The organism is Bifidobacterium sp. B4142, assembly GCF_026537325.1.
Taxonomy (GTDB): Bacteria; Actinomycetota; Actinomycetes; order Actinomycetales; family Bifidobacteriaceae; genus Bombiscardovia.
In genome coordinates, this window is the sequence record NZ_JAFNMJ010000002.1 from 346,028 (window position 1) to 390,684 (window position 44,657).

General features: G+C 61.1%; 40 protein-coding genes and 1 tRNA gene (1 of these 41 cut by a window edge). 32 read left to right on the plus strand and 9 right to left on the minus strand.

Annotated features, from left to right (window positions below; translation table 11 throughout):
* The 5 genes from J3U06_RS05900 to J3U06_RS05920 form a co-directional block, all read left to right on the plus strand.
* Positions 1–991, plus strand: the 3' portion of a protein-coding gene (locus J3U06_RS05900) for an LpqB family beta-propeller domain-containing protein (RefSeq protein ID WP_267444604.1). Its footprint begins 758 nt before the window's first position; the window shows 991 of its 1,749 coding nt (coding positions 759–1,749); its start codon lies off the left edge, out of view; it ends in the stop codon at positions 989–991.
* Between the two features lie 181 nt (positions 992–1,172).
* The gene (locus tag J3U06_RS05905) at positions 1,173–2,147 is read left to right on the plus strand and encodes an ABC transporter substrate-binding protein (RefSeq protein ID WP_045924190.1); all 975 of its coding nucleotides are present in this window, start codon (positions 1,173–1,175) and stop codon (positions 2,145–2,147) included.
* Positions 2,148–2,281: 134 nt separating this feature from the next.
* Positions 2,282–3,838: a sugar ABC transporter ATP-binding protein gene (locus J3U06_RS05910; RefSeq protein ID WP_254477087.1), complete on the plus strand. Its 1,557-nt coding sequence runs from the start codon at positions 2,282–2,284 to the stop codon at positions 3,836–3,838.
* A complete protein-coding gene (locus J3U06_RS05915; RefSeq protein WP_254477088.1) occupies positions 3,835–4,914 on the plus strand; it encodes an ABC transporter permease in 1,080 nt (359 codons plus the stop codon). Before J3U06_RS05910 ends, J3U06_RS05915 begins: the two co-directional genes overlap by 4 nt.
* Positions 4,911–5,918 (plus strand): ABC transporter permease, encoded by a 1,008-nt coding sequence (locus J3U06_RS05920; RefSeq protein ID WP_267431164.1) that lies wholly within the window; start codon positions 4,911–4,913, stop codon positions 5,916–5,918. The genes J3U06_RS05915 and J3U06_RS05920 overlap by 4 nt, the downstream gene beginning before the upstream one ends.
* A gap of 79 nt (positions 5,919–5,997) precedes the next feature.
* Here J3U06_RS05920 and J3U06_RS05925 read toward each other — a convergent pair whose 3' ends face one another.
* The 5 genes from J3U06_RS05925 to J3U06_RS05945 are packed head-to-tail and all read right to left on the minus strand — an operon-like array spanning position 5,998 to position 9,135.
* Positions 5,998–7,044, minus strand: coding sequence for a Gfo/Idh/MocA family protein (locus J3U06_RS05925; protein ID WP_254477090.1), 1,047 nt, complete (start codon positions 7,042–7,044; stop codon positions 5,998–6,000).
* Entirely contained in the window at positions 7,037–7,501 is a 465-nt protein-coding gene (locus J3U06_RS05930) for a very short patch repair endonuclease (protein ID WP_254477091.1), read from the minus strand. The genes J3U06_RS05925 and J3U06_RS05930 overlap by 8 nt, the downstream gene beginning before the upstream one ends.
* Positions 7,502–7,513: 12 nt before the next feature.
* On the minus strand, positions 7,514–8,053 hold the full coding sequence (locus tag J3U06_RS05935) for a peptidylprolyl isomerase (protein ID WP_254477092.1): 540 nt from the start codon (positions 8,051–8,053) through the stop codon (positions 7,514–7,516).
* A gap of 12 nt (positions 8,054–8,065) precedes the next feature.
* Complete coding sequence (locus J3U06_RS05940; protein ID WP_254477093.1) at positions 8,066–8,437, minus strand: YccF domain-containing protein; 372 nt, start codon at positions 8,435–8,437, stop codon at positions 8,066–8,068.
* Positions 8,428–9,135 carry a TetR/AcrR family transcriptional regulator gene (locus tag J3U06_RS05945; protein ID WP_254477094.1) on the minus strand — a complete coding sequence of 236 codons (708 nt, stop codon included), beginning with the start codon at positions 9,133–9,135 and terminating at the stop codon, positions 8,428–8,430. The genes J3U06_RS05940 and J3U06_RS05945 overlap by 10 nt, the downstream gene beginning before the upstream one ends.
* Before the next feature lie 206 nt (positions 9,136–9,341).
* Between J3U06_RS05945 and J3U06_RS05950 the strand changes: the two genes are divergently transcribed.
* The 15 genes from J3U06_RS05950 to J3U06_RS06020 all read left to right on the plus strand — a co-directional run bounded on the left by J3U06_RS05950 (position 9,342) and on the right by J3U06_RS06020 (position 27,905).
* Complete coding sequence (locus J3U06_RS05950; protein ID WP_254477095.1) at positions 9,342–11,036, plus strand: MFS transporter; 1,695 nt, start codon at positions 9,342–9,344, stop codon at positions 11,034–11,036.
* Positions 11,037–11,125: 89 nt separating this feature from the next.
* A complete protein-coding gene (locus tag J3U06_RS05955; RefSeq protein WP_267444627.1) occupies positions 11,126–12,799 on the plus strand; it encodes an NAD+ synthase in 1,674 nt (557 codons plus the stop codon).
* Positions 12,800–12,804: 5 nt separating this feature from the next.
* The gene (locus tag J3U06_RS05960) at positions 12,805–13,041 is read left to right on the plus strand and encodes a hypothetical protein (protein WP_254477097.1); all 237 of its coding nucleotides are present in this window, start codon (positions 12,805–12,807) and stop codon (positions 13,039–13,041) included.
* Between the two features lie 242 nt (positions 13,042–13,283).
* Positions 13,284–15,659: a formate C-acetyltransferase gene (gene pflB, locus J3U06_RS05965; protein ID WP_254477098.1), complete on the plus strand. Its 2,376-nt coding sequence runs from the start codon at positions 13,284–13,286 to the stop codon at positions 15,657–15,659.
* A 98-nt stretch (positions 15,660–15,757) separates the two neighbouring features.
* Positions 15,758–16,639, plus strand: a complete 882-nt coding sequence (pflA, locus tag J3U06_RS05970) for a pyruvate formate-lyase-activating protein (protein ID WP_121914576.1) — start codon at positions 15,758–15,760, stop codon at positions 16,637–16,639.
* Positions 16,640–16,967: 328 nt separating this feature from the next.
* Positions 16,968–18,254 carry an HRDC domain-containing protein gene (locus tag J3U06_RS05975; protein ID WP_254477099.1) on the plus strand — a complete coding sequence of 429 codons (1,287 nt, stop codon included), beginning with the start codon at positions 16,968–16,970 and terminating at the stop codon, positions 18,252–18,254.
* A gap of 49 nt (positions 18,255–18,303) precedes the next feature.
* Positions 18,304–19,680, plus strand: a complete 1,377-nt coding sequence (gene tig, locus J3U06_RS05980; protein WP_254477100.1) for a trigger factor — start codon at positions 18,304–18,306, stop codon at positions 19,678–19,680.
* Positions 19,681–19,859: 179 nt separating this feature from the next.
* A complete protein-coding gene (locus tag J3U06_RS05985; RefSeq protein WP_029676324.1) occupies positions 19,860–20,447 on the plus strand; it encodes an ATP-dependent Clp protease proteolytic subunit in 588 nt (195 codons plus the stop codon).
* Positions 20,448–20,456: 9 nt separating this feature from the next.
* Complete coding sequence (locus J3U06_RS05990; protein WP_121914578.1) at positions 20,457–21,125, plus strand: ATP-dependent Clp protease proteolytic subunit; 669 nt, start codon at positions 20,457–20,459, stop codon at positions 21,123–21,125.
* Between the two features lie 144 nt (positions 21,126–21,269).
* On the plus strand, positions 21,270–22,583 hold the full coding sequence (gene clpX / locus J3U06_RS05995; RefSeq protein WP_267400090.1) for an ATP-dependent Clp protease ATP-binding subunit ClpX: 1,314 nt from the start codon (positions 21,270–21,272) through the stop codon (positions 22,581–22,583).
* 69 nt (positions 22,584–22,652) lie between these two features.
* Entirely contained in the window at positions 22,653–23,591 is a 939-nt protein-coding gene (locus J3U06_RS06000; protein ID WP_254477102.1) for an NAD kinase, read from the plus strand.
* Positions 23,591–25,363, plus strand: coding sequence for a DNA repair protein RecN (locus J3U06_RS06005; protein ID WP_267444605.1), 1,773 nt, complete (start codon positions 23,591–23,593; stop codon positions 25,361–25,363). The genes J3U06_RS06000 and J3U06_RS06005 overlap by 1 nt, the downstream gene beginning before the upstream one ends.
* A 442-nt stretch (positions 25,364–25,805) precedes the next feature.
* Positions 25,806–26,213 (plus strand): GntR family transcriptional regulator, encoded by a 408-nt coding sequence (locus J3U06_RS06010; RefSeq protein WP_267400086.1) that lies wholly within the window; start codon positions 25,806–25,808, stop codon positions 26,211–26,213.
* Positions 26,214–26,235: 22 nt separating this feature from the next.
* Positions 26,236–27,192, plus strand: a complete 957-nt coding sequence (locus J3U06_RS06015; protein ID WP_416378941.1) for an ABC transporter ATP-binding protein — start codon at positions 26,236–26,238, stop codon at positions 27,190–27,192.
* Positions 27,189–27,905: an ABC-2 transporter permease gene (locus tag J3U06_RS06020; protein WP_267431173.1), complete on the plus strand. Its 717-nt coding sequence runs from the start codon at positions 27,189–27,191 to the stop codon at positions 27,903–27,905. Before J3U06_RS06015 ends, J3U06_RS06020 begins: the two co-directional genes overlap by 4 nt.
* A 17-nt stretch (positions 27,906–27,922) precedes the next feature.
* Here the strand turns inward: J3U06_RS06020 and thrC are convergent, their stop codons facing one another.
* Positions 27,923–29,404, minus strand: a complete 1,482-nt coding sequence (thrC, locus tag J3U06_RS06025) for a threonine synthase (protein ID WP_267444607.1) — start codon at positions 29,402–29,404, stop codon at positions 27,923–27,925.
* A 202-nt stretch (positions 29,405–29,606) separates the two neighbouring features.
* Here thrC and glyA point away from each other — a divergent pair, with 202 nt between their 5' ends.
* From glyA to J3U06_RS06085, 12 genes are all read left to right on the plus strand, one after another.
* Positions 29,607–30,914: a serine hydroxymethyltransferase gene (gene glyA, locus J3U06_RS06030; RefSeq protein ID WP_267431175.1), complete on the plus strand. Its 1,308-nt coding sequence runs from the start codon at positions 29,607–29,609 to the stop codon at positions 30,912–30,914.
* A 119-nt stretch (positions 30,915–31,033) separates the two neighbouring features.
* Complete coding sequence (locus J3U06_RS06035; protein ID WP_416378942.1) at positions 31,034–32,347, plus strand: glutamate-5-semialdehyde dehydrogenase; 1,314 nt, start codon at positions 31,034–31,036, stop codon at positions 32,345–32,347.
* Positions 32,344–32,901, plus strand: a complete 558-nt coding sequence (locus J3U06_RS06040) for a phosphoribosylglycinamide synthetase (protein WP_267444609.1) — start codon at positions 32,344–32,346, stop codon at positions 32,899–32,901. The genes J3U06_RS06035 and J3U06_RS06040 overlap by 4 nt, the downstream gene beginning before the upstream one ends.
* A gap of 5 nt (positions 32,902–32,906) precedes the next feature.
* Entirely contained in the window at positions 32,907–33,587 is a 681-nt protein-coding gene (gene nadD / locus J3U06_RS06045; protein WP_198201328.1) for a nicotinate-nucleotide adenylyltransferase, read from the plus strand.
* A gap of 103 nt (positions 33,588–33,690) precedes the next feature.
* Positions 33,691–34,707, plus strand: a complete 1,017-nt coding sequence (locus J3U06_RS06050) for a ribose-phosphate diphosphokinase (protein WP_029676331.1) — start codon at positions 33,691–33,693, stop codon at positions 34,705–34,707.
* 82 nt (positions 34,708–34,789) lie between these two features.
* A tRNA-Gln gene (locus J3U06_RS06055) sits at positions 34,790–34,860 on the plus strand.
* A gap of 67 nt (positions 34,861–34,927) precedes the next feature.
* On the plus strand, positions 34,928–35,725 hold the full coding sequence (locus J3U06_RS06060) for an HAD-IIA family hydrolase (RefSeq protein WP_024627950.1): 798 nt from the start codon (positions 34,928–34,930) through the stop codon (positions 35,723–35,725).
* A 14-nt stretch (positions 35,726–35,739) separates the two neighbouring features.
* The gene (gene glmU / locus J3U06_RS06065; RefSeq protein ID WP_267400263.1) at positions 35,740–37,116 is read left to right on the plus strand and encodes a bifunctional UDP-N-acetylglucosamine diphosphorylase/glucosamine-1-phosphate N-acetyltransferase GlmU; all 1,377 of its coding nucleotides are present in this window, start codon (positions 35,740–35,742) and stop codon (positions 37,114–37,116) included.
* Positions 37,117–37,157: 41 nt separating this feature from the next.
* Entirely contained in the window at positions 37,158–37,634 is a 477-nt protein-coding gene (gene rsfS / locus J3U06_RS06070) for a ribosome silencing factor (RefSeq protein ID WP_267431177.1), read from the plus strand.
* Positions 37,627–38,367, plus strand: a complete 741-nt coding sequence (locus tag J3U06_RS06075) for a histidine phosphatase family protein (protein ID WP_267444610.1) — start codon at positions 37,627–37,629, stop codon at positions 38,365–38,367. The genes rsfS and J3U06_RS06075 overlap by 8 nt, the downstream gene beginning before the upstream one ends.
* A gap of 74 nt (positions 38,368–38,441) precedes the next feature.
* A complete protein-coding gene (locus J3U06_RS06080) occupies positions 38,442–39,368 on the plus strand; it encodes a hypothetical protein (protein WP_267444611.1) in 927 nt (308 codons plus the stop codon).
* A gap of 128 nt (positions 39,369–39,496) precedes the next feature.
* Complete coding sequence (locus J3U06_RS06085; protein ID WP_267444612.1) at positions 39,497–40,582, plus strand: glycerol dehydrogenase; 1,086 nt, start codon at positions 39,497–39,499, stop codon at positions 40,580–40,582.
* 92 nt (positions 40,583–40,674) lie between these two features.
* Here the strand turns inward: J3U06_RS06085 and J3U06_RS06090 are convergent, their stop codons facing one another.
* From J3U06_RS06090 to J3U06_RS06100, 3 genes are all read right to left on the minus strand, one after another.
* Positions 40,675–41,640, minus strand: a complete 966-nt coding sequence (locus J3U06_RS06090) for a PfkB family carbohydrate kinase (RefSeq protein WP_267444613.1) — start codon at positions 41,638–41,640, stop codon at positions 40,675–40,677.
* The gene (locus J3U06_RS06095; RefSeq protein ID WP_267444614.1) at positions 41,633–43,099 is read right to left on the minus strand and encodes a purine-cytosine permease family protein; all 1,467 of its coding nucleotides are present in this window, start codon (positions 43,097–43,099) and stop codon (positions 41,633–41,635) included. The genes J3U06_RS06090 and J3U06_RS06095 overlap by 8 nt, the downstream gene beginning before the upstream one ends.
* Positions 43,100–43,252: 153 nt before the next feature.
* The gene (locus J3U06_RS06100; RefSeq protein WP_198203898.1) at positions 43,253–44,248 is read right to left on the minus strand and encodes an ADP-ribosylglycohydrolase family protein; all 996 of its coding nucleotides are present in this window, start codon (positions 44,246–44,248) and stop codon (positions 43,253–43,255) included.
* Between the last annotated feature and the right edge of the window lie 409 nt (positions 44,249–44,657).

Below are 44,657 nucleotides of genomic sequence, written 5' to 3' on the forward strand. Positions count from 1 at the left end.
CTTGGCAGTCGACGCGGTGCAGCAGGTCAAGGGAAGCATGGAAATCAAAGTCAGCAGCTCCTTCGCCACCCTGAGCAGCGAAAACAAGGCCATGCTGGTCCATCAGATGCGGATGCTCTTGGGCGACGGCAATGGCGAGTTTGATCTGCGCGTGATCGATGCGTCAGGGATTGATTACTCCCACGCGGATGATGATCTGACCCTGGCCTCAGGGCAGACTTCCAACCGCATCTACAGTCTGGGCAGCAGCGGGGTGGTAGGTTTCAACTCCTCGAACCTGATCAGGGTCGGACAACCCCCCGTCTTTAATGAGCCCAAGGGGCTGGTCTTTTCCTCCAATGGCGGAGCGCTGCTGTCCGATCATGGCCAGGTGACCTGTCTGAAGCCTGATGCTTCATCCTGCGGGAAACTGTTTGTCGACACGCCCATTGCCGCCATAACCGGCAGTCTGACCGATGAGATCTGGGCGGTCAGGCAGAGCGATTCCGCCATCCTGGTCGATACAGGCAAGCCGGGCGCCCTGGAATTCACCCTGCCCTGGCTGCATGGGCGGCGTGTGGTCGCCCTGGCTCTGGCGCCTGAGGGGCAGCGTCTGTGCCTGGTGCTCGACGACGGCTCGCAGGGTATGAACACCCTGGTCATGCTGGGTATTGTCCGAGGCGAGAATCAGCGGCCCAAGGGCTTGAGCGACCAGATCCAGGTCATCGCCCGGCATCGGGACATCAGGGCCTTAACCTTCTACAACGACAACACCCTGGTCTACAAGGATGGCGACATGGATGCGGGCGGCCATTCCCAGATCGCCCCCGGCCCGGAGACGGTCCAGCATCTACCGGCAGGAACCACAGGCTTGGCTGCAGGGCAGGTCAATCAGATGCAGAGCCTGATCGCCCTGGACCGTTCGGGCATTGTCCATTGTTTGTCCGGAGCCCTGGAGGGCATGTGGTACATCATTGATTCCCAGGTGGATACGGTTACCAGCGGCAGGTAACAAACACAAGGATGCGCGGGATCGACTGTGGCCCATTGGTCAATATGATTGAACTGTTATCGATTTGTTATCGCAGCGCCTTGAGCTCGGTGAGCGGAAAAACCATACTGAAAATCGTGGATGTCATCATCGATGATCATAATGCTGTGGCTTCGATGCTGACTACTCAAGGAGGAGAACAATGAATACAGTACTGAAGAAGGCGCTGACCATCGCCACGGCCTCGGCTGCGGTCTTGGCCATGGGAGCTTGCGGGTCTTCCGGATCCAGCTCCAGCAAGGGCGGCGACAAGCAGAAGACCATCGGGTTTGTGGCTGTAGGTCCCGAGGGCGGCTTCCGTACGGCCAATGAGAACGATCTGAAGAAGGCCTTCAAGAACGCCGGATTCAACATGATCTATTCGCCGACCCAGAACAACGATCAGCAGAAGCAGATCCAGGCTTTCAACAAGTTCGTCAATGACGAGGTGGATGCCATCGTCCTGTCCTCCACCGAGGACAGCGGCTGGGACGAGTCGCTGAAGAAGGCCAAGGAGGCCGAGATCCCGGTCTTCCTGGTCGACCGTAACGTGCAGACCAAGGATGAGAGCCTGGTTGCCTCCCACATCGGGCCTTCCAACGAGTGGGCAGGACAGCAGGCTGCGGAGTTCGTCAACAAGAACTTCCCCGATGGAGCCAATGGCCTGATCCTGGAGGGCCCTGCCGGCCTGTCGGTGGTCAAGGACCGCCAGAAGGGCTGGGATTCCAAGATCGGTGGCAACATCAAGGTTCTGGAGAGCCAGTCGGCCAACTGGTCCACTGACGAGGCCAAGACCGTGACCGCCGGACTGCTGGATAAGTACAAGAGCCAGAATGTCCAGTTCATCTTCTCGCAGAACGACGAGATGGGCCTGGGTGCTGCACAGGCTGTCGATGCCGCAGGTCTCAAGGGCAAGGTCAAGATCATCACCATCGATGGCACCAAGCCTGCTCTGAAGGCCCTGATCGACGGCGACCTGTCGCTGGTGATCGAGTACAACCCGCTCTTCGGCGAAACGACCGCCAAGACCGTCAAGGATTACCTGGACGGCAAGAAGGTCAAGAAGAACATCGTCATTGATTCGAAGGTCTTCACCGCCGACGAGGCCAAGAAGGTCATCGATTCCAGAGCGTACTGATCTATCGCTGATCGCATAGGAAACAGGACGGCGCACCCGGGAAGGTTGCGGTACGCCGTTTTTCATGGGCGGGAAAGGGTCTTGGGACCTCGGTACCGCCCCTCGATCAGCATTCAGTTTGATGAGGCAAGACAATGACAAAAGAAGAACCCTTGGTCTCCATGAAGGGAATCAGCATTGAATTCCCTGGTGTCAAGGCGCTCGACAATGTCGATTTGCGTCTGTTCCCCGGTGAGGTCCATGCCCTCATGGGGGAGAACGGCGCAGGCAAATCGACCATGATCAAGGCGCTCACCGGGGTATACAAAATCAACGCGGGAACCATCACCGTCAACGGCCAGAACAGGATTTTCAACGGCACAGCCGATGCGCAGAACGCCGGCATCGCCACGGTCTACCAGGAAGTCAACCTGTGCACCAACCTGAGCGTGGGCGAAAACGTTATGCTCGGGCACGAGGTGAGGGGGCACCTGGGCATTAACTGGCGCAAGACCCATGAGGCAGCCAAAACCTATCTGGCCCAGATGGGACTGACGGATCTGGATCCCCACACTCCGCTCAATGAGATATCCATAGCCATGCAGCAACTGGTGGCCATCGCCAGGGCCATGGTCATCGATGCCAAGGTCCTGATCCTGGATGAGCCGACATCTTCGCTGGATGCCAATGAGGTTCAGGATCTGTTCCAGATCATGCGCAAGGTCAGGGACAGGGGTATCGCCATACTTTTCGTTTCCCACTTCCTGGACCAGGTCTACGAGATCGCCGACAGAATGACCATTCTGCGCAACGGCAAATTCGTCGAGGAGACCATGGTCAAGGACATGCCGCGCGATGTCCTTATTACCAAGATGATCGGCAAGAACGCCGACGAGCTCTCGCTGATTGGTACAAAGTCGAGGAAGGAAACACCTCAGGCTGCAACGGACCGGCCCCTGGCAAGCGTCCGCGGCTTCGGCAGAAAGGGCAGCATCTACCCCTTCGACATGGATCTCTTCAAGGGCAAGATCATGGGACTGGCCGGCCTGCTGGGTTCCGGCAGAACCGAAATCGGCCGTCTGCTCTTCGGCGCAGACAAGCCCGACAAGGGCACCTACACCTTTGATGGGAAGAAGATCTCAATCGACAGCCCGGCCACTGCCCTGAAGAACCGAATCGCCTACTCCACGGAGAACAGAAGGGATGAGGGCATCATCGGCGATCTGACCGTCAGGGAGAACATCATCCTGGCCCTCCAGGCCACCCGGGGCATGTTCAGGCCTATTCCCAGGAAGGAAGCCGATCGGATAGTCGACAAATACATCAAGGAGCTCAACGTTCGCCCGGCCGATCCCGACAGGTTGATCAAGAACCTGTCAGGCGGAAACCAGCAGAAGGTCCTACTGGCCAGGTGGCTGGCTACGGATCCGGAGCTGCTGATCCTGGATGAACCGACCAGGGGAATCGACATTGGCGCCAAGGCTGAGATTCAGCAGACGGTGCTGGATCTGGCCGCCCAGGGCATGAGCGTGGTCTTCATCTCCTCCGAACTCGATGAGGTCGTCCGCCTGTCCGATCAGATAACCGTCCTCAAGGACCGTCACAAGATCGACCTGATGGACAACGACGATACGGTTTCCCAGCAGACCATCGTGGAAGACATAGCCAACACCTCGGTCTCTGGACAATCTCAAGGAAAGGAGGAAAGATGAGCAAGCCCGCCAAGCAGCAATCGGAGGATGAAGATCCATCCTTCCTGCGCCGTATATTCGGCAATCAGCTGATTTGGAGCGTGGTCGCCTTCCTCGCGCTGATTCTGGTCTGTACGCTGGTTGATCACTCCTTCCTCAGCCTGTCATACAATCCGCGTACAGGTGGCCTGGCAGGACCCCTGATCACCATGATCCAGGAGTCTGCACGATACCTGATGATCGCCACCGGCATGACCCTGGTCATCTCGACCTCGGGCATCGACCTCTCGGTCGGCTCGGTCATGGCCGTGGCCGGAGCTGCAGCCATGCAGATGCTGATCAACGGGGTGAACGTCTGGATGGCCATTCTGATCTCCCTGGCCGTGGGTCTGGTTCTGGGCTGCATCAACGGCGCCCTGGTCTCCATCCTGGGACTCCAGCCCTTCATCACCACGCTGATCATGATGCTGGCAGGCAGGGGACTGGCCAAGGTCATCACCAATGGACAGAATGCCGACGCTTCAGGCGTGGCCGGCAGCGGACCATTGCGCTGGATGGCCAACGGTTTCATTCTTGGAATCCCGGCCAATTTCGTCATAGCAGTGATCATCGTCTGCCTGGTCGGTCTCCTGATGAGGAAGACGGCGGCCGGCATGATGATCGAGTCGGTGGGCATCAACCAGGAGGCCAGCCGAATGACCGGCATCAAGCCTCGGCGGATCCTCTTCCTGGTCTACGCCATCTCCGGCCTGCTGGCCGCTGTGGCAGGGCTCTTCGCCACTGCATCAGTGATGAGGGTCGACGTGGTCAAGACCGGTCAGGACCTAGAGATGTACGCCATTCTGGCTGTGGTCATTGGAGGCACCTCCCTGCTGGGCGGCAAGTTCTCGCTGCTGGGAAGCGCTTTCGGCGCCGTGATTATTGCGATGATCCGCAAGACCATCATCACCCTGGGCATTGATTCAGCCGCCACGCCAGCATTCTTCGCTGTGGTGGTCATCATCATCTGCGTCATGCAGGCGCCCAAGGTGCACAATGCGGTCGCTGAGTTCAAACGCAGGCGTGCCATGAGGCAGTCTGCAGAGGTGGTGGCATGATGAAGAAGAGTGCAAGCAGACAAACAGGTTTCCGGCTGAGCCCTAGGGCCATTCCGACAGTTGCTGCCGTGGTCATCTTCCTGCTCATGCTGATCATGGGCCAGGTGCTCTTCGGCACCTATATCCGGCTAGGATTCATGTCCTCCCTGTTCATGGACCACGCCTACCTGGTGATCCTGGCAGTAGCCATGACCTTCCCCATCCTCACCGGTGGCATCGATCTGAGCGTGGGGGCCATAGTGGCCATCACCGGCGTGGTCGGTGTCAAGCTCATGATTGCCGGTGTGCCGGCGTCACTGGTCATTGTCATCATGATCGCCATCGGTGCGGTCTTTGGACTTTTGGCCGGTGTGCTCATTGAAGAGTTCAACATGCAGCCCTTCATCGCCACACTGTCCACCATGTTCCTGGCCAGGGGCATAGCCTCCATCATCTCGACCGATTCGCTCAATATGCCGCAGAACAACAACTTCAGCTGGATCGGCGGCGAGGGACTGAAGATCATCGACAACCCGAAGATTTCCAACGACCTTTCGCTGAACTTCGGTGTGATAGTCGCTCTGGTTGTCGTGGCGGTCAGCTACGTCATCCTCCACAAGACCAGGACGGGCCGCACCATCTACGCCATCGGTGGTTCCCGGTCCTCGGCTGAGCTGATGGGCCTTCCGGTCAAGCGGACACAGTATGTCATTTACCTGACCTCGGCCGTCCTGGCCTCCATCGCCTCCATCGTCTATGTGGCTGGCATCGGTTCAGCCAAGAACACCATGGGCGTCGGCTGGGAGCTGGACGCTGTGGCTGCAGTCGTCATCGGCGGTACCCTGATCACTGGCGGTTACGGCTACGTGCTGGGCTCCGTCATAGGTGCGCTGGTCCGCTCGATCATCGATCCTCTGACCTCGGACTTCGGTGTTCCTGCCGAGGCCGTCACCATCGTGGTTGGTCTGATGATCCTGGCCTTCGTCATCCTCCAGCGTCTGGTGACCTTCGTCAGAAAGGAATGAAGCAGAGTTTTCCTGGATGATCTGAATGGGGGCTGATGCCGTGGCGATTGCGGCATCAGCCCCCATTTGCGTTGCTGGTTCATGATTCGAAGGGGAAGACCAATCCCCACTGGCGGCGCAGAGAGTCCATGAGCTCCATGATGCGCAGGGTGTCCTTGTGGGGCATCTGGGCGCACTCGGTCTTGCCATCCAGGATGGCCTGTGCCGCGCTGGACACCTCATACTCATAACCGGTCAGCTGGTCGGGGATGGGGTAGTGCTTCTTCAATTGATGATCCGCGTCGTACAGGTCGATGGACTCCACATTGTTGATGTTGGAGCACTGCAGGTAACCCTGGTCTCCCCAGATGCTGCCGGTCCGGTCACTGGCCGAGACCATGGAGCTGGTCGCCGCGCCCATGGATCCATCCTGGTAGAAAATGGTCGTGGAGTTCTGGCTGTCGACCCCCTCAGGGCTGCGGACCCAATCCGTGCAGACCCGCTCAATAGGCTTGGGTCCCATGACCATGTCAATGAAGTTGAGAGGATAGACACCTACGTCGAGCAGGGCGCCGCCGGCCAGAGCCGGGTCGGTCATTCTGGCCTTGCCTACGGTCACATATCCCAGGTTGGCGGTGACGGTCCTGACGGTGCCGATTTCCCCTGAGGAGACGATGTCGTCGATGATGGAACGTGAGGGCATGTACCTGGTCCAGATGGCTTCGGTGCAGAGCAGGCCGGTGCTCTCGGATGTATCAATGACTTGCCTGGCCTGATCGGCGTTGGCGGCGAAGGACTTCTCGACCAGTACGTTCTTTCCCGCCTTCATGCAGGCGATGGCCTGTTCGGCGTGGAGGCTGTGAGGCGTGGCGATGTAGACCAGATCCACTTGGGGATCATCCAGGAGTTCCTGGTAGGACCCATAGGAATGTTCGAATCCATATTTTTTGGCGAAGGCGGCTGCGCGATCCCCGTCCCTGGAGGCCACGGCGTAGGGGGCGATCAGATGGCTATACTGCGAGTCCTGAGCCATCATGACCACCGTCTTGGCCAGGGCATTGGCTATCCGTCCGGCGCCGAGAATGGCGAAATTGACCCGCATACCCCTCTGCTCAGCCTCTTGTCGTTTGCCGTTCAATCTACTCATCCTTGACTCCTTCGTTTGGATGGTCATCTGCTGTGATGGCCTCATACAATTTCTGCAGGGTTTCCTGGGCATGGCGGGCATCCAGCTGGCACTCCCAAACGGTGAAGACCCGCCAGCCCATGGCTTTCAGTTTTTTGCCCTGCTCCTGATCCCGCAAACGGTTCCTTGTTAGCTTTGTGGTCCAATATTCCACATTGGATTTGGGAAGCGAGAATTTGGCACAGCCCTGATGCATGTGCCAGAAACAGCCATTGACGAATACCATGGCCCGCCACTTGGGCAGTACCACATCAGGATGGCCCGGATACCTCTTGTCGTTTTTGCGAAACCGCAGACCTCGTGAGAATAGGTAGGACCGGACCTGGCGCTCTATTGATGTTTCCGTGCCCCTGATGCGGGACATGGTGTAGCTGCGTGTGCCGGGCTGGAATCTGCTGGGTGTTTTTCTTGAAACCATCCCCGGCCCGGCTCAGAGGATTTCGACGCTGTTGATGAAGACCGGCTCAAGGGGACGGTCGCCCGAGTCGGTGGCCACGGCGTCCAGCTTGTCGACCACCTTCCGGGAATCATCATCGGCCACCTGGCCGAAGATGGTGTGGTGCCCGTTCAGCCAGGGGGTTGGCACGGTGGTGATGAAGAACTGTGATCCGTTGGTGCCGTGGGTCTTCCCGGTGGCAGGATCCCGGCGCAGCCCTGCATTGGCCATGGCCAGCTTGTAGGGTTCGTCAAAGGTCAGAGAGGGGTCGATCTCGTCATCGAACTCGTAGCCGGGGCCGCCTGTGCCGGTGCCCAGCGGGCAGCCGCCCTGGATCATGAATTCCTTGATGATCCGGTGGAAGGTCAGACCGTCGTAGAAAGGATCCTGACGCTTCTGGCCCGTCTCGGGGTCGGTCCAGTCCCTGCGGCCGGCGGCCAAATCGAGGAAGTTGGTTACGGTTTCAGGGGCCTGATCGTCAAAGAGGTCCAGGCGAATATCGCCCTCTGAGGTATGCATAATGACTGTGCTCATGTCCCAATGCTTTCATAAGACGGCGACGCGCACCGAGGATCCGAAGGGCATCAGGGCCAGGCGGGCCATCTTGAAGGCCTGCAGGCCGAAGGGTATGCCCACCACGGTCAGCATGGTGACCAGCCCGGCCGCCAGATAGGCCAAAGCCAGCCACCAGCCTCCCAGGATGATCCAGAGCAGGTTGGCCAGCCAGGATCCCAGTCCGCCGCCGTAGATGACCTGTCGGCCAAAGGGGGTCAGGGTCAGTCTGGCCATCTTGAAGGCCTGGATGCCCAGGGGAATGCCCACTACGGTCAGGCAGAGCACGATGCCCACCATGGTCCAGGCCAGTGCGATGGCCAGTCCTCCCAGCACTAGCCAGCAGATGTTGCCGATCAGGCGCATGTCGGTCCTTCCGTCAGGGTGGCGGTGACGGCCTTGGCACAGGCGGTCACTTTCTCGATGATGCAAGTCAGTCGTTTCTCCCGCTGCTCGGGCGCAAGCTCCTGGTCCAGGGCATCAATCAGTCGCATGCCGGATTGAACGATCCCTCGCGTCACCTCCACGCCCATGGCCGGGTCTGTTGGGCGCAGGGCTGTCCACGCCTGGATCAGCGGCTGGTTGACCTGCCGGTGGAAGTCCAGCAGGGCTTGGATCTGCCGGTCTGTGGACCGATCGCTCTTAGGATCAGGCTCTTGGGGATTCGAGGGGCTCCCGTAGATCAGGGCCTGGCGTAACTGCTCGTCGTGCTGCTCGGCGTAGAGGTTCATCAGCCAGCCGTGTCCGTGCAGCCCGGCCTGTTCAAGATTGGTGCGGGTCCAGACCTCGACCGTCCGGCGTGGGTCGTCCGTCTGACCCAGGGCCAGGTCCAGGGCCTGGCCCCAGTCAGGCAGGTGCCGTTCCATGACCATGTCGCAGAGCTGGTCGGCATCCCTTGCGTAGCGGTAGAGGGAGTTCCGTGCCAGATTGGCACGTCGGGCCACCTCGGCCATGGTCAGTTGGCTTCGTCCGCCGGTGCGCAGGATGGCTTCGGCGGCGGCGATGATCTGGTCCAGGGTTTTGGCGCGGTGTTCCTGGAGTGTGGATTCGCGAATCCTGGGCATGGTCCTCCTCGGTCCGGCCTGCTGGGCGCAGCGATCGTGAATCGGGCTGGGCCGGTCATGGGGCATATGATATGGCCTATTTGCAGTAGAGCCAAGTTGCCAGGACCGGTTCAGCGTGCGGCTTGTCCGCGCTGAGAGAACTTGCCAGACAGGTTTTCGCGACGTATAGTCGCAAAAAATCGCAGACCAGGGTGAGGGGAGATCTGATGACCGGATCGGCCAGTATGGACTTGAAGAAGGGTAGCCAGAAGAACCGTCAGGAGTCTCAGGAGGCGGCACCGCCCTGGCGCGCCCTATGGGTGTTGGCTCTGGGTCTGGCCATGATCGTGCTGGATTCGTCCATCGTCAACGTCTCCATACCTTCCATCATCGCTGCCATCCATATCAACCTGGCTCAAGCCCAGTGGGTGACCGCCCTCTACAGCATCGTCCTGGCGGCCCTGCTCCTGCCTTCCGGTCGGCTGGGAGACATGATCGGACGCAAGCGGATCCTGCAGGTGGGCACGGTCATCTTTGTACTGGGTTCCGTCTTTGCCGCATCGGCCTCCTCCGGCACACTGCTGCTTTTGGCCAGGTTTGTTCAAGGAATCGGCGGCTCCCTGGTTATGCCTTCCACCCTCTCTACCGTGTCCGCCACCTTCCGGGGTCGGCACCGGGCCACTGCATTCGGCATCTGGGGGGCCGTCATGTCATCCGCAGCGGCGGTCGGCCCCTTCCTGGGCGGGGTCTTCACCAGCACCATCGGATGGCGGTGGATCTTCCTGGTCAATCTGCCCCTGGGACTGATCGTCTTCCTGGCCAGCGCAGTCTTTGTGCCCGAGACCAAGTCAGCACCCAGGCAGGTCGGCGACCGGTGGGGGATGCTTGCCGACTGGAAGGGTATACTCCTTTCGGCCCTGGGGTCGGCCCTAGTGGTCTTTGCGCTGATCGAGGGGCAGACCTACGGCTGGTGGCGTCCCCGCGCCGCACTTGAGCTGGGCCCACTGCACTGGTCTGCATCGGCGCCCTTGTCGCCGGTTCCAGTCAGTCTGCTCCTGGGGCTGTCCCTGCTGGCCGCCTTTGCACTGACCGAGCTGGCCAGGGCGCGCAGGGGCAAGATGGTCATCCTGGATGTATCCATGTTCGCCATCGGCACCTTCGGCTGGGGCAACCTCTCGGCCGCCATCGTCAACGCCGGTCAGTTCGCGGTCATGTTCATCCTGCCCCTCTATCTGATCAACGCCAGAGGCCTGAGTCCATTGGGAGCCGGATCCATCCTGGGTGTCATGGCTCTGGGGTCGGTTGTTTCGGGCGGTCTGGCCCGGGTGGTCTCGGCCCGTCTGGGAGCCGGCGGCACGGTGCAGACGGGCCTGCTGATGGAGATCGTCGGCGTGGCCCTTTCCATTCTGCTCATGCGTGGGTCGGTACCTGTCTGGCCCATGACCCTGACCCTGATTATTTACGGTGCCGGCCTGGGCTTTGCCTCGGCACAGCTGACCAGCCTGGTGCTGTCCGGTGTTCCGGTGGCACAATCCGGCCAGGCTTCGGCCACACAGTCCACCATCCGTCAGTGGGGGACCGCCTTGGGTGCCGCAGTCTCTGGTTCCGCCCTCTCCCTGGCTCTGAGCCTGGTGCTGCCGAGGCATCTGACGGCCCTCAAGGGTATCTCGGCGCAAATGGCTGATGGTCTGGTCAGATCGGTTCAGTCTTCTGCCGGAAACGCCATTGTCGGCATGCGGGCTCAGGGTACCCGGGGCCGACTGGGAGCTTTGGGCCCCCAGGTGACCAATGCCTTGACCGAGGGATTCACCCAAGGCGCCCAGTGGGCCATGGGCTTCGCGGTCCTGCTGCTTCTTCTGGGACTGGTCGCCTCGGTGCTGGTGCGTCGTGCCGCCCGCAAGGCTGGCGCCGATAAGATCTGAGGCATTCGTGACCCCGCCTTCTTCGGGTTCGGCACCGCATGGGGTTGTCTGCCCGTCGGCCGGCCTTGGCACGGTTTAGAATCATGGATATGGGCATACAAGAGGAACAGCCGCGGCGGGATGGCGATCTGCTGGTGGCTCTGGCTCAGATCGACACCTGTGTGGGCGATCTTGACGGCAACGCTGACATTATTATGGACTACTCCCGAAAGGCGGCTGGGCAGGGGGCGACCCTGGTGGTCTTTCCCGAGATGAGCCTGACCGGTTACCCGATCGAGGACCTGGCATTCCGCGCCAGCTTCCGTCGGGCCGCCTGGTCTCGGGCCGATCGTCTGGCCAGGCAGCTGGAGGAGCAGGGTCTGGGCAATCTGTATGTGATTGTGGGGACCGTGGGCACCGATACGGATCAGGACCGGCCCCGCAACCGGCTGGTGGTCCTGCACCAGGGTCGGGTCGAGGCCGGCTACGACAAGCACTTCCTGCCCAACTACGGGGTCTTTGACGAGTACAGGATTTTCACCCCGGGGGATAGGACCGTGGTCCTGGAGGTGCAAGGGCACCGGATAGGGTTGGCCATCTGCGAGGACATCTGGCAGGAGGGCGATCCCATCAGCGACTTGGCTGGACGGGACATCGACCTCTTGGTGACCATCAATGGCTCACCCTTCGAGGAGGGCAAGGGGCATGTCCGCTACGAGCTGGCGACTCGCCGGGCCAAACAGGTCGGCGCGCCTTTGCTCTACCTGAACCAGGTAGGCGGGCAGGACGATCTGGTCTTTGACGGCGGCAGTTTCGTGGTGGATCAGGATGGCACCCTGCTGGAGCGCTCGCCCAGATTCGTTCAGGATCTGTCCATCTGGACCCTGCCTGCATCAGGGGAGCGCCCCCTGCCCAGCAAGTCCTGCATGGCCGAAGAGATGCCTGGGGACGAGGAGGTCTATCGGGCCTGTGTGCTGGGTCTAAAAGATTATATGGCCAAGAATCACTTCACGGGTGTCTGCCTGGGTCTGTCGGGCGGGATCGACTCGGCCCTGGTGGCCACCATAGCCGCCGATGCCTGTGGAGGGGAGCATGTGCGCGGCATCTCCATGCCTAGCCGTTACTCCTCGGAAGGCTCTCGGGATGATGCCGCCGACCTGGCCCAGCGTCTGGGTGTGCGTTACGTGGTTCAAGCTATAGGCCCGGAATTCGATGCCTTCCAAGGGCAGTTGCACCTGGAAGGTGTTGCTGAAGAGAACCTCCAGGCCCGGATACGCGGCGTCATCGTCATGGCTTACGCCAATGCCGAGGGGCTTCTGGCCCTAGCCACGGGCAACAAATCCGAGCTGGCCTGCGGTTACTCAACTATCTATGGCGATGCAGTCGGCGGCTATGCGCCCATCAAGGATCTGCTCAAGACCCGGGTCTGGCAGCTGGCCTGCTGGCGTAACGCCCAGGCTCAGGCAAGGGGCGAACGTGAGCCCATCCCGGTCAATTCCATCGTCAAGCCGCCTTCGGCCGAGCTGCGACAAGGGCAGAAGGACTCTGATTCCCTGCCTGACTACAGCCTGCTCGATAAGGTCCTTGAGGCATACATCGAGCATGCCCACGGTCGGGCTGATCTTCTGGCCGATGGTTTCGATCCTGACACGGTCGACACGGTCATGCGGCTGGTGGATCGAGCCGAGTGGAAGCGGCGCCAGTATCCGCTGGGACCCAAGGTCACCTCCCTGGCCTTCGGTCGTGATCGTCGGCTACCCGTCACCAACGCCTTCAGGGAGTGATCGCCATGGGTTCCGAACAGGAGAGGACGGCCTGGTACTTCAACACCGTCACCGGCATACCCGAGCAGGGCAAGCTGTCTCCCCAGGACAGGCGGATGGGCCCTTACAGCAGCAGGCAGGAGGCTCTCGATGCCTGGAAGATCGCCAAGCGCCGGAACAAGGAATGGGATGAGGAGGACCGTCGTTGGCGGCAGGCCTGGGAGGGAGAACCTGAGCAGGGACAGTCATCAGCTGACAGATGAAGCTCCTGCTGGATCGGCAGCCTGCCTTGGCGACCAGTTGGCTGTGCAATCTGAACGGATGGGGACTCAAGCCGTGTGCCGGGCGAGTTTGCTAGATGTGGGCGTGGCGGCCATTGCGAGTCCGCCCTCAGTGTGATATAGCTCACGTCGCGATTCGGTTTCCCCTGGTATTGCGCCCCCTATACTTGAAAGTGACAGTGGTGTGAGGAAGCGCCATTGACCATATCAACAAGGAGTTGACTATGACAGCAGTTGAGACCAACACCGTCTCTCCCGTAGAGCTGCAAGCCAAGGCTTGGAAGGGCTTCAAGGGCGAGGACTGGAAGAAAGACATCGACGTTCGCGACTTCATTCAAAAGAACTACACGCCGTACACCGGTGACGAATCCTTCCTGGCACCGGCCACGGAGAAGACCAAGTTCCTGTGGAATTACCTGGACGATAACTTCCTTGCCGTGGAGCGCAAGCAGCGCGTCTACGACGTGGACACCCACACTCCGGCGGGCATTGACGCCTTCCCGGCCGGATACATCGACGGCAAGCCTGCCGGCGAGACTCAAGACGACGTGATTGTCGGCATGCAGACCGACGTTCCCTGCAAGCGTGCGATGATGCCCTACGGCGGCTGGCGCATGGTTGAGCAGGCCCTCAAGGAGGCCGGCAAGGAGCCCGACCCCGAGGTCAAGAAGATCTTCACCCGGTATCGCAAGACCCACAACGATGGCGTCTTCGACGTCTACACCAAGAGGATCAAGCTGGCCCGCCACAACAAGATTCTGACCGGTCTGCCCGATGCTTACGGCCGCGGCCGTATCATTGGCGACTACCGTCGTGTGGCCCTCTACGGCATTGACGAGCTGATTGCCCGCAAGAAGGCCGACAAGGATTCGATTCCTTACCGCAACGACTTCACCGAGGAAGAGATCGAGCACTGGATCCGCTTCCGCGAGGAGCACGCAGAGCAGATCAAGGCTCTGAAGCAGCTGCTGACCCTGGGCAAGGAGTACGGCCTGGATCTGAGCCGTCCTGCCATGAACGCCAAGGAAGCTGTCCAGTGGACCTACATGGCCTACCTGGCCTCGGTCAAGAGCCAGGACGGCGCCGCCATGTCCATCGGCCGTCTGTCCGCCTTCTTCGACGTCTACTTTGAGCGTGATCTGGCTGCTGGTCTGATCGACGAGACCGATGCCCAGGAGATCATCGACAACATCGTGATGAAGCTGCGCATCGTGCGCTTCCTGCGGACCAAGGACTACGACAACATCTTCTCCGGCGACCCCTACTGGGCCACCTGGTCCGACGCTGGCTTCGGCGACGACGGCAGGCCCATGGTCACCAAGACCTCCTTCCGTCTGCTGGCCACCCTGACCCTGGAGCACCTTGGACCCGGCCCTGAGCCCAACATCACCATCTTCTGGGATCCGAAGCTGCCCGAGGGCTACAAGCGCTTCTGCGCCCGTATCTCCATCGACACCTCCGCCATCCAGTACGAGTCCGACAAGGACATTCGTGCCCACTGGGGCGATGACGCTGCCATCGCCTGCTGCGTGTCTCCTATGAGGGTCGGCAAGCAGATGCAGTTCTTCGGCGCTCGTGTCAACTCCGCCAAGGCTCTGCTCTATGCCATGAACGGCGGCCGTGACGAGATGACCGGCATGCAGGTCATCGACAAGGACGTAATCAAGCCTGTCACCCCCAAGGAAGACGGATCTCTGGACTTCCAGGAGGTCAAGGACAACTACGAGAAGGCCCTGGAGTGGCTGAGCGAGACCTACGTCGAGGCCCTGAACATCATCCACTACATGCACGATAAGTACGACTACGAGTCCATTGAGATGGCCCTGCACGACAAGGAGGTCTACCGCACCCTGGGTTGCGGCATGTCCGGCCTGTCCATCGCTGCTGACTCCCTGTCGGCTATCAAGTACGCCAAGGTCTACCCGATCTACAACAAGGATGCCAAGGGCACTCCTGAGTATGTCGAGGGCGCTGACGACGACCTGATCGTCAACTACAAGACTGTTGGCGAGTTCCCGATCTACGGCAACGATGATGATCGCGCCGACGACCTGGCCAAGTGGACTGTGTCCACCGTTATGGGCCAGATCAAGCGCCTGCCCGTCTACCGTGGCGCTGTGCCGACCCAGTCCATCCTGACCATCACCTCCAACGTGGAGTATGGCAAGAACACCGGGTCCTTCCCCTCCGGCCACAAGAAGGGCACCCCGTATGCTCCCGGCGCCAACCCCGAGAACGGCATGGATTCGCACGGCATGCTGCCCTCCATGTTCTCCGTTGGCAAGATCGACTACGACGACGCCCTGGACGGCATCTCGCTGACCAACACGATCACCCCTGACGGCCTGGGCCGCGACGAGGATGAGCGCATCAACAACCTGGTGGGCATCCTGGACGCCGGCAACGGCCACGGGCTCTACCACGCCAACATCAACGTCCTGCGCAAGGAGCAGCTGGAGGATGCCGTCGAGCACCCCGAGAAGTACCCGCACCTGACTGTGCGCGTCTCGGGCTATGCCGTCAACTTCGTCAAGCTGACCCGCGAGCAGCAGCTCGACGTGATCTCCCGCACCTTCCACCAGGGCGCGGTGACCGACTGATCGCACTTGTGCGATAGTCAACCGTTGATGAGACGGTGAATCATGGGGCGGGGCGCACCAAGGCCCCGCCCCCTTTTCGTCTTTTTCAGGAGGATCCGATGACGGAGACCACCACCTTCCGTACCACACAGCCGCACATGCTGAAGGAATCCAAGGTCTACCAGAGCCAGACCCTGATGGGCGGCCTTTCGGGGTTCGAATCGCCCATAGGGCTGGATCGCCACGACCGAATGAATGCCCTGCGCACGGGTGACATTGGTTTTGTTCACTCCTGGGACATCAACACCTCAGTGGACGGGCCGGGCACAAGGATGACCGTCTTCATGAGCGGATGCCCCCTGCGTTGCCAGTACTGCCAGAATCCGGACACTTGGAAGATGCGGGATGGCCAGCCCGTATACCTGCAGGCCATGATCGATAAGGTGGCCCGCTACCAGGATCTTTTCAAGAGCACGGGCGGAGGAATCACCTTCAGTGGCGGCGAATCCATGATGCAGGCCGCTTTCGTTTCAAGGGTCTTCAGAGCCGCCAAGGAAATGGGCGTCCACACCTGCCTGGACACCTCGGGCTTTCTCAACCGCAACTACACCGATGCCATGATTGACGACATCGACCTGTGCCTGCTGGATGTCAAATCCGGCGATGAGGCCACCTACAAGAAAGTGACCGGCGGCACGCTGGCCCCTACGATCGAATTCGGCAAGCGCTTGGCTGCTCGTGGCAGCAAGATCTGGGTTCGCTTCGTTTTGGTGCCGGGGCTGACCGACTCAGAGGAGAACGTCGAGAATGTTGCGCGGGTATGTGAACAGTTCAAGGATGCGATTGAGCACATTGATGTGCTTCCCTTCCATCAGCTTGGACGGCCCAAGTGGCACGAGTTGCGCATTCCCTACCCGCTCGAGGATGCCAAAGGTCCCTCTGCGGCTCTGAAGGATCGGGCCAAGAAGCAGCTGGAGGCCCACGGCTTCGTGGTCTACTGAGCCTCGGGACCCAGTAAGAACCAGAATAATTGCTTGTGACTCCCCATGGCAGATGTCGTGGGGAGTTTTGTTTGCCTGGGTGAAGGCCCGCCGGCCAATCAGCGAATGTCAGACTCACTGAATGTCCGGCACGATGAATGGCTGGCGCGATGAATAGCCGGTTTGGGGAATGGCCGACCCTGTAAATCGATAAATTGTCGACCAGGTCTGCTCAGTAAATGATTATCGGTGGGTTGAGGCCATGGACTACGCTTTCAGGCGTGTGTTTTCCGGGCCGATCGGCCCGGTGGCGTGATGGAAGACAAACTACAAAAGAGGTTGAGCGCAGGTGACTACGGAACCTAAGACGCAGCTGCTTTCAGAGCCCGCCCAGGGTGTACCGTCGCTCATCGACGATATGGACGGATACCACCGGGCCTGTCGGTTGCTGTCTCAGGGGAGCGGTGCACTGGCCGCGGATGCTGAACGGGCCTCGGGCTTCCGCTATGGCCACGACGACTACCTGGTCCAGTTCAAGCGCCAGGGGGCGGGGATATTCCTGCTGGACCCACCAGCTTTGATGCAGGCGGGCTGCGACTGGTCGGAATTCAATAAGGCTGTCGATGGGGCCCAGTGGATCATTCATGACTCCCCTCAGGATCTGCCTGGTTTCTATGCATTGTGCATGAGGCCCTCATCGCTCTTCGACACCGAGCTGGCGGCCAGGATGCTCAACCTGGGTCATTACGGCCTGTCTGCAGTGACTGCGCACTATCTGGGACTGACGCTGGCCAAGGAGCACTCTGCCGCTGACTGGTCCTACCGCCCTCTGCCCCGTGATTGGCGTAATTACGCCGCCTTGGATGTGGAGCTGCTGGATCAGGTGCGAACGCGAGAGCTGGAGGACCTGCGTCGTCACGGCAAGGACGAGTGGGCCAGGCAGGAATTCGCCTGGCTGCTGGAGCAGGGCAAAATCCCCAAGCCGGAGCCTGAGCAGCCCTGGCGGCATATCTCGCATATCAACTCCCTGCACAATGACCGCCGAGGACTGGCTGTGGCCCGTTCCCTGTGGACCACCCGAGACCAGCTGGCCAGACGTAACGACATAGCACCGACACTCCTCCTGCCTGACAAGGCCATCATCGAGGCAGGCAGGCTCAAGCCACGCAACAACGCCCAGTTCCGAGCCATACGATCCTTGAACGAGCGGGTCAGAATCCATACCGGCGGCGAGCAGGACCGCATGTTCGAGCGCTATGCACCCATCCAGCGCCGGGTCAGGCCCTCGGTCTGGAAGCAGGCCATTCTGGATGCCTTGCATCTGCCCACCGAGGAACTGCCGGTGCCTCCCAAGCCACGGGTGGAGGAGACCAACGCTCCCAAGTCCATGCAAGTCTGGCGGCACCGCCACCCGGATCGGTTTACCAGGCTGGAGGCGGCGCGCAAGGCGGTGACTGCAGTGGGACGCCAGACCAACACCCCCGACGATATTCTGATCAAACCCCGCTACCTGCGCAACCTCTGCTGGACCGATCAACCGGAGAAGCGTGATGTAGCCGACTTCCTGCGTCAGGAGGGTGCCCGTCCCTGGCAGGTTTCGCTCCTGTCAGAGTCCCTGACTCGCGCTATTATGTAACGGTTGCCTTACTGGCAGATCAAACGGTTTGGATGAATTGGAGCGCAGCGTGAAAATCAGCGTCAGAAACCTCGAGCCCACCAAGGTCAGGCTCACCATCACCGTCGATCCCGATGAGCTGAACCCCTACCTGGATCAGGCCCGTAAGGAGATCGGCAAGCAGGTGACCATCCCAGGCTTCCGCAAGGGGCATGTACCCGGACCCATCATCGATCAGCGCGTGGGCTTTGCCAGCGTGGCGGGCGAGGCCGTCAACGCCGGCGTGCCCGAGCTCTACTCCAATGCCCTGGAGGAGAAGCAGCTGCACGCCATGGCGCAACCGCAGATCGACGTCAAGGACATCCCCTCCTCCGCCAAGGACGACACCAAGCTCAAGTTCACCGCCGAGGTGGAGATTCGTCCCAAGTTCGAGCTGCCCGACATCGAGGGCATGGAGATCGAGGTTCCCAAGCCCGCCGTCACCGACGAGGACGTGGACAAGCGCCTGGACAATCTGCGTCAGCGTTTCGGCACCCTGGTCAGTGTGGATCGTCCCGCTTCCAAGGGCGATTACGCCAACATCGACCTGGATGCCGTCATCGACGGCGAGTCCGTGGACTCCCAGCAGGGGGTCAGCTACGAGTTGGGCTCCAACACCATGCTGGATGGCCTAGATGAGGCCCTGGACGGGCTGTCCGCCGGGGAAGAGACCACCTTCGAGGGCACTCTGGAGGCCGGTGAGCACCAAGGCGAGAAGGCCCAGATCAAGGTCAAGGTCAACTCGGTCAAGGCTGAGGAGCTGCCCGACCTGGACGACGAGTTCGCCAAGGAGGCCTCGGAGTTCGAGACCCTGAAGGAGCTGCGCGAGGACGTGCGCAAGCAGTGCCAGGTGGATGCCGAGGGTCGGCAGGCCACTGACGCCCGCGACGCTTTCATTGCCAAGCTCCAGGACGGCCTGGACATCCCGGTGCCCAAGGGCATCAAGCAGTCCATGGTAACTGATCAGCTCAAGAACACCGGTAAGGATCCCGACAAGGCCAGCAAGGACGAGAAGGCCGAGGCCGAGAAGAGTGTGGAGAAGGAGTTGCGCGACCAGATGACCCTGGACGCTCTGGCTGAGAAGCTGGGTATCACGGTCAGCCAGGCCGACGTGACCAACTTCCTGGCCTCCATAGCCCAGCAGTATGGTATGGATCCCAGCGCCTTCATCAACGGCATCGTCCGCAACGGACAGCTGGGTTCTGCTGTGCAGGAGGTCGGCCGCTCCAAGGGCATGCTGGCCGGCATGCGGGCCGTCACCTTCAAGGATCCCGATGGCCAAGAGGTGGACCTGAGCCGCTTCCTGGGCGAGGATGAGCCCGAGGCCCATGAGGAGCAGGACGAGAGCGTCCAGGCTGCCTCCGCCGCAGCTGAAGTGGCTGACCAGCTCTCCCAGGATCAGGAGTAGCTTACAAAGTAGCGAACAGGGCCGCACCCAGTGGCGAAACAGCCTGGGTGCGGCCCTGTCGTAGCGGTTGCGCAAAGAGCGGAAAGGCTGTGGCTGCGTCGATTGCGGGGGCTACTCTCAATACAGATACGTTTATCGAAGGAGACAGGGTGAACAACTCATTGGCAACCAGTCCCGTGATGGAGGAGGGGGAGGCCCCTGCGCCGACCGATCCCATCTTCAACCGACTGCTCAAGGACAGGATCATCTGGCTGGGGGACGAGGTCAAGGACGCCAACGCCAACGTCATCTGCGCACAGATGCTGATGCTGGCGGCCGAGGATCCAAAGAAGGATATCTGGCTCTATATCAACTCGCCTGGCGGCTCCATTACGGCCGGCATGGCCATCTACGACACCATGCAGCTGATCGAGCCTGACGTGGCCACGGTTGCGGTTGGCATGGCGGCCTCCATGGGCCAGTTCCTGCTTTCCAGCGGGGCCAAGGGCAAGCGCTTCGTCACCTCTCATGCGCGGGTGCTTATGCATCAGCCCTCGGGCGGCGTCGGAGGCACGGCCACTGATGTCAGGATCAACGCCGAGCTGATCATGGACATGAAGCGCACGCTCTCCCAGCTGACGGCCGAGCAGACCGGCCACACCCTGGAAGAGATCTACCGGGACAACGAATACGATCACTGGTTCACGGCCCAGCAGGCCCTGGAGTACGGCTTCGTCGACCGGATCGTGACCACCCACGGCACTATGACCGCGGATCAAGGGAAGTGAGCACTCCACATGGCATCTGAAGAAGCGCAATTCGTAGCACGGGCCCGTCGACTGGCCGGCCCTCGTGGCCTGGCCGCCATGCCCACCGATCGCTATGTGCTGCCGCAGTTCGAGGAGCGCACCCCATACGGCTACAAGCGTCAGGACCCCTACACCAGGCTCTTCGACGACAGGATCATCTTCATGGGCGTCCAGGTGGATGACACCTCCTCGGACGACATCATGGCCCAGCTCCTGGTTCTGGAGAGCCAGGATCCCAACCGCGACGTGATCATCTACATCAACTCGCCGGGGGGATCCATGACGGCCATGACCGCCATCTATGACACCATGCAGTACATCAAGCCCGATGTGCAGACCGTCTGCCTGGGCCAGGCCGCCTCGGCTGCTGCCGTTCTTCTGGCCGCCGGGACCAAGGGCAAGCGTCTGATCCTGCCCAACGCCCGTGTGCTGATTCACCAGCCGGCCATGGAGCAGGACTTCGGCAAGGCCACCGAGATCGAGATCCAGGCCAAGGAGATGCTTCGCATGCGCACCTGGCTGGAGGAGACCCTGGCCAAGCACACCGGCCAGGATGTGGAGAAGATCCGCAAGGACATCGAGGTGGACACCATTCTGACCGCCCAGCAGGCCAAGGAATACGGGATGGTGGACGAGGTCCTGGAGCACCGCAATTAGCTCTGGTGACTGCACGCATGATTGATCGTCCGGATGGCGGCGGGCCCCTGGGACCCACGGCCTCCGGACGTTTTTGGCATCATGGACGATGCCGGTCATATATGATTTCGCCGATCCTTGCGGATGCTCCGGGAAGGGAGAGCCATGGGCCGTGTGGTCAGCTACAATGACGGACTGAATCGCTGCGAGTTCTGCGGCAAGGACGAGCATCAGGTGCGCCGCCTGGTCAAGGGGCCTTCCTGCGCCATCTGCGACGAATGCATACGTCTCTGCGCCCAGATCATCCAGGAGGATATGGCCAAGGATGCTGCCGACCAGCGGGTGACCCTGCCTGCACCCTCGAAGATATTCGCCTATCTGAACAGGTATGTCATAGGCCAGGAGGCCGCCAAGCGCACCCTGTCGGTGGCGGTCTATAACCACTACAAGCGCGTCAATATGGACCTGGGCGACCGTGGCCGTGCTGCTGACATCGCATTGGAAGGCAAGGATGCGGTCCCACGCGTCCAGGTGGACAAGTCCAACATCCTGCTCATGGGGCCCACCGGCGTGGGCAAGACCTACCTGGCGAGAACCCTGTCCACCATCATGAACGTCCCCTTCGTCATTATGGATGCCACCAGCCTGACCGAGGCGGGGTATGTGGGCGAGGATGTGGAGTCCGTCCTGCAGGGGCTGCTCCAGGCTGCCGACGGCAACATGGACCTGGCCCAGCGGGGGATCATCTACATCGACGAGATCGATAAGATCGCCAGGAAGTCTGGCGAGAACACCTCCATTACCCGGGACGTGTCCGGCGAGGGGGTCCAGCAGGCTCTGCTCAAGATCATCGAGGGCACCCAGGCCCGAGTGCCGGTCCAGGGTTCCCGGCGGCATGGGGATGTCCGCACGGTCGTCATGGACACAGCCAACATCCTCTTCATCTGCGGTGGCGCCTTTGTCGGTCTTGAGGAGATCGTCCGTCGGCGGCTGGGCCTGCGGGAGAGCGGATTCTCGGCTACTCAAGGGAATGACAAAGTGCCCGACGACCGGGTCATGAGCCAGGTCAGGGCCGAGGATCTGGAACAGTTTGGCCTGCTTCCTGAGTTCGTGGGGCGTCTGCCGGTCATATCCACTCTGGAGCCGCTGGGTGCCGATGAGCTGCGGCGGGTGCTGACCGAACCGGACAATGCCCTGGTTAACCAGTACCGGCGCATGTTCCTGGATGACGGGGCCGATCTGGTCTTCACTGATGCCGCTCTGGACCGTGTTGCTGCCATCGCACTGGAGCGTAAGGTGGGCGCCCGCGGGCTGCGCGGAATCATCGAGCACACCCTTGAGGCGACCATGTTTGAGCTGCCCGACAGGACGGATGTCTCCCGTGTCGTGGTGGATGCCGACGCCGTGGACGGAACGGGATCGCCCCGGTATGAGACCGGGCAGGGAATGGCCGCAGCCGCTGGTCGCCGTTTGGCCTGACCCCGCCACGATGAGCGCCGCTGTTGGCCGCGCCCGATAGGATGATCATTGATGCCGGAAGGAGGGCCCATGGGTGCTCGTAGCGCTGTCGTGGTCACGCACAGCCGGGTCCGGGCAAGCGGCCACCTGGTGGATGAGGTCGAAGAGCAGCTGCGCCGGGACGGATTCCGTGTCTCGATTGTCGACAACATCGCCGCCCCGGAATTTGGCAGTCCCAGCCAGCAGGTGGCTGACGACACCGAGATCGTCATCGTCCTAGGCGGCGATGGAACCATTCTGCGGGCTGCAGAGTTGGTCAAGGGCACCGAGGTCCCCATCCTGGGGGTCAATCTGGGTCATGTGGGGTTCCTGGCGGAGTTCGAGAGCTTCCAGATAGGGGAGGCCATTCGCCGGGTGGCTGATCATGACTACTCCATCGACGAGCGCATGGTGGCCCATGTGGACTTGTGGATACCCGGGGCCGATCGACCACTGAGCGACTGGGCCCTCAACGACATGACCCTGGAACGATATGATCGGGGCAAGATGATCGAGGTATCGGTCCGAGTGGACGATGTGGAGATGAGCTCCTTCGGCTGCGACGGCATGATTGTGGCCACCCCGACCGGATCGACGGCCTATGCCTTTTCGGTGGGCGGGCCCATCGTCTGGCCGGATGCGCAGTCGCTGCAGATGGTGCCCATAGCTGCCCATGCCCTCTTCGCCCGATCTCTGATCATCGGTCCAAAGTCGCAGTTCACCCTGGATATTCTGGGTGATTCCCAGTCGGCCGGCTGGATCTGCAATGACGGGCGCCGTCAGCGGCCAGTGCCCAAGCGGTCCCGCATCGTGGTGCGGCAGTCCCACGATATTCTGCGGCTGGCCAGGCTGTCCGGGGTGCCCTTCACCAGACGGCTGGTTTCCAAGTTCGATCTGCCGGTGGTCGGCTGGAGGGAGCAGCATCGCCCCTCGGCAGCTGCGAATGGACAGGGCCAGGGGGAGTCGCAGGAGTCGAACAAGGAGCACTGATGCTGGAAGAGCTGGAAGTACGAGACTTGGGTCCCATCCATCATGCCCTGCTGCGGCCTGCTGCTGGCATGACGGCCATCACGGGGGAGACCGGGGCTGGCAAGTCCATGCTGCTCAACGCCATCAGGCTGATCTCGGGGTCCACTGCCCGCCCCCAACTGGTGTCACCTGGAGCCCGTGAGTCCTGGGTGCAGGGGATTTTTGATGCCGGAACAGCGGGAGCTGAGAATCCAGTGACCGCTGCCATCACCGAGGCTGGTCTGCCCTTGGAGGATGAGGGGCAGATCTTTCTGGCGAGGACCATGCCTGTCAAGGGGCGTTCCCGTGCCGCCCTGAACGGCAGGACGGCACCTCGTGGTCTGCTGGAGGAGGTGGCTGGCATGCTGGTCACCGTCCATGGCCAGGCGGATCAGATGCGTATGGCCAGTCCGGCCCGGCAGCGCGAATTTTTGGATGCCTATGCCGGTGACGGCCCGCAGCTGGAGGCCTTTTCCAAGGCCTTCCGGCAGTACCGACAGGCCCAGGACCATCTGGAGGAGCTGCGCAATCAGCAGTCCGGTGCTATGGCTCAGGCTGATTATCTTCGCGAATCCATCGCCCGGATCGACCGGGTCGACCCCCATTCCGGCGAGGATCGTGAACTCAAGGCTCAGCGGGACAGGATCGAGCACGCTGCCCAGATCAGTCAGGGCGTCATGGCTGCACTGTCTGCCCTGGACTCCGGCCAGATCGACCCTGACGCCGACGCGCCATCGGCCACGGCTCTGGTTGAGCGGGCCATTGCTGCCCTGGAGGGCATCGGTGTGGAGGGGGTCTTTCAGGAGTCGGCCCAGCGGCTGCGCGCGCTCAATGCAGACCTGTCTGACCTGGTCTTCACCCTGAGCAGCCAGCTGGACGACGAAGGCCAGGAGAGCGATCTGGACAAGATCAATGCTCGCATTCACGATCTGGATGAGCTGACCCGACGCTGGGGGCCGGACATCGACGATGTTCTGGCCTGGCGCAAGAAGGCTGCATTTGAGCTTGAGGACATGGATGCCTCACCCGAGAAGCTGGATGAGCTCCAAGGTCAGGTTGAGCAGCTTCGCGGAACCGCCTTGAAGGCTGCCCGGGCTCTGTCTGCGTCACGGGCCAAGGCTGCACGAAGGCTGAGCGATCTTGTCGACGGCGAATTGCGCTCCCTGGCCATGGCGGGCGCTGGGCTGGAGATCCGTGTCAGACCACGCCAGGACCAGGCTATGGACGCGCATGGTCTGGATCAGATCGACTTTCTCTTCAGACCATATCCAGGTTCGGACCTTCTGCCCATGGGCAAGAGCGCCTCGGGCGGCGAACTCAGCCGACTCATGCTGGCCCTGGAGCTGGTGGCCGCTGAAAGTCGGACATCACCGGGACCTGACAGACCTGGCGATGGGCGTACTGGCCTTGGTACCCAGGTCGTCGAGCCGGCGATGACCTTCATCTTCGACGAGGTGGACGCCGGAGTCGGTGGTCGGGCTGCCGTCGAGCTGGGTCGCCGTCTGTCCCGGTTGGCGGTCACTGCCCAGGTGATCGTGGTCACCCACCTGCCGCAGGTGGCTTCCTGGGCCGATCGCCAGTTCGTCGTAGCCAAGGGCCGGGAGGGTGGCGATGCCGTAGAGACCTTGGTCCACCAGGTAGAAGGCAAAGACCGAGAGCGGGAGATCGCCCGGATGCTGGCCGGCAGCGAGTCCGCAACCTCCTTAAAGCACGCCCGAGAGCTTCTGTCCTCCAGCAGACTCCAGCACCGATAAGTCTGGTTGCCACCTGCACTTTGTCGTGCCAAAGTCCGTCGATTTGACGGCTGTGACAAGTTTCAGCGACTTTGTTGTCTGTTGCAACCGTTCTGCTGTGTGCTCCATATCCATCATTCCTTTGCTTTTCATCCTGATGCCATAGCTGTAGGCAATCGGCAGCTGATGGCCGTGCGGCAACGATTATGCTGGATTTTCGTTGATGACACCGTATCCGCCCTCGGTATGAGCAATACGGCGTTGACCTGTTCCAAATGGATTTTGTTCGAAGTTGTGGTCGGCCGGGATTTCTGTACCACAGCGCTGTTCCACCGAATCTGTGAATCATGACCTCAGCAGATCATTGGAGCGTTTGTCTTCATGGCTAAACTGTTATAGTGTATATATGAACACCGGCACAGCTCAGCCAGGGTCGTGCTGACAATCAATGAAAGGGGCTTGGATGAAGCTGATCATCTCATCCCTGTCCGGACAGCCGATTTATCGGCAGATCGAGGACCAGATACGTTCGGCCATCCTGACCGGAGACCTGAAAGCGGGGGAGGGACTGCCTTCTCTGCGACATCTCTCGCAGGAGCTCAGGGTGTCCGTGCTGACCGTGACCCGCGCCTATACCGAACTCGCCCAAGAGGGCTTGGTGGAGAACATCCAAGGCAAGGGGACCTTCGTGGCCGACAGCGGCGACAAGGTCATGCGGCAGCATCTGGAGAACCGAGTGCAGTCCCTGCTGGGGGAGGCAGTCGATACGGCTCGTCGGGCCGGCATGGAGCCGGACCGGATTCGCGGCCTGCTCGACGGCCTGCTCGGCAACAGGGGTTCTGCACCCGCGTCCGAAGAAGGAAAGGAATAGGAGTATGCGTGCATCACCGCCGATGACAACTTCCGGTGAAGAGGTCGACTATGCCCTGCGCGTCAGTGACCTGGGGAAAAGCTACGTCAAGGCTGACGGCACGGGATTCCGCCTGCAGCAGGTCACCATGGACCTGCCCATGGGCTACATCATGGGATTGATAGGCCCCAATGGTGCAGGCAAATCCACCCTGATCCGGCTCTTGCTGAACATGACCCGTCGAGACAGCGGAGCAATCAGCATTCTGGGCCGCGATCCCTCGAGTCAGGAGGAGGAGGTCAAAGCGGATCTGGGCGTGGTCTTCGATTCCATCTATTTCCTTGAGGCGTGGAAGGTCAAGGCCGTCGAGCCAGTGATGGCACCCATGTATCCCTCTTGGAGCAGTGATCGCTATCAGGACTATCTGCGTCGGTTCGGTCTGCAAGAAAACCGCAAAATCGGCAAGCTCTCCCGCGGCATGCAGATGAAACTGATGCTGGCTGTCGCCCTCAGCCACGACGCAAGGCTCTTGATTCTGGATGAGCCCACCAGTGGTCTGGATGTCCTGGCCAGGGACGAGCTCATGGATATTCTGCTGGACTACATCGGTGACGGTCGTCATTCCGTGCTGTTCTCCACGCACATCACTGCGGATCTTGAACGGGTGGCTGATTTCGTTACCTACATCAATCGAGGGTCTGTCTTCTACACCGGCCCCAAGGATGAGTTGATGGAGGCTTTCCAGATAGTGAGAGGAGGGCCGGACGATTTGGCTAGAGCACAAATGCCGCATCTGATGGGCTTGCAGCGTTCCGCCACGGGTTTCGAGGCTTTGGTTCCTACTGAACGCTTGAAGGATTTTCTGGCATCGGCTTCTCCTGCCGCCGTGGAGCCTTCGGATGGCCGCTACCTGGTAGAGCGGGCCGACTTCGACAACATCATCAGACTGACCGCGGGCTCACCTTCCGCGACCGACAGGAATAAGGAGATGGAGTCATGAAGGCGATAGCCAAGCAGATCAGGTTGGACATGCAACGTTTCTCAGGAACAGGGAGACCTTGGGTTGGTGTGCTGATTTACATGTCCGTGCCCTGCATCGGAATCCTGCTGAACCTAGTCATGGCCCTGACAGGCAATGATGGGGAAGATGCAAGGACCGCCTTGACGGGAGCAGTGGCCGGCATGGGAATCGGACTGATTGTGGGCCAAGTATTCGGCTTGTTCGCCGATTTCAACAATATGGCAATTCGGTTGAACGGTCTGCTGCCCATAACACGTGATCACCAGGTATTCGGACGCTATGCCGCTGTAATTCTGCTGGTTCTGGTTCAGTCTTGCGGCTATGCAGTATTTTTCTTCTACACTACTGATTCATTTTTGCATGGTCGGGACCATTGGCACGATACTGTCTTGTTTGCTCTGGGGTTGTTCCTGTTGGAATCTTTACTCTTTGCAGTAGCTACGCCCTTGTTTTATTGGCTGGAACCAGTTAAGGCAATGATAGTCTTCCTGGCGCTTCTTGGTTTGGTACCCATCATGGTCCTTATCGGCAGTTTGCTGCCCGTGGACTGGGGGACCTTCTGGAATTCAATCATGCAATTTTTGACATCCGACCTGTGGCGGCCAGTGCTCCTCGGGCTGGCCTTGATTCTGGCGGTTGAAATGGTTTCGATAGTCTTATCTCGCAAGGTCTATGTCAGGAAGGAGATCTGAGCCGATTCGCTCAGGCTTCAGGACTGCATGACCGCGTGGCGGACGTAGTCGGACATGTCCCCTGGATCGATGCAGTCCTGGAAGCGCACAGGTGCGTTTTCCAGGGTGCGCAGAGCCTTGGGGGGCCTGGTGTTGGTGGCCTCGGCCAGGATGTCCATGCAGTCGAAATCGCTGTCCGGGGTCTCCAGACCCAGGGATTGACAGACCACCCTGGGGAACTTGTAAGGACTGGCCGTGGACAGCAGTACCCGGGGCACGGCAGAATCCCGGTCGGTCTGCCCGGTCATGACCTGGTAACCGCAGGCCGTGTGCGGATCGATCAGGTATCCCCGGTTCTCCCAGCAGTTGCCGATGGCTGATGCCACCTGGTCCTCGTCGGCCCAGCCGCAGGAGAAGAGCCCGCGGATTCTGGTCATCAGGGCATCAGGCACCTGGTAGCGTCCCGTAGATTCCAAATCGCTCATAAGCGAGGCAATCAGTTTGGTGTCGCCGTCGGCCATGTAGTAGAGCATCCGTTCCAGGTTGGAGGATATCAGAATGTCCATGCTGGGGGAGGTGGTGGTGTAGAAGGGGCGGTTGCGGTCATAGACGCCTGTGGTCAGGAAGTCGTTGAGGACACGGTTGCGGTCCGAGGCCACGGTCAGGCGAGCCACTGGAAGGCCCATCATCTTGGCATAGTATCCAGCCAGCACATCGCCGAAGTTGCCGGTGGGCACGCAGAACTCGACCGGATCCCCAGGTCTGATCACTCCCCGTTCCATCAGGGACCCGTAGGCCCGGAAGTAGTAGACGACCTGCGGGGCCAGGCGGCCTACGTTGATGGAGTTGGCCGATGAGAGAACGGTCGAGGCCTTCTCGTCCAGCTCGCGAGCCAGGTCAGCGTCGGCAAAGATGGACTTGACTGTGGACTGGGCATCGTCGAAATTGCCCCGAACCGCACAGACCCGCAGGTTGCCGCCCTGCTGGGTGACCATCTGCAGACGCTGAATCTGGCTCACCTTGCCTTGCGGGTAGAAGACGGTGATGCCTGTGCCCGGCGCATCTGCGAATCCGGCCAGCGCCGCCTTGCCCGTATCACCGGAGGTGGCGGTGAGCACCATGATCCGTTCGCCATCGTCCCCGGCCAGGGCCATCAGTCTTGGCAGAAGCTGCAGGGCCACGTCCTTGAAGGCCGAGGTGGGTCCGCAGAAGAGCTCCAGTACGAAGTCGTTGCCGCCCAGATCCACCAGAGGGGTGATTGCCGGATCGGACCACTGTTCTCCGTAGGCTGCGTCCAGGCAGGAGTCCAGTTCTGGGGAAGAGTAATCACTCAGCAGACTCGAAAGGACCAGTTTGGCCGTGCTCTTGTAGTCCAGGCCGGCTACCGAGGCAGGGTCGATGATCTCGGCGTCCAGTTCATCGCTAACGTAGAGTCCGCCGTCAGGAGCCAGGCCTCGTCTGATGGCCTGCTTGGACGGCAGCTGCTCCTTGCCGCCTCGGGTGCTGTGGTATGTGCTCATGGTTGCCTGCCCCTCCGCCATGTCGCTGAACAGATTATTACCAAGGCATTCTACCCTGCGCGGGGGTCAGAACCATTGCTCTGCTCGGCTCGCGGAGGAAACCGTCTATGGACGTCAGGGCCTGCCAGGGGCCGGCATAGCGTACAGTATTGCCCACCAGCCCTGTATCCGAGGCTGGACCTTATAGACAAAGGAGTGACCCATGGTCGAAGAGAACCCGGTACAGCAATCCTACGATGTCCTGAACTCTTCGATCTCGCAGGTGGATCCGGAGATCGCTGCACTGCTGGATGGAGAGTTGGAGCGTCAACGCGGTGGTCTGGAGATGATCGCCTCAGAGAACTTCGTGCCCAAAGCCGTCCTGCAGGCTCAGGGATCCGTACTGACCAACAAGTACGCCGAGGGCTATCCTGGCAGACGCTACTACGGGGGTTGCGAGTGGGTGGATCAGGTCGAGAACCTGGCCCGGGACCGCGCCAAGGCCCTGTTCGGCGCCGAGTACGCCAACGTCCAGCCACATTCGGGCGCCCAGGCCAACGCCGCCGTTTACCAGGCACTGATCAAGCCCGGCGACACCGTGCTGGGTCTGGCCCTGGATCATGGCGGTCACCTGACCCACGGCATGAAGATCAACTTCTCCGGGCGCTTTTACCATGCCGAATCCTACGGGGTCGATCCGGACACCTTCCGCATTGAGCCCGAGATCATCCGCCAGCGGGCTCTGGAGACCCATCCAGCCCTGATCATCGGCGGGTGGAGCGCATATCCGCGCATCGAGGACTTCGCAGCCATGAAGGAAATCGCCGATGAGGTGGGAGCCAAGTTCTGGGTGGATATGGCGCACTTCGCGGGTATGGTGGCAGCCGGCCTGCACCCCAGCCCGGTGCCCTATGCCGATGTGGTCTCCTCCACGGCCCACAAGACCCTGGGAGGACCCCGATCCGGATTCATCCTGGCCCGTAAGGAGTATGCCAAGAAGCTCAACTCCTCGGTCTTCCCCGGCAACCAGGGCGGCCCGCTCATGCATGTGGTCGCCGCCAAGGCTGTGGCCTTCAAGCTGGCCGGCACGCCTGAATTCAAGGAGCGGATGGAGCGCACACTGGAGGGCGCCAAGATCCTGGCTGAGCGCCTGATGGCCAAGGATGTGGCCGACAACGGCATCACCGTGCTCACTGGAGGGACGGACGTCCACCTGGTCATGGTGGATCTGCGCAACAGCGAGATGGACGGCCGCCAGGGGGAGGATCTGCTGGCCAAGATCGGCATCACCGTCAACCGCAATACGGTGCCCTTCGATCCCCGCCCGGCATCCGTGGCCTCCGGTCTGCGCATCGGAACCTCCGCCCTGGCCACGCGTGGATTCGGCCCGGCCCAGTACGAGGAGGTGGCCGACGTGATCGGCACTGCGCTGGCCCAGGGTCCCCAGGCTGATCTGGATGCCCTCAAGGCCCGGGTGGACCGGTTGGTCGAGGCCTTCCCGCTCTATCCCGAGCTGGATCAGACCCACTGATCGGCACTTGGAGGAGGGAGGTGCAGCAATGCCCTCCCTCCTCCTGTCGTCATTGCCTCCGCTGAGGGTTACAATCGGTACAGAATATGGGTCTGGCAGGCCCGTGAGGGCGAAAGGATCTGACGAACATGAGTGAAAACGACGACTCAGATCGCCAGGATGTGTTTGATCGGGTCTGCGCCATGGCCGATGCTGCGGCGGCTGCACAGGCAGGTCTGGCAGGTATGACCGGCCAGACAAGGAACGCCCTCTTGCTGGCCTTGGCCGATGCGCTGATCGATCAGGCTGAGCAGATTGCCGCAGTCAATGAGCAGGACTGCGCTCAGGCTTTCGAAGAAGGAATGAGCGCCGGTCTGATTGACCGTCTGCGCTTGGATAAGGTTCGTATTGCGGACGCCGCCCGTGGCGTGCGCATGGTGGCGGGACTGACCGATCCGCTTGGCGAGGTGGTTCGCGGCCATGACATGCCCAACGGCATGCGGCTCAATCAGGTGCGGGTTCCCCTCGGCGTGGTGGCCATGATCTACGAGGCCCGGCCCAATGTCACCATCGATGTGGTGGCCCTCTGCCTCAAGTCCGGCAATGCGGCCCTCCTGCGAGGGGGGCACGCGGCCCAGCGCACCAATCGCGCGCTGGTGGAGCTGATAGGCGGGGTGCTTCGTGAGCAGGGGTTGGATCCGGCTCTGGTGGCTTCCGTGGATCGATACGGTCGCGAGGGGGCCCAGGCTCTGATGAAGGCGCGCGGTCATATTGATCTGTTGGTGCCCAGGGGTGGCCGGGGGCTGATCCGCAGCGTAATTGAGCAGGCCACTGTGCCCACCATCGAGACCGGGGCTGGCAATGTCCATATCTACGTGGATCGCTCGGTGGACATGGACCAGGCCATTCCCATCATCATCAACGCCAAGACCCAGCGGGTGGGCGTCTGCAACGCCGCCGAAAAACTGATCGTCCACCGGGATGTGGCCGCTGAATTCCTGCCCCGTGTGGCCCAAGCGCTGACGCAGGCCCAGGTCGAGCTGCGCCTAGACGCAGTCTCCATGGACATCCTGGCCGGGCATGGTCTGCCTGAAGAACTGCTGGTCAGCGCAGAGGAAGCCGACTGGGACCGCGAGTATCTGGATCTGAAGATAGGGGTGCGCGTGGTGGACTCCCTGGATCAGGCCATCGAGCACATCAACCGTCACTCCACCGGTCATACCGAGGCCATCTTGGCCCGGGACTACGAGGCCGTGGAGGAGTTCTCCCGTCGGGTGGATTCGGCAGTGATCATGGTCAACGCCTCAACGCGATTCACCGATGGCGGCATGTTCGGCATGGGCGCCGAGCTGGGCATCTCCACCCAGAAGCTGCATGCCCGAGGACCCATGGGTCTGCAGGAGCTGACCACCACCAAGTGGATCGGTTACGGCAGGGGGCAGGTGCGGCCGTGAATGAGAAGATCGAAGAGCTCTTCCAGCGCGAGCACGACAATCCGCGCATCTGGCTGAGGGTGGCTTCAGAGCGGTTGAGCCTGCTGCGGTACGTCTTTCTGGTCCAAATCGAGGACGGCATCCCGGATGCAGACCAGCGCTCCTGCCTGGAGTACGCCGACGCTGTCCTGATTGGCTGGCCTGACGAGCATGCCGATGATGTGTACGACCTGGACCAGGACCAGCTCAACCAGGTCAGGCATGACATCACCGTCATGGAGGAGCGAGTGCCGGTCTTCCGCAAACAGGAGCAGGAGGGGCGCATCGCCGACCTGTCCGATTCATTGGTAGCCATCATCGGATGCGTGGCCCAGGTTCGTCGGGCCTACCAGCCGGGCTTCCCCCTGCCCACCTACTCCGAGATTCGCCGGGTGGTCCAGGAGGAGTGGAATGCCGACATGGAGCGGATCGATCCCGACCGGGTCAACCCCAGCGCCGAGCAGATGCGCCAAGAGGCCAAGTCTGAGAACGAGGAGAACGCCTCGAAAGCCAGACGGGAGGGCGAGCAGGCGTGAACCGGATGATGTCTGAGCTGTCCAAGGAGGGGGAATCCGGGCAGGAGCCATCAGATATTGACGGGGCCTGTAGGCCTGCCCACCATAACCGCCGACCCCGGGTGGGGATCATGGGGGGCACCTTCGACCCTATTCACAATGGCCACTTGGTGGCAGCCTCGGAGGTGGCCTGGGTCTACGACCTGGATGAGGTCATTTTTGTGCCCACTGGCCGCCCGGCCTTCAAGCTGAACAAGACGGTGACCAATGCCGAGGACCGCTATCTGATGACCGTGATCGCCACGGCCTCCAACCCCAAGTTCACGGTCTCCCGGGTGGATATTGAGCGGCCTGGCATCACCTATACCGTGGACACCCTGCGCGACATCAAGCGGATGCGCCCCGACAGCGACCTCTTCTTCATCACCGGGGCGGACGCCGTGGCCGAGATCATGCGCTGGAAGGATGCCAACCGGATGTGGGATCTGGCCAAGTTCGTGGCCGTCTCCCGGCCCGGCTACTCCTCAAGCCTGGACGACCTTCAGGTGCCTGCCCAGCGGGTGGATACGTTGGAGATTCCGGCCCTGTCCATCTCGTCCACGGATGTGCGCCGTCGCTCGGCCCGGGGCATGCCCGTCTGGTACCTGGTTCCGGACGGGGTGGTGCAGTACATCAACAAGCACGGGCTCTACCGCTCAGCTTCCTGAGCTTTGCATTCCGCCTGACTCGTCAACACGGACTGCTCGGCTGTGTCAGCGCGCGCCATTATTATGGAGGCTGTCCGCTTCAGCGAAAACAACGTTTGGAGATATGGTGAGCGCGATACTCAAAGGCAGACCAGGAAAAAATCTCATACTTGTCACAGGCCGGACCCATCCCAGACTCGCGGCGGACGTGGCCGATCAGCTCGGCATCGACGTCCTGGAGACGACAGCCTACGACTTTGCCAACGGCGAGATGTATGTGCGTTATACGGAGTCGGTGCGTGGTGCGGATGTCTTCGTCCTGCAGACCCATTCCGACCCGGTCAACAAGTCCATCATGGAGCAGCTGATCATGATCGATGCCCTCAAGAGGGCCTCGGCGCGATCCATCACCGCAGTCTGCCCGCTCCTGGGTTACTCCCGTCAGGATAAGAAGCACCTGGGGCGCGAGCCCATTTCCTGCAGGCTCATGTTCGACCTGCTCAAGGCGGCCGGTGCGGATCGAATCATGTCGGTCGACCTGCACGCTGCCCAGTCACAGGGCTTCTTCGACGGGCCTGTGGATCACCTGATTGCCATGCCTGTGCTGGTGGACTATGTGCGCGACCGGATGGATCTGTCCAAGGTGGCCGTGGTCTCGCCAGATGCCGGCCGCATCCGGGTGGCCGAGCAGTGGGCCCAACGCCTGGGTGGCGTGCCCCTGGCCTTCATCCACAAGACCCGTGACATCACCCAGCCCAACAAGGCTGTGGCCCATCGGGTGGTGGGCGACGTGCGCGGCTTGGACTGCGTGCTGGTGGACGATCTGATCGACACCGGCGGCACCATCGCTGAGGCCTGCAATGTGCTGGATGAGGCTGGCGCCAATTCCATCACCATCGTGGCCACCCATGGCGTCATGTCCGGACCCGCCGTGGAACGTCTCAAGTCCTGCCAGGCCAAGGAGGTCATTCTGACCGACACGGTTCCCATCCCCCAGGAGAAGCGTTGGGATGGGTTGACTGTGCTGTCCATCGCCCCCCTGCTGGCTTCGGCCATCAAGGCGGTCTTTGAGGATGGCTCAGTGGCCCGGCTCTTCGATACGTATCCAGCTCATCACGGCCAGGGCTTCCTCTTCGCTTAAAGCCTTGCCTGCCCGGCATGGCGTGGCGTAATCGTCCGGCTGTGGCATAATAAACCTGGCGGGGCCTCAGGAGTTCCGCCCTTCCCCCATGGTGTAAAGGCAGCACACGGGTCTTTGGAACCCTTAGTCTTGGTTCGAATCCAGGTGGGGGAGCTTACGCTCGCCGATTCCGGTCGGAGACGGCCTCCTTGGGGTCGGTGACCAACCGAAAGGAACTGTCTTGGCAGTCAAGAAGATCGAAACCTGGCTCACCGACATGGACGGCGTGCTGGTGCACGAGAACACGGCCCTGCCCGGAGCTGCCGAATTCATCGACACCCTCAAGCGCAACAACCGCCAATATCTGGTGCTGACCAACAATCCCATCTACACCCCACGTGACCTTTCGGCCCGCCTTGGTCGTTCGGGCATCGACGTGCCCGAGGATCGGATCTGGACTTCAGCCTTGGCCACCGCCGACTTCGTGTCTCGGACCATGCCGCAGGGATCGGCCTATGTGATTGGCGAGGCTGGGCTGACTACGGCCCTGCACGAGGCCGGGTTCATTCTTTCCGACATCAATCCGGACTATGTAATCCTGGGCGAGACCCGGACATACTCCTTTGAGTCCATCACCACAGCAATCCGTCTGATCCTGGGCGGCGCCCGCTTCATCTGCACCAACCCTGACGCCACCGGCCCCAGTGAGAACGGCGTTCTGCCGGCAGCCGGCGCTGTGGCGGCCCTGGTGACTAAGGCCACCAACCGGGAGCCCTACTTCGTGGGCAAGCCCAATCCCATCATGTTCCGCACGGCCCTGAACAGGGTTGGCGGCCACTCAGAGACCACGGCCATGATCGGTGACCGAATGGACACCGACGTGGTGGCCGGAGTCGAGGCTGGCCTGAACACCTTCCTGGTGCTGACTGGCATCACCACACGATCCGAGGTGGAGACCTTCCCCTACCGCCCTGACCAGGTGGTGGATTCCATTCAGGATTTGATCGACATCGCCGAGAGCGGGGTGGTGGAGTTTTGAGCGGCGGGCAGACGCTGACCGCTGGCATCATCCTGGCCGCAGGCGAGGGCACTCGCATGCACTCGGCCCACCCCAAGGTTCTGCATACCTTGGCTGGCAAGACCTTCCTGCAGAGAGTCATGACTTCGGTGACCGCCCTGAATCCGGAGCTGACTGCCGTGGTGGTTCATCATCAGGCCGACCTGGTGGCGCAGGCCGCACGGTCCTACGATCCCCAGGTGCGTATCGTCCGTCAAGACAGCAGACCGGGTACAGGGCGTGCGGTTCAGTGCGCCGTAGACCAGCTGGATGGGGAGCTTCGGCATGACGGTCAGGTGCTGATCGTGGCCTCGGACATGCCCCTGCTGGACGCGGACACGCTGCAAAGCCTGCTCGACTATCATGTCAATTCCGGTGATGGGGCCACCGTGCTGACGGTCAATCTGGACGACCCTACCGGTTACGGCCGCATCATTCGTGACCAGGATGGACGGGTCCTGCGCATCGTCGAACAACGGGATGCCACCGGCACCGAGCTGGCCGTCAAGGAGGTCAACACTTCCGTTTACGTCTTCGAGGCTGATCTGCTTCGACAGGCGGTCCGTGGCCTGGACGACAGCAACGCCCAGGGGGAGTTCTATCTGACCGATGCCCTGGAGACAGCCCGTCGCTTGGGCCGGGTGGGAGCCTTCGCCGCTCCTGATCCGCTCAAGGTCGAAGGCGTCAACGACAGAATCCAGTTGGCTGATCTGGCCAAGGCCCATAACCTGCGGGTCTGCCACAAGTTCATGCGCCAGGGGGTGACAATCCTGGATCCATCCACCACCTGGATCGAGGACGACGTGGTCGTCCAGCAGGATGCCGTCATTCTGCCCGGATGCTTCCTGCAGGGTCATACCGAGATCGCCTCGGACGCGGTCATCGGGCCCTATACCACCCTGATCGATGCCATCGTCGAGCCGCAGGCCAGGGTGGAGCGTTCCCGCGTGCAGGAGACCCGGATTGGGGCCAGGGCCAACATCGGCCCATGGACCTATTTGAGGGCCGGCAACGTCCTTGCCGAGGACACCAAGGCCGGGGCCTTCGTGGAGATGAAGAAGGCCACCATCGACCACGGGACCAAGGTGCCCCACCTTTCCTATGTGGGCGATGCCCACATAGGCCACGACAGCAATGTGGGCGGTGGGTCCATCACGGCCAATTACGACGGCGTGCACAAGAACCGCACCGAGATCGGGTCGGAGGTGCATGTGGGCGCAGGAAACCTCTTCGTGGCACCCGTCCAGGTGGGCGACGGGGTCACGACCGGGGCCGGATCGGTCATCCGCCATCCGGTCGAGGACGGAGCCATGGTCTACTCCACCAATGACCAGCATCAGGTTCCGGACTGGAAGCCTGCCTGGGAGCGGTAACCATGAGAGCATCGGCTTCACAACAAGGAAAGGCGTGACAAGTGCCAGCATTGCAGGAATCCATCGACGCGGTCCGGGTGGCCGCTCGGGCTGCCAACGATGTCAAGGCCATGGACATCGTGGCCTTCGACGTCTCCCGGCCCATCGCCATCACCGATATCTTCATGGTGGCCACCGGCAGCAACGAACGTCAGGTCCTGGCCATCGCCGAGGAGGTGGAGAAGCAGCTCCATCTGCAGAAGAACCTGGATCCCCGCTCGCGGGAGGGCGTCCAGGAGGCCCAGTGGGTTCTGCTGGACTACGGTGATTTCGTCATCCACATCATGCACAAGCAGGCCCGGGCCTACTACGATCTGGAACGGCTTTGGAAGGACTGCCCACAGGTGGACCTGCAGCTGGAGCACCCCTTCACCCTCGCCGATGATGACCCGGATAGCCAGCTGGCCTCCAAGGCGGACGATCTGAATGGGGATGATCTGCGCAGCCGTTTCGTCGATCCGCAGGAAAGCCATGACTGACTCGGTTGCCACCGTCGAGGATGGACGGCATGTGCGCTCCATGACCGTGGTCCGTCATGGGCAGACCTCATACAATGCAGGGCACCGGATGCAGGGCCAGATCGATATTCCCCTCAACAGTGTTGGCCGCTGGCAGGTGGAGAGGGCTGCCGAGGAGCTTCGGGCTGAGTACGTGGATGGCGCTCCTCAAGACCGTCACCTGCTGGTGGTCTCCTCTGACCTGGGCAGGGCTGCCGCCACCGCCCATGCCTTTGCCGACCCCTTGGGCCAGACGGTCCATCTTGATCCCGGGCTGCGCGAGCGCAGCTTTGGCGAGTGGGAGGGAGCCAGCGCCGAGGAGGTTCGTCAACGTTGGCCCGAGGACTATGAATCCTGGTCCCGGGGTGCCGGGGGAGAGCTGCTGCACGGTGCCGAGACCAAGGCACAGGTAGGTAAGCGCGGTCTGGAAACCCTGAATCGTTGGATTCATCGGGCTGGTCCGGATACGGATCTCATGGTCTTCTCCCATGGGTCCTTCATAGCCCAGGCCCTACAGGCTCTGCTGGGCATGGCCAGTGAATATCGCGAATACCTGGGTCTGGTCACCATGCGCAATGCCCACTGGGCGCGACTGATGCCACGAGACCTGCCAGACGGCGGTCTGCGCTGGTCCATGATCGACTACAATCGCGGTCCTGCCATCGCCATGCGGGGGGACTGGGACAATCCCCGAGGGCTGGTTCAGACCGACTGACCATCACAGGATCGCCATGACGACCAGCTACCATAAGAGCGCAGCAACCAGCCGTTGGATCAAAAGGGGTCGTAGTGAAGCAGTTCTTTCATGACATTTCCTGGGCGCAGATCGTCGCCGGCGCTCTTGCAGCCATGACCTCCTTCTGGCTGGCCGCCAAGATCGGCGTGGCGGGATCCATCATCGGCGTAGCCATCGGTTCCATCGTCTCTGCTGTGGCCTCGCAGATCTACAAGAATGTCTTGGAAGCCTCTGGCCAAAAGCTGCAGGAGTCCGTGGTTGGCGGTGCCGACCAGGATGATGACGATTCCAAGACGGATACGGACAGCGATTCAGCCGCTGATGGGCAGACCAGGGTCTTGCCGGCACAGGGGAAAGGCGCTTCGGACGATTCCAGCGGTGCTGCCGACGGGTCCACCCAGGTCATGGCGCCGGTTGATGGATCCACGCAGGTCATGCCTCCTGTCGGTGGCGAAAAGACGGCAGCCAAGACCGGCAGAACCATTTCGTCCAACAATGGTCCTCGGGCCCATGCGGCCCCCATTGCGGCAACCAGCAAAAAGAAACTGGATCAGCGCCGCCGCAACGTCATCATCGTCTCCGTGGTCAGCGCTCTGGTGGCCGTGCTGCTGTCCGCCCTGGCCATCAATGCCCTGACCAAAGGAGAAGGCACCGACAAGGTGGTCCGCAACGTGGTCAGCCCTTCGACCAGCCAGGTAACCCCCAGCCAGGAGGAAGAGACCCCCTCCAAGCCTGCACAGCGTACTGAGCAGCCTGAAGACCAGGCGACCCCGGGTGCCCCCCAGAATCAGCCTTCGGGAACGAATCAGCACCAAGGCAACGAACAGGGATCCGGGCAAGGTCAACAGCAGGGAGGGAACCCCACGAGCTCGCCTTCGCCCTCTGCCGACGCGACAGGCTCCACGCCCAGCCCCTCAAGTACGGCTCCCACACCCCAGTCGTCGCCGACGAGCACGACCAATTCCTTGCCTCATAACTGACCGGTCGCCCGGCGCGGCACACCCATCTCACCATGTAATGTGACTAGGGTCACTTTCAGACGGGCCAAGAGGCTCGTCACTAAGGACCTGGTCCCGAAGGCGGGATCAGCGATGAGAAAGGTGTATGTATGCGCAAGGTTCTGTGCTCTCCCGGCTCCTATGTTCAGCAGGAGGGCGCCATGGGAAAGCTGGCTGGAGAATACGCGGCTCTGGGCACCAAGGGCGCCCATCTGATCGTCGACCCGGTCATCGACGGGCTCTACCACGACGACATTGTCGCCTCCTTTGAGCACGATGGGATCCCCTACGAACTGATGAAATTCGGCGGCGAGTGCTCCATGGAGGAAATCGACCGCCATCGTGCCCATTTGGGCGACAGCGACGCGGTGATCGGCATTGGCGGCGGCAAGACCTTGGATACCGCCAAGGCTGTGGCCCACTTCGCCCACCTGCCGGTCATGATTGTGCCCACGGCAGCCTCCTCGGATGCGCCCTGCTCAAGGCTGTCCGTGCTCTACACGCCCGAGGGCGTCTTTGACCGTTACCTGCCCCTGCCTGCCAACCCCAACGTGGTCCTGATGGATACCGACGTCATTGCCAAGGCTCCGGTGCGTTTCCTGGTGTCAGGACTGGGCGATGCCTTCGCCACCTATTACGAGGCAGCCGCCTGCGTGCAGTCGAACGCGGTGACCATGACCGGGGGACACGCCACCATGGCTGCCTTCGCCCTGGCCCGTCTCTGCCGCGACACCCTGCTGGAGGATGGGGTCAAGGCCGTGGCCGCTGCCAAGGCCGGTGTCCGCACAGCCGCCTTGGAGAAGATCATCGAGGCCAATACGCTGCTGAGCGGTCTGGGCTTCGAGAGCTCCGGCCTGGCTGCAGCCCACGCCATCCATGATGGGATGACCGCCCTGGAGGGCACCCACTCCATGCTGCACGGCGAAAAGGTGGCCTTCGGCACCTTGGCCCAGCTGGTCCTTGAGGATTGGCCCCTGAAGGAGACCCGTGGGGTCTATGACTTCTTCCGCAGTGTGGGTCTGCCCACCTCCCTGGAGCAGATCGGCATCGGCCAGGCCAGCGAGGAGGATCTGCTCAAGGTTGGCGAACATGCCTGCGGTCCTGACGAGACCATGGGTAACATGCCCTTCGAGGTGACCCCCACCGATGTGGCTCACGCCCTGCGTGCAGCCGATCAGCTGGGCAAACAGTTCTGATACGCCATTCTCTGGTCCCTCGTTGAGAGGCCAAGCGGCCGTCGGCATGAAGTTGGCGGCCGCCTTTGTTTCCTCCGGTTTTGCTCCGGTCATCATTGCAGGGAGCTGGCGGCCTTTCGTATGGCTTCTTCACTTGGGCATGTGGCTGGACCCCGCTGGGTAGTGGAAAGTGCTCCTGCACAGTTGGCCAGCACCAGGGCCTCCTCAATGGGCAGACCTTGGAAGATGCCCGCGCAGAGGACACCCGAGTGTGCATCGCCTGCACCGTTGGTGTCTATGGCATGGACCTGCGGGGTGGGAATGTACTGGCTCTGCATTGCATCCTTGGGCTGGCAGTACCAGGCACCGCGGGCGCCGGCTCTGAGAACCACCGGACTGTCCAGTCTCAACGAAAGCGAGCGGCAGAGGGATTCCAACTCAGTAACGTCGCCAGTTTCGGGTTGGCACCCCAGACGTTTCGCCAGGATTGGTCCCTCGCGTTCGTTGAGGGACCAGATAGGATGCAGACCGTTGACCGCATCAAGAACATCCAATGCAATATCGGCCACCATGGGTCCCAGGTCGAAGAGCACCGGAAATCCTTCGCCCTGGTGTTTCTCAGCAAAACCGAGCAGGCTTCGGGTGTTGTCCTTGTGGCAGAAGGAATACCCACTCAGGTAGATGACATCACCGGGAACCAGATTCATGCTTTCGTAGGTGCCCTCCGGTACCCGGGTCTCTGCGCCCCTCGCCGACACAAAGGTGCGTTCACCCGAGGGTTCGATCATGGCTACCGAGTATCCGGTGTCACAGTTATCCAGCACAGGCCCTTGTGCGGGAACCTGCAGGGCAGCAAGGGCTCCACGGGCCATGTCCGCCATCGGACCTGTGCCGATCGCCCCCATGTAGGCTATGGGTGCCCCCATCCGCCTGGCTGCCTGGATCACGTTGTATCCGCCGCCGACCTTTATGGCGGTTCGCCTGGCGAAAATGTCCCCGCCGCGTTCCGGGAGGTGGTCGATGTTCATGCTCAGGTCAATCACCACCTGACCGAGATGAAGGATGCTGGGTTCAGTCATTACTGCTGCTCCTCACCGCCACGGAGTCCTTGGAGAGGAGGTGCAAAATGGCATAGAGGATTCCTCCCAGCAGGAGGGATACCAGCCATGCCAGGCCGTTCCTGCCCAGGAAGCTGCCGGCCAGCGGTCCTGAGAACCAGACCTCGTTCTTGGAGACCTGGGCCGTCACGAACAGGAAGCCGACGACTATCCCCACCAGCCAGCTGACGATGGCCGGGAGGTTGATGCCGTGCCAGTACCAGTATGGGGAATCGGCTTGAAGATTCAGAAGGCCGTCCGAATCGTAGCGCTTGCGGAAGATCATATCTGACAGGAAGATGCCTGCCCAGGTGCTCAGCGGCACTGCCAAGAGGGAGATGAAGGTGACGAAGGGGCCGTAGAATCCGTCGGAGCCCAGCGTGAAGTACAGGGCTCCGCAGGTGGTCACCACCACATCGACGACGACCGCATAGACGCGGGGAATTCTGATGCCCAGGGTGATGGTGGTCAGGCCGGCCGAATATACGGACAGGTTGTTTGACATGAGCAACCCAGCGAAGGCGGCAATCAGATAGGGGATCGAAACCCAGGCGGGCAGGGCGCTTCGAACCGCGGCGACCGGATCAGCGGCGGAGGCAATGGTGGAGTTGCCTGCTGTCAGGACCGATCCCAGGCCGATAACCACGACCAGGGGGATGCCGGCGCCGGCTGCTGCAGTCAGGATCAGAGAGCCGGATTTCACCGAGGTCTTTTGGTAGCGGGCCATGTCTGCGCCGGAATTGACCCAGCCGATGCCCGTCCCTGCGGCTATGGTGCCGACTCCGATCAGGAAGGCGCTGGCTGACCCGGGGGCATTGCCGATGAAGGAGGACCAGTCGACGGTCGTGGCCAGATAGATGGCTACCAAGAGGGTAAGGGCTCCGAATATCCAGGTGGCCCACTTCTGCACAGTGAGGATGAAGGCGTGGCCTGCGGCCGAGACCACCACGGTCAAGGCTACGAAGACGGCAATACAGACGAAGGTCAGGAAGGGGGAGCGCTTGGCATCAGCTGATGTGCCGAAGATGATGGCGATCAGGGAGAGCAGGGCAAAAGCGCCAGTCATCGTGTTCACCGTCTCCCAGCCCAGCCTGGATAGCAGAGCCACCAGTGTGGGGCCCGCATTGCCTCTGACGCCGAAAATGGCTCGGGACAGGGTCAGCGTGGGGGCGCCGCCTCTTTTGCCGGCTATGGAAATGATGCCGACCAGTGCGAAGGATCCGAAGGCTCCGATGGTCGTGGCGAGCACGGCCTGCCAGAGGTTGAGGCCCTGGGCAATCAGGGTAGCTCCCAGAGGGATTCCCAGGATCGAGATGTTGGCGGCGAACCAGACCCAGAAGAGCTGACCGGGCGACCCGTTCCTCTGATCCTCGGGCACGGGTTCGATGCCCCTTTGCTCAACTCTGGAGAGGATGGTGCCCTCTTTTGGTGCAGTTGACATGGATTGTCTCCTTTGACTCACGATGTACTGGATGCAGCGATGGATTGTCTGGTCAGGCCTGTGGTGTGGTCTGGGTGGACCCCATGATCTCAGGGTTGACTGGATTTTATATTCTTGTATTCCTGAAGGATTCTGTCGTATCCGTTTTGCGCTTTACCTTAGGGTAATCAGGCCACGGGCAGTTTTCTGCAGGTCAAGGTGAGATACCGAAGCCACCTGGGAGCAGAGTGCAGGGTCGAACACCTCGGGGCCGGTGCATGCGCCGGTCATTGCGCCAGTCATGGCAGCGATGGTGTCCGTATCGCCGCCCAGGTTGACCGCGACGAATAGAGCCGATTGGGGATCGTCGGCGAATCTCCAGGCCAGGGCAAAAGCGGCTGCCACAGACTCATTGGCCTCCACCGAAGTGCCGCAGTCTTCGATGAGGTGGCGTTCGAAGTCGTCCTCATCGCTGAATTCTTCGGACACTTGTATTGCCTGGCGGGCCCGAGCGGGAACCGATGCCTTGGGTGTCCAGGCTCCGGCGGTTTCCATGGCGGGTACCAGGCGCAAGGACTCATTCAGTGCCTGGCGAACGGTCATTCCTTCAAGTCCCAGACTGACTGTCGTAGCGATCAGCGCTGCGCTTTGAAAGCCTGCGACCGTGTCGTGGGTGACCTGGCAGGACTCGTAGATGCGATTGGCCAGCCGTCTGGTGTCTTCGGGCCTGTTGGCTATCCCTACCGGGGCGACTCGCATGGCCGCCCCATTGGTGGTGCCGGTCCTTCCTGTTGCCATGATGTCCGCGCCATGGCGAACCTGTTCCAGGGCCAGCTTGGTGGATGGCCCGAGCAGGTCCAGTGATCCGCGTGACTTCATGCCGTCCTCCCAGGCCAGAAGGCGCTTAGCGAACTCTTTGGGATCGATGTGTCCTCTGCCCTCGATGATCAGCTCTGCGACAATCAGTGCCTGCTCGGTGTCATCGGTCACAGATCCCGCAGGCATACCTGGAGCGATCGGCTGATCCGCAATAGCATCACGAAGGGTGTCAACCCTGCCGTAGGCCTCATGGATGGCTGCTGGACTCATGCTCTGCGTGGGCATGCCCAGCGCATCTCCCAAGGACAGCCCAGTAAGTGCGCCCAGTGCGCCCTTTTCAGTTCTGGTCATTGTTGTGCAAGCCTCCAGAGTCGTTGCGATGAGCCCATGAATCTGTTTGCAGATAGACTGCGACATTTTTAATCAGAATAATTGTAAGGCCCTTGGAGGTTTGTCGGCACAAAGGTTGTGGCAAGCATGATTCACAATGAAGAATGGGAGTCTGAGCGAGCTCTATCCTGTTAGGTGGGAGATAAAAACAATGCTGGTTAGTCGAGGTTAAAGATTTGATCGAGGTGTGGGTTCTATAGATTGCCGACAGTGATTGGCGAAGATTATCCCTTGATGCCGTAACGGAGTTTGTCGGGGTGTCCTAATCTTGGCTTCGGCATGGGTGGGCTATAGGAACTAAACGCGTTGTTTATGTTGGGGGTTTGGCCTTGTGGCTGTAAGCGTGTTGGGTGGTTGTTAATAGGTCGGG

Bases quoted from the DNA above. Each gene is read 5' to 3' on its own strand.
- J3U06_RS06020 (WP_267431173.1), top strand. From the start codon at position 27,189: ATGAAGGCGATAGCCAAGCAGATCAGGTTGGACATGCAACGTTTCTCA.
- thrC (WP_267444607.1), bottom strand. From the start codon at position 29,404: ATGAGCACATACCACAGCACCCGAGGCGGCAAGGAGCAGCTGCCGTCC.
- J3U06_RS06085 (WP_267444612.1), top strand. From the start codon at position 39,497: ATGCGCAAGGTTCTGTGCTCTCCCGGCTCCTATGTTCAGCAGGAGGGC.
- J3U06_RS05940 (WP_254477093.1), bottom strand. From the start codon at position 8,437: ATGCGCCTGATCGGCAACATCTGCTGGCTAGTGCTGGGAGGACTGGCC.
- J3U06_RS05985 (WP_029676324.1), top strand. From the start codon at position 19,860: ATGGAGGAGGGGGAGGCCCCTGCGCCGACCGATCCCATCTTCAACCGA.
- J3U06_RS05945 (WP_254477094.1), bottom strand. From the start codon at position 9,135: ATGCCCAGGATTCGCGAATCCACACTCCAGGAACACCGCGCCAAAACC.
- pflA (WP_121914576.1), top strand. From the start codon at position 15,758: ATGACGGAGACCACCACCTTCCGTACCACACAGCCGCACATGCTGAAG.
- pflB (WP_254477098.1), top strand. From the start codon at position 13,284: ATGACAGCAGTTGAGACCAACACCGTCTCTCCCGTAGAGCTGCAAGCC.
- J3U06_RS05920 (WP_267431164.1), top strand. From the start codon at position 4,911: ATGATGAAGAAGAGTGCAAGCAGACAAACAGGTTTCCGGCTGAGCCCT.
- J3U06_RS05905 (WP_045924190.1), top strand. From the start codon at position 1,173: ATGAATACAGTACTGAAGAAGGCGCTGACCATCGCCACGGCCTCGGCT.
- clpX (WP_267400090.1), top strand. From the start codon at position 21,270: ATGGGCCGTGTGGTCAGCTACAATGACGGACTGAATCGCTGCGAGTTC.
- J3U06_RS06010 (WP_267400086.1), top strand. From the start codon at position 25,806: ATGAAGCTGATCATCTCATCCCTGTCCGGACAGCCGATTTATCGGCAG.
- J3U06_RS05935 (WP_254477092.1), bottom strand. From the start codon at position 8,053: ATGAGCACAGTCATTATGCATACCTCAGAGGGCGATATTCGCCTGGAC.
- J3U06_RS05955 (WP_267444627.1), top strand. From the start codon at position 11,126: ATGGGCATACAAGAGGAACAGCCGCGGCGGGATGGCGATCTGCTGGTG.
- J3U06_RS05950 (WP_254477095.1), top strand. From the start codon at position 9,342: ATGACCGGATCGGCCAGTATGGACTTGAAGAAGGGTAGCCAGAAGAAC.
- nadD (WP_198201328.1), top strand. From the start codon at position 32,907: ATGATGTCTGAGCTGTCCAAGGAGGGGGAATCCGGGCAGGAGCCATCA.
- J3U06_RS06005 (WP_267444605.1), top strand. From the start codon at position 23,591: ATGCTGGAAGAGCTGGAAGTACGAGACTTGGGTCCCATCCATCATGCC.
- J3U06_RS05990 (WP_121914578.1), top strand. From the start codon at position 20,457: ATGGCATCTGAAGAAGCGCAATTCGTAGCACGGGCCCGTCGACTGGCC.
- J3U06_RS06100 (WP_198203898.1), bottom strand. From the start codon at position 44,248: ATGACCAGAACTGAAAAGGGCGCACTGGGCGCACTTACTGGGCTGTCC.
- J3U06_RS05915 (WP_254477088.1), top strand. From the start codon at position 3,835: ATGAGCAAGCCCGCCAAGCAGCAATCGGAGGATGAAGATCCATCCTTC.
- J3U06_RS06090 (WP_267444613.1), bottom strand. From the start codon at position 41,640: ATGACTGAACCCAGCATCCTTCATCTCGGTCAGGTGGTGATTGACCTG.
- J3U06_RS05910 (WP_254477087.1), top strand. From the start codon at position 2,282: ATGACAAAAGAAGAACCCTTGGTCTCCATGAAGGGAATCAGCATTGAA.
- J3U06_RS06075 (WP_267444610.1), top strand. From the start codon at position 37,627: ATGACTGACTCGGTTGCCACCGTCGAGGATGGACGGCATGTGCGCTCC.
- J3U06_RS06050 (WP_029676331.1), top strand. From the start codon at position 33,691: ATGGTGAGCGCGATACTCAAAGGCAGACCAGGAAAAAATCTCATACTT.
- J3U06_RS05930 (WP_254477091.1), bottom strand. From the start codon at position 7,501: ATGGTTTCAAGAAAAACACCCAGCAGATTCCAGCCCGGCACACGCAGC.
- J3U06_RS06015 (WP_416378941.1), top strand. From the start codon at position 26,236: ATGACAACTTCCGGTGAAGAGGTCGACTATGCCCTGCGCGTCAGTGAC.
- J3U06_RS05925 (WP_254477090.1), bottom strand. From the start codon at position 7,044: ATGAGTAGATTGAACGGCAAACGACAAGAGGCTGAGCAGAGGGGTATG.
- J3U06_RS06000 (WP_254477102.1), top strand. From the start codon at position 22,653: ATGGGTGCTCGTAGCGCTGTCGTGGTCACGCACAGCCGGGTCCGGGCA.
- glyA (WP_267431175.1), top strand. From the start codon at position 29,607: ATGGTCGAAGAGAACCCGGTACAGCAATCCTACGATGTCCTGAACTCT.
- J3U06_RS06095 (WP_267444614.1), bottom strand. From the start codon at position 43,099: ATGTCAACTGCACCAAAAGAGGGCACCATCCTCTCCAGAGTTGAGCAA.
- J3U06_RS05960 (WP_254477097.1), top strand. From the start codon at position 12,805: ATGGGTTCCGAACAGGAGAGGACGGCCTGGTACTTCAACACCGTCACC.